Raw genomic sequence first — 55,655 nt, 5'->3', positions numbered from 1 at the left:
TTCGCGGATCAGGATGCCGCCGTGGAATACGGCACGTCCGCGGCCCGCGCCCAGGCCGCGCCACGTTAGCTCGCAGGCGGTGTCGCGACCGATGTGGTCGATGCCGAGTCGCGTGTCGACATGGCGACGGCCGTGGGCGAGCAGTACGCCATTGGCCACGAGCCGTGCGGCGTCGCCTTCCAATCGGACGTTCAGTTCGTGCCGCGACAGCGCGCCGCCGAGTTCCAGGTCCACGCGACGGTACTCGCTGTCGCGCGCCAGCACCGCATCGGTGCGCAGCAGCGTGGTCGCGCGCTCGCTGTCGGACTCGATGCGGGCGTGCGTCAGGCGTGCATCCTTGGCCAGGTGCACGTGGCTCAGCGCATTGATGAAATGGGCGTGGCTGTCGATGGCCAGGTGGTGCTCGACCACCGTCAATGCCGCACCGGCACGCAGTTCGATCAGGTTGCGCAGGTGCCAGGCGCGGTCCGTGCCATCGCCGGCCCCGATGAAGACCAGGTGCAACGGCTGGTCGCTGCGTACGCCCGGCTCGGCGCGCAGCAGCACGCCTTCGGTCGCAAGCGCCGCATTGAGGCGCGCGAACACTTCGTCCGTACGCTCGAAGCGGCGCTGCAGGAAGCGTGCCGCATCGCCGCCCTCAGCCAAGGCCTCGGACAGCAGTTGCAGGCTGACGCCGTCCGGCAGGTCGGTCGTCAGCGACAGCGCGACCGAGTAGAGGCCGTTGACGAACACCGCGCGCGGCGCAGGGATATCGGCCAGCAGCATCGGGTCCAGCGACGGCAACGCGTCGACGGCGGCGAAGCTGCGACGCTCCAGCTGCCGCAGCGAGGTGTACTTCCAGGCCTCGGTGCGCGGGCCTGGCAGGCCGTCGCGCAGTGCCTCGTCCAGCACCGCGCGGCGGGCGGCATCGCCGGTGAAGCCGGCCGACAGGGAATCCAGCAGCGCACTCATCAGGCGGCCTGCTCCGGCGTCACGCGGTCCTTGATCCACGCGTAGCCGTGCTGTTCCAGTTCCAGCGCCAGTTCCGGGCCGCCGCTCTCGACGATGCGGCCGCCGGCCAGCACGTGCACCACGTCGGGCTTGATGTAGTCGAGCAGCCGCTGGTAGTGCGTGATGACCAGGAAGGCGCGGTCGGGCGAACGCAGCGCGTTGACGCCATCGGCGACGTTCTTCAATGCGTCGATGTCCAGGCCGCTGTCGGTCTCGTCGAGGATGGCCAGCTTCGGCTCCAGCACGGCCAGCTGGAAGATCTCGTTGCGCTTCTTCTCGCCGCCGCTGAAACCTTCGTTGACGCCGCGGTGGAGCAGTTCGTCCTTCAGGTGCAGCACGGCCAGCTTCTCGCGCACCAGCTTGAGGAACTGCATCGAATCCAGTTCGGTCTCGCCGCGCGCCTTGCGCTGCGCATTGAGCGCGGCACGCAGGAAGTAGGTGTTGTTGACGCCGGGGATCTCGACCGGATACTGGAACGCGAGGAACACGCCGGCGGCGGCACGTTCTTCCGGGTCCAGGTCCAGCAGCGGCTTGCCGTCGAATTCGACGCTGCCGGCGGTGACCTCATAGCCTTCGCGGCCGGCCAGGATGTTGCCCAGCGTGGACTTGCCGGCGCCGTTGGGCCCCATGATGGCGTGCACTTCGCCGGGCCTCACTTCCAGCGAGAGGCCCTTGAGGATGTCCTTGCCGGCGACGCTGGCGTGGAGGTTGTCGATCTTGAGCATGTTCGTTTCCGATTCGTTGATCTGCTCCCTCCTCCGCTTGCGGGGGAGGGCTGGGGTGGGGGCATCGCGGTACGTCCGCCCCCATCCGCCCTTCGGGCACCTTCCCCCGCAGGCGGAGGAAGGGTTTGGTTTCGTCACCCGACGCTGCCTTCCAGCGACACTTCCAGCAGCTTCTTCGCTTCCACCGCGAACTCCATCGGCAGCTCGCGGAACACCTGCTTGCAGAAGCCGTCGACGATCATGCTGACGGCATCTTCCTGGCCGATGCCGCGCGCGCGGCAATAGAACATCTGGTCGTCGCTGATCTTCGACGTGGTGGCCTCGTGCTCCAACGTCGCCGTCGGGTTCTTCACCTCGATGTAGGGGAAGGTGTGGGCGCCGCACTTCTTGCCGATCAGCAGGCTGTCGCACTGGGTGTGGTTGCGTGCGCCATCGGCGTTGCGGTCCACCTTCACCAGGCCGCGATAGGTGTTCTGGCCACGGCCGGCGCTGATGCCTTTGCTGACGATCTTCGACTTGGTGCGCTTGCCGATGTGGATCATCTTGGTGCCGGTATCGGCCTGCTGGCGGTGGTGGGTCAGCGCGACCGAGTGGAACTCGCCCACCGAGTCGTCGCCGAGCAGCACGCAGGACGGATACTTCCAGGTGATCGCCGAGCCGGTTTCCACCTGGGTCCATACCACCTTGCTGCGGGCGCCACGGCATTCGGCACGCTTGGTGACGAAGTTGTAGATGCCGCCACGGCCTTCCTCGTCGCCGGGATACCAGTTCTGCACCGTGCTGTACTTGATGTCGGCATCTTCCAGCGCCACCAGTTCGACCACGGCGGCATGCAGCTGGTTCTCGTCGCGCATCGGCGCGGTGCAGCCTTCCAGGTAGGACACCGACGCCTTGTCCTCGCAGATGATCAAGGTGCGCTCGAACTGGCCGGTGTGGCCGGCGTTGATACGGAAGTAGGTGCTCAGTTCCATCGGGCAGCGCACGCCCTTGGGGATGAACACGAAACTGCCGTCGGAGAACACTGCCGAATTCAGCGCCGCGAAATAGTTGTCGCCGACCGGCACCACGCTGCCCAGATACTGCTTGACCAGTTCCGGATGTTCCTTGATGGCCTCGCTCATCGAGCAGAACACGATGCCCTTCTCGGCCAGTTCATTGCGGAAGGTGGTACCCACCGACACGGAGTCGAACACCGCATCCACCGCCACGCCGGCCAGCTTGGCGCGCTCGTGCAGCGGCACGCCCAGCTTGTCGTAGGTGTCCAGCAGTTCCTGCGGCACCTCGTCCAGCGAGGCGTACTTGGCCTTCGGCGCGGAGTAGTAGCTGATGGCCTGGAAGTCGATCGGTGCGATCTTCAGCTTGGCCCAGTGCGGCACCGGCATGGTCAGCCAGTGGCGGTAGGCCGCCAGGCGCCATTCGGTCATCCATTCGGGCTCGTCCTTCTTGGCGGACAGGGCGCGCACCACGTCCTCGTCGAGGCCGGGCGGCAGCGAGTCGGATTCGATGTCGGTGATGAAGCCGGCGTCGTAGCGACGTCCCAGCTGTTCCAGGATTTCAGCGTTCTCGGTGGCCATCGGGCTGCCTACGGTTCAGCGGGTGGCGACCTGCACGGCGATGGGTCGCCTGCGCACGTCGTCGGAAGAGGAGGGGGGAGGAGCGATCATCTGGGCGAGGGTGAAACCGCGCAGCGCGTCGGCCACCACGTCGTTGATCAGCCGCCAGTTGGCGCGTGCGCCGCATTTCTGCGCGATGCCGCACTGGCTTTCGCTCTGGCTGCACTCGGTCATCGCCAGTGGACCTTCCATGGCCTCGACGATCTCCACCAGGCTGATCGCGGCGGCGTCGCGGCTCAGGCGGTAACCGCCGTGCACGCCACGCAGGCCTTCCACCAGCCCGGCCTGGGCCAGCGGCTTGAGCACCTTGCTGACGGTGGGCGTCTCCAGGCCGGAATGCTCGGCCAGGTCGGACGCACTGAGCACCTCGCCCGGACGGGCGGCGAGCACGGTCAGGACCACGGTGGCGTAGTCGGTGAGCTTGGTGACACGGAGCATCGGGGAGGGTGATCCAGAAAACGTACCGAAATTGTACGCTTTCGTGCCGCCAGGCTCAAATCCGGGGATTTCCCCGTTCAGGCGCATGGGTGCGGTTGACGATTGTCACCCGCGATGGCTGACGGCTGCGACTGATGTCGGGCGAACGCGATCCGGAAGATGGGTCACGTCCACTCCCGGACGGTCAGCGACCCGAGGCAACCGCCATGAACACGTCCCATGCCCACACCGCATCCGCTTCCCCGGGCCATGGCCTGGACCATCGTTTCCTGTGGCGCGCCCTGCTGGTTGCGGGCGGCATCTACCTCGCGGTCAAGCTGTTCCGCGGCGTTGGCGCACTGTTCTGGACCGTGTTCGGCCTGGCATTCGGCCTGGCCTGGATCTTCAACGGCCGCGGTTTTCCGTGGTGAGCCGCGCCCGGCCGCTCATTTCGCGGCCGGTGCCTCCGCGGCGGCCGGCAACACCATGCCCAGGTACGGTGCTGGCGGCGTCTTCCCAGGCGGCAGTGCCTCGGGGGCCGGCTGGCCTGCCGCGCCCAGCGCGTGGACGAAGCGGTAGATCGCGCGGCGATCGTCTTCGCTCATCGCGCGCACGGCGAAGTCCGGCATCATCGGACGCGTGCGCAGGGTGGCGCTGTATTCCATCCATTGCGCTTCGGTCAGCTGCTGCATCCGCAGGCGCAGATTGCTTGGGTAAGTGGTGCCCCACGGCCCGTTGAAGCCCATCGGCGAACCGACCAGCCAGGTGTCCTTGGCCACCGTCCCGCCGGACTCCGCATAGCCCGGCGTATGGCAGTCGTTGCAGCCCGTGATGCGGACCAGGTATTCCCCGCGTGCCAGCAGGTCGGCGTCAGACGGCGTTGCCGCGGGTTGCGCTGCCTGCGTGTGCGGGGACGGGGCATGGCAGGCGGCCAGCGACAGCGCCAGCGCGGGAACGAGCAGGGAACGGATAGGAGGCATGGCGAGGGCTCTGCGACGGGAATCAGCCATCGAACGCGCCGTCCCACGTGGACCGGCCATGTCGGGACCGCCCGCGATTCAGGTCGCCGATTTGGGAATCCCGCGGGCATGGGCGAGAATCCCGCCTTCACCTCCCCTCTGGACGCCGCATGCCCCGCAAGATCGAAGCCCGCCAATCCGACATCCACGGCAACGGCGTGTTCGCCATCGCCCCGATCGAGAAGGGCGAGCGCGTGGTGGAGTACAAGGGCAAGCGTCGCACCCACGACGAAGTGGACGCCGACGACACCGGCGACGCCGATTCCGGTCACACCTTCCTGTTCACGCTCAACGACGACTACGTCATCGACGCGAACCACAAGGGCAACAAGGCGCGCTGGATCAACCACAGCTGCGATCCGAACTGCGAAGCCGTCATCGAAGAGCACGACGGCAAGAACCGCAAGAAGGACAAGGTGTTCATCGAGGCGATCCGTGCGATCAAGCCGGGCGAGGAACTGACGTACAACTACGGCATCGTGCTGGCCGAGCCGCACACTGCCAGGCTGAAGAAGATCTGGGCCTGCCGCTGCGGCAGCAAGAAGTGCACGGGCACGATGCTGCAACCGAAGAAGGGCCGCTGATCCCGGCGAGTCCCCTTCGCAGGCACGGATGCCGCCGCAAGCCAGAAGGTTGAAATGACCGAAGGCAGGTGTGGTCCGTCCCGCACGTCGCTACCTTGCGCGCACCGGACCACCACCCGCCTGCCATGACCCTCTTCCGTTTCGCCTGTGCGCTCGCCCTGGCCGCCCCCTGCGGTCTCGTCCACGCCGTCGAGATCGACGGTCGCATCGATCCCGCCGAATGGCAGGACGCGCGCCACGTCACCGACTTCCGCAAGACCCAGCCCCTGACCGGCGAGCCCGGCTCGCTGCCGACCGAAGCCTGGATCCTCGCCACGCCGGACGGGCTGGCGATCGCCTTCCGCGCCACGCACCCGGCCAGCGTGCCGCGCACCCGGCAGAAGGTGCAGCGCGACTTCGATGCGCAGGTCGACCGCGTCAATGCGTTCATCGACTTCGATGGCGATGGCCGCACCGGCTATGCCTTCACCGTCAGTTCGACGGGTGGCATCGCCGACGAGATCATCACCAACGAGAACCAGTTCAGCAACGACTGGGACGGCCAGTGGCGCCATGCCGTCAGCGAGGACGAACAGGGCTGGTCGGTCGAACTGCTGATCCCGTGGCACACCGCGCCGATGCGCGATGGCACCGACGGGCAGCGCACGCTTAAGGTGTTCCTGGCGCGCGTCATCGGGTCCACCGGCGAGCGCATGGCGTGGCCGCAGGCCAGTTTCGAGCGCCCCCGCTTCCTGTCGGACTTCGCTCCGGTCACGGTTCCGCGGTACGACCAGTCGCTGCTTGCGATCACGCCCTACGTATCGGGCTTGTACGACAACGTCGGCGGACGCAGTGATTTCAACGCCGGCGGCGATCTGTTCTGGAAGCCGAACGGCCGCTTCCAGCTGACCGCGACACTGAAGCCGGATTTCGGCCAGGTGGAAGCCGACGACCTGGTCGTGAACTTCAGCGCCACCGAGACCTTCATCAGCGACAAGCGCCCGTTCTTCACCGAGAACCAGGGCATCTTCGAACTGACCACGCCGTCCGACGACAGCCAGCAGCTGTACACGCGCCGCGTCGGCAGCACCGGCGACATCACCGCGGCGGTGAAGTTGAACGGCAGCCTGGGCAAGGTGAACTACGGCCTGTTTTCCGCCGACGAGGATGGCGCCACCGGGCGCAGCTACCACGCACTGCGCGTGGTGCGCGACTTCGAAACGCAGAACGTCGGTGCGATGCTCACCCGCGTGGACGACCCCTGGCGCGACCGCGACGCCACCGTGCTGGGCGTGGACCACAACTGGCGGCCGACCGCGCGCTGGAACGTACGCACGCGGCTGCTGGGCAGTCGCATCGAACAGGCCGGCAACGAGGTCGACGACGTCGGCGCGACCGTGTGGGCCGACTACGAGATGGACCACGGCTGGCGCCAGCAGTGGATCGCCATGCACTTCGGCAACGACCTGCAGCTCAACGATTTCGGCTATCTGTCGCGCAACAGCACCAACTACCTGCACTGGGAAATACGCAAGCGCTTCACCGACCTGCCGGAAGACTCGCGGTATTCCTCCAAGGACTGGCGCTGGCGTGTCAGCAGCAGCCACAACAACCACGGCGACAAGCTCAACGACCAGTTCCGCGTCAGCCGGCAGGGCCAGTTGCGCAACGGCAGCTACGAGTACGGCCAGATCAACGTCAACAGCGCCGGCCTGAGCGACATGCTGCTGCGCGGCAACGGCGTGGTGCGGATGCCGGCCAACTTCAACACGTATTTCGAGTACGAGCGACCGCGCAAGGGCGACTGGGCGCATGAGACGGAAATGGAGGTCGTCAGCGGCGGCCTGGCGGGCAACCGCAAGCTGGGCGGCGGCGTGGGCTACACCGGCACCTACTTCATCAACGACGCCTTCAGCCTCTACGGCGGCTTCTATGCGCTCTACACGCCCGACTGGCTGGTCTGGCAGCGCGAGGACCTGGTAGGCGGTTTCAAGCGTCGCCAGATGAGCCTGGATGCCGGCGTGGACTGGGTGATGTCGGACCGCCACGAACTGCGGGTGAAGATGCAGGCGATCGCACTGGATGCGCGCGTGCAGGATGCATGGCGCTTCGATCCGGCGGGCCATGCGTTGGCTGCGTCCGATACGGTGGAGGACTTCAGCGTGCGCAACCTGGGTTTCCAGGTGCGCTACCGCTACGAGCTCGCGCCGTTGTCCTACCTGTACGTGGTGTATGCCCGTGGCGGCTACGAGCAGCGCACCGGCACCGACGGCGTGGACAACCTGCTGCAGGACAGCTTTCGCCTGCGCGACGACGAACAGCTGGTCGTCAAGCTGAGTTACCGCTTCGAGATCTGATGCCCCGCTGTCAGCGCGCGGAGGCGGGCGGCAGGGTGATGATCACCTCGCCATCCGCGATGCTGACGGCATCGGTGCCCAGCGTGCCTGGTACCTGCGCCAGGTCGTCGTCGCTCAGCCGGTACAGCGGACGCGTGTTGGCGTATTCACGGATCAGGTTCTGCAAGGCCTCGCGCGAACCACCCGGCAGGCCGCGGCCCGCGGCGCCGGTGCCCACGTGTTCCAGCACCGGGTCCACCAGGTGCAGGCCGCGCGTGCCGGGGTCGTAGCGCAGGCCGCTGCTGACGACCACGTTGCCGTTCTCCAGGCGGTCGCCGCCGGCCAGTGCGATGTCGTAGTTCATCTGCAGGTTCAGCCGTTCGCCCGGTTTCGGGATGCGCACCTGCGGGTCGCTCAGCGTGAGCGAGGCGAAGCCTTCCAGCAGGGCGTGTTCCATCGGGAAGCCGCTGCGCGCTGCGGACTGCAACTGGTCGGCGTTGAAGCGGAGCACGTTGCCGCCGGTATCAGCAGCCGACGCCAGCGCCGGCAGCGAGAACAGGGTAAGCAGCGTGAGTCGGGAGAGCAGGGATTTCATCGGATTACCTCATTGCAGGTGGATGACCACGCGGCCGTCCTCGATCTGGGTGCCGGCGATGCGCTTGCTGGCCGGCAGGCGCTGCAGGATGTCGCTGTCGATGCGGTAGACCGGCTCGCTGCCGGCGTACTCGGCCAGCACGGTGTTGACCAGCTGGCGCGTGCCGCCCGACATCAGCGAGCCGCTGCCCGGCACGTCGACCGACAGGATTTCCGGATTGTCCAAGTGCAGGCCACGCGTGGCGGGGTCGTAGCGCAGGCGGCTGGCGAGCGCGAAATGACCGCGACTCACGTCGCGCGCACCCAGCGCGCTGACGCCGATGTCGAAATCCAGGCGCAGGCGGTCGTCGTTCGACGGCATGCTCAGGCGTGGATTGGTCAGCGTGGCCGACACCAGGCCGCCGAGCTTGTCGAACTCGCGCGGGAAACTCTGGTTGAGATAGCGCTGCAGCTGCGGCTGGGTGAAGTTGATCTGGTTGCCGAACAGGCCGGTGACCGTATTGAGCGTTTCGCAGCCGGCGAGGGCGAGCGTGGCGGTGCCGGCGAGGGCGGCGACCAGGAAGCGGCGGCGGGTGCGCATGGAGGGCTCCGTGACGGGTCGCCGCACCTTAGCCGGCCGCGCCTGTCCGAAGCCTAACCGGCGGGGTGTCGCAGGAAATGCAGCTTCCGCTCGGGCGTGTAGTGCCACCAGGGCACCGGACCGCTGCCTTCCATGAAACGCACGGCGGCGATGAAACAGTCGCAGAGGCAGGGGTCGTGTCGCTGGCCGGTGCTGTCGTTGACGCGGCGGTAGAGCGCGTAGGGATCCTGGCCGACCAGATCGCGCGGTCGCACGATGCCGATCCCGCGCAGGTCGCCCGCGATCGACGGCCCGATGTTGGGGATCTGTTCCAGCGAGTGCGCGTCGGTGGCATGCCGGGCCTTCATGCGGTCAGGCTACGCGGACGCGTGCCGGATGTCAGCCGGCGTCGCGGGCGCGGTCCTTCAGCGCCGCGATGAAGGTGCCCATGTGCGGGCGCAACGGCGCGAACAGGTCGTCGGTGTCCTTGCGGTGGTCCACCATCAGGCCGCTGAGCAGCTTGGTGCCGACCACCAGCGCGGCGCGCTCGTCGCCGCTGAGGCCACGCTGGCGCTGGATGTTCTCGAGGATGCGCATCCAGTCGTCGTGGCAGGTGTGTTCGAACTCGATGGTGCAGCGGCCGTTGCACTGCAGGCCGTCGTCCTCGATCGGGGTGACGGTGATGCGGTAGCGGTGCGTGTCGTTGGGCATGGCGATGGGGCAGGCGAGGTGGGGACAGGGCCAAGATAGGCCCGTGCGCCCGGGGGAACGAGCGCCTTCGCCGCGATGGACTGTTCCGTCGGGCGCCGCCGCGGTTCAGTCGGCGGTCGTGGCCGCCTTGCCGGCGTGGAACAGCGGCAGTGGGTCGTAGGCGCCATCCGCGCCATAGATGCCGTAATGCAGGTGTGGCGGCGTGCCCTGCGCGTTGCCGGTGGTACCGACGAAGCCCAGCACGTCACCGGCATGCACGATCTGTCCACTGGACAGTTCCGCCGCCCAGTCGTCCAGGTGCGCGTAGTAGTGGCGCTCACGGCCGGGCCCGATCACCCAGACCTGCTTGCCGCCAAGCCCCCCGTCGCGTACGGAGGCCACCACGCCTCGCGTCGCACTCAGCACCGGCGTTCCGCGTTTGGCGAAGATGTCCACGCCCTGGTGCGTGCGGTCGCTGCCGCGCGGCGCACCGAACGTGTCCGCGATCTGCCGCACACGCACGCCCTGCACGGGCACTGGCAATTCCTGCGGCGGCGGTGCGCGCGAGATGTCCCACAGCATGCGGGCGGATGCCATGAAGGGCTGTCCCCATGCCCAAGCGAGCAGCCCGGCGAAGACCGCCAGCCACAGCAGCGACCACGCGAGTCGTCGCAGGCGGCGGGCGGCCGGTCGCATCAGGAGATCAGTCCTGCGGCTGCGCGAGCTGGCGTTCCAGCTGGGCCTTCAGCGCGGGGTCGAGCTTCAGTTGCTTGGCCAGTTCGTCCAGGTAGGCGCGTTCCATGAAGTTCTGCTCGTCGGCCACCAGCAGGCTGGCCAGGTACATCTCGGAGGCGATTTCCGGCGTGCTGCCGGCGCGCGCGACTTCGGCCGGATCCAGCGGCTTCTCCAGTTCGGCATGCATCCACTGCTGCAGGTCGGCATCGGTGCCGACGCGGGAAAATTCGCCTTCGATCACCTCACGCTCGCGCGCGTCGATATGGCCGTCGGCCTTCGCTGCGGCGACCAGCGCCTTGAGGATGGCCTGGCTGTGCAGCTCCACCTGCGGCGGCGGCAGGCGGTCGACCGTCTGCGGCGCAGCGCCGGCGGCGAATCCGCCCTGCTGTTGCTTGTACTCGCCGTAGGCGCGGTAGGCCATCACGCCGATCGCGGCCAGGCCGCCGTAGGTGGCCAGCTTGCGCGTGGTCTTGTTCTTGCCCAGCAGCAGGCCGAGTGCGCCGCCGGAAATCGCACCCTTGCCGAAGTCGGCGTTGAGCACGCTGCCGCTGCCGCTGGAGGATTTCAGCAGATGGTCGAGGAAGCCCTGGATCTTCATGCGGTCGATGCCTTGCGTGGAGGGATGTCCTGACGATCTTAGGGCGTGGAGGCGTCAGGACAAGGGTGACGGACGGCAGGGGCGGCAGCGCAGCGTCGAGCTTGCTGGACTGTTCTGCTCTTTCGGCATGCTTCCGCGAACGGGGCCGGAAAGCAGCGGAGCAAGCTCCGCTCTACAAGGACAGGCAACGGCCATGGTCCGCACGACACGCGCAAAAAAGAAGGGACGGCCAGGCCGTCCCTTCTTGCAACCGCGAGGTGCGCAGCGATCAGGCTGCGGCGTCCTTCAGCTTCTTCAGCGGACGGACCTTGACCTTCACCGTGGCGGGCTTGGCGGCGAACCACTGCTCTTCCTTGGTGAACGGGTTGATGCCCTTGCGCTTCGGCTTGGCCGGCACGTTGACGGCCGTGATCTTCAGCAGGCCCGGCAGCGTGAAGGCGCCAGCGCCCTTCTTGTTGACGGAGGCGTGCACGGCGCTTTCCAGCGAAGCCAGCACGGCGCGGACGTCCTTGGCGGCAACGGCGGTGGCTTCGGCGATGTGGGCGACGAGGCCCGACTTGCTCAGCGCTTCCTTGATCGGCTTCGGCGCGGCCGGCTTGGCGGCGGCCTTCGGTGCAGCTTTCTTGGCGGCCTTCTTCGGCGCGGCCTTCTTGGTGCTCTTTGCCATGTGTCCTGTCTCTACTGTCGAGTGGTTGGGTAATCGGGCCGATCGCATCGGCAAGCGAAATGTAGGGCAAAGAACTGGCGGCGCCAAGGGCAGATCGACCCTGAAACGCCTTTTTTTTCGCTTTTTTTCCGTTTTTCCATCGCCGCGCGTCGGAAATCGCCGGTCGGCATGACGAAATCACCTCACTCACATGCACCGCAAGCGGCATCCGTCGCATGCCGCCGCGACCGGATGCCGCACCCCTGCGACGCTCAATCGTCGTCGTGCCGCGGCTTGTAGGCGTCCACCAGCTTCTGCTGGACGCCAGGCGGCACCGGCTCGTAGTGGCTGAAATCCAGGCGGTAGCGTCCCTGGCCGGCGGTCATCGCTTTCAGTTCCGCAGCGTAGCCCTCCAGTTCCGCCAACGGTACCTGAGCCCTTACCACGATCTCGCCGCGCGTCGCGTCGGTGCCGTTGATGCGGGCGCGCTTGCCGGCCAGGCTGCCGGTGATATCGCCGACCTGCGCTTCGGGCACGGCGACTTCCAGGTCGACCACCGGCTCCAGTACCTGCGGCCGCGCCTTGGCGATGGCGTCGAGGAAGGCCTTCTTGCCGGCGGCGACGAACGCGACCTCCTTGCTGTCCACCGCGTGGTGCTTGCCGTCATGGACGACCACGCGGATGTCCTGCAGCGGATAACCCGCCACCGCGCCACTGCCCAGCACCTGGCGCACGCCTTTTTCCACGGCCGGCAGGAACTGCCCGGGGATGGTGCCGCCTTTCACTTCGTCGACGAACTCGAAACCGGCGCCACGCGGCAGCGGCTCGATGCGCAGGGCGACCTCGCCGAACTGCCCGGCGCCGCCGGTCTGCTTCTTGTGGCGATGGTGGCCTTCGGCCTTGGCGCCGATGGTCTCGCGGTAGGCGATGCGCGGCGGCCGCGTCTTCACTTCCACGCCGTGCCGTTCCTTCAACCGCTCCAGCATCACGCGCAGGTGCAGGTCGGACAGGCCGTGGATGACGGTCTCGTTCAACTCGGGCTGGTGCTCGACGACGAAGGCGGGATCCTCTTCGGCCAGTTTCTGCAGGGCGATGGACAGTTTCTGTTCCTGGCCCTTGCTGGCCGCCTCGATCGCCAGGCCGAACATCGGCTTCGGAAACGCCACTGGCGCCAGGTGGATGTGATCCTCGTCGTGGCTGTCGTGCAGCACCGCATCGAAGTGCAGGTCGTCGACCTTGGCCACGGCGGCGATGTCGCCGGGAATGGCCTGCTCGACTTCCACGTGGTCCTTGCCCTTGAGCTTGAACAGGTGGCCGACCTTGAACGGCTTCTTGCCGTCATCGACGAACAGCTGCGTGTCCTTCTTCAGCGTGCCCTGGTACACGCGGAAGATGCCCAGCTTGCCGACGAAGGGATCGTTGACGATCTTGAAGACGTCGGCGATGACGTGCGCACGCGGGTCGGGAACCGCTTCGATCCGTTGCTGGCCGCTGCCGTTGGACTTCACGAACGGTGGCGGGTTGGCTTCTGCCGGATTCGGAAACAGCCGTTCGGCCACGTCCAGCAGTTCCTTCACGCCGACGCCGGTACGCGCGGACGCGAAACACACCGGCACCAGATGTCCTTCGCGCAGGCACTGCTCGAAGGCGTCGTGCAGTTCCTCGCCGGACAGGCCGCCTTCGCCCAGGTCCAGGTAGTGCTCCATCACCGTCTCGTTGATCTCGACGACCTGGTCGATGATCTTCTGGTGCCAGTCGGCGACCGCGCCGAGGTCGGAATCGCCGGCCGATTGCCAGAAGCAGTCGATCACGGCCTTGCCATCCTGCGCGGGGAGATTGAGCGGCAGCACTTCCGGCCCGAACTCCTCGCGCAGCGCGGCCAGCACGCCGGCCGCGTCGGCGCCTTCGTGGTCGATCTTGTTGATGACGATGGCGCGGCACAGGTTGCGCTCGCGGGCGCGTTCCATCAGGCGGCGGGTGCCGTGGGCGACGCCGCTGTCGGCATCGACCACGATCAGTGCGGTATCCACCGCGGAGAACGCCGACAGCGTGGGGCCGCGGAATTCCGGATAGCCGGGCGTGTCGATCAGGTTGACGTGCATGCCGCCGTGGTCGGTGCTGGCGATGGCGGTGTCGATGGAATGGCCGCGGGCCTTCTCGATTGGATCGTGGTCCGAGACCGTGGTACCGCGCTCGATGGTGCCTGCCACCTGGAGGGCGCCGCCGGCATGCAGCAGGGCTTCGAACAAGGTTGTTTTGCCGGCGCCGGGGTGGCCCGCCAGGGCCACGTTGCGGATCTGTTGCGTGCTGTACGACATGAGGCCGTTCCTCCCGAAGGTTGGGGTCGAAGGGCCGTCATGGCTGTCCGGGCTGAGCGCATCCCGTGAGCGTGGCGCTCGGCGGGCGGTCATGGCGGACGGCCAGCATCGGCACGTGGGTGGGCGGGGTCAAGCCGCACTGCGGTACATGCCGTGAACATCCGCGGGTGTACCCTGCGCTCCCCTGACCCTGATGGAGCACGACCATGGCTTTGAAGCGTTATGCGGATGCGGTGTGGAGCGGCGACCTGCAGTCCGGCAAGGGCACGTTGAGCACGCCGCAGAGCGGCCTGTTCGAAGGCCAGAACTATTCCTTCAAGACGCGCTTCGGCGACGAGAAGGGCACCAATCCGGAGGAACTGCTGGCGGCGGCGCATGCCGGTTGCTTCACCATGGCGCTGTCGGCGGTGCTGGGCAAGGCCGGCTTCACGCCGGACAAGCTGCAGACGCGCGCCGAGGCGACGATGGAGCCGGGCATGGATCCGGGCCCGACCGTCACCGCGATCAAGCTGACTGTGTCGGCCAGCGTGCCGGACATCAGCGCCGCGCAGTTCGAGGAGATCGCCCAGCAGGCGAAGGCCGGCTGCGTGATCTCGCGCGCCCTGTCGGTGCCGGTGTCACTGGAGGCGACGCTGCTTTGACCGCCATCCGGGCCGCGCTGCTGGTGCATGGCGCCGGCGGTGGCGGCTGGGAATGGAACGTGTGGCGCGGCGTGTTCGAGGCGAAGGGCATCGCCGTCGCCGCGCCGGATCTGCAGCCGGTGGCCGCGGGACTCGCGGCCACCGGCTTCGACGATTACCTGCAGCAGGTGCGCGACGCGTTGTCGGTAATGCCGCGGCCACGCGTCGTGGTCGGCGCCAGCCTGGGTGGTCTGCTGGCGCTCCACGTGGCTGAGGCCGCGGATGCGGTCGTACTCGTGAATCCGCTGCCGCCGGCGCCGTGGCATTCGGACCTGATCGTGCGCACCTGGCCGGACATCGTCCCGTGGCATCGCCAAGCGCGCCTCGACGGTACACGGCGTGCGTTGCCGGATGCCGACGAGGCGACGGCGCTGTTCGCCTTCCGCCACTGGCGCGATGAGTCCGGTGCGGTGCTGCGTCATGCGTATGCGGGCGACGAGATCGCGCGGCCCGCGTGTCCGGTGCTGCTCGTGCTGTCGCAGGTCGATGACGACGTCCCGCCATCGATCCCATCGGCGATGGCGGCCGCATGGTCGTCCGATGTGCTGCAAACGGTGTCTCCCTCCCATGTCGGGCCACTGCTGGACCGGCACGCGACCGGCATCGCCGCGCAAGCTGTCGAATGGCTAAACCACGCGGTTCAGGTCGGTTGAGTTCAGCCCGATTTCACCCGGGCGGGCCGAGCATGCGTCCACGCCAATCCGGCGTGGGGGAGTACCCGACATGAAGCGTCTTTCCGCCGCCGTGATGGCCGTGGGCCTGTTGGCCGCCGGCGTGGCATCCGCGCAGACCTCACGGCAGTACGGTACGTCCGACCGCTACGGCGACGAACCCTATTACGACTACGCACGCGTTGTCCGCGTCGATCCCGTCATCGAAGGCGGTTACCGCGATGCGCGAAGCACGACGTCGCAACGGTGCTACTACCGCGATGCCGATGATGTCTATGCGCGCGACGGGTATCGCGACGATGGGTATTCGAATCGCGGCTACGGCGATGTCTACGACAATGGCGACTACCGCGATGTCTACGGGCAGAACGGATATGGCGACCGGCGCACGACCTCCGGCGGAACCGAGGCCGGTCGCACGGTGGCTACGGTGATCGGCGGCATCGCCGGTGCGGTGCTGGGCAGCAAGGTCGGCGACGGCAGCGGTCGCTACGTCGGCACGGCGGTCGGTTCGATGGTCGGCGGCATGGCGGGCCGTTCCATCTACCACAACAACCAGCGCAACCGCCAGGTGCAGCGCGGCCAGGTGCGAGTCTGTGATCCCGTGCCGGTGAGCGACGGCCGCTATGGCGATGACTACTACGGCGACGGACGCGTATCCGGTTACGACGTCACCTATGAATACGGCGGCCGCACCTACCACACCCGCACCGGTTACCACCCCGGCGAGCGGATGCGCGTGCGCGTGGACGTGCGCCCCGAATGACCGTCGCGTTGCGCGGAAACCCGGGGCGGTAAGCAGGGGAATGCCGCGAAAGGGGCCGCAAGGCCCCTTTTTTGCTGCCGTTGCCGTCGTGCGCCGCACCGCGCATAGTCCACCGCTGGATCAGCGTGGGAGCGAGGCATGCGGCATCTGGCATGGGGAATGGGCGGGCTGTTGATGTGCGCGGGTGCCGTGCAGGCACAGGTGCAGGTGGTGACGGCGGCGCGTGTGCACACGTCCGATGCCTCACGGCCCGTCGCGGAAGCGATGGCATGGGATGCCGACGGGCGCATCCTGGCCGTTGGCGGCGCGCGCGAACTGCTTGCGCGCTATCCGGATGCGACACGCATCGACGCCGCCGGCAAGACGGTGATCCCCGGCCTGATCGATGCGCATGGCCATGTCATGGGGCTGGGATACGCCTTGATGCGCGCCGACCTGGTGGATGCCGAGGACAAGGCGGAAGTGATCGCGCGCCTGCGCGCGTTCGAAAAGCAACTGCCGCCGAATGCCTGGCTGCTGGGTGGCGGCTGGGACCAGAACGACTGGCCGGAGAGGACGTTCCCGACCGCGGCGGATCTCGATGCCGCATTCCCCGATCGCTCGGTCTGGCTCGAGCGCGTGGATGGCCATGCCGGCTGGGCGAACAGTGCGGCCCTGCGTGCGGTGGCCGCGAAGGCGCCGCGTCCGCTGGGCGGCGACTGGCAACCGGACGGCGGGCGCATCGAGCGCATTGATGGCAAGCCGAGCGGTGTGTTCGTCGATGCCGCGATGGTGCTGGTCAATGCCGTGGTGCCGGCGCCCGATGCGGCCTACCGTCGGCAGGCACTGGAGAAGGCCACGCAGGCGGCGGTGCAAAATGGCCTGACCGGCGTGCACGACATGGGCGTGTCGCGCGAGGATCTGGCACTGATGAAGCAGTTCGCCGACGAAGGTCGCCTGCCACTGCGCATCGATGCCTATGCGGACGGCGATGGCGCCGCACTGGCCGACCTGTGCGCGCAGGGCCCATATCGCCATGCCGGCGGTCGCCTGCAGATGACCGGCGTGAAGCTGTATGCCGATGGCGCGTTGGGCAGTCGCGGTGCCGCGCTGCTGGAGGACTACAGCGACGATCCCGGCAATCGCGGCCTGCTGGTGACCGAGCCGGCGGCGCTGGAGGTCGCCATGCGCAAGGCACGAGACTGCAAGGTGCAGGTGGCGACGCATGCGATCGGCGACCGCGGCAATCGACTGGTGCTGGATGCCTACCAGCGCGTGCTGGGCGATGCCGCCAAGACCGACCATCGCTGGCGCATCGAGCATGCGCAGGTGGTGGCGCCGGAAGAATTCCCGCGCTTCGCCGCCCTCGGCGTGATCGCCTCGATGCAGCCGACGCATGCCACGTCCGACATGCCATGGGCGCAGGATCGTCTGGGGCCGGTGCGCATCACCGTCGCCTATGCGTGGCAGCGGTTGCAGGGGAGTGGTGTGAAGCTGGCGCTGGGCTCGGATTTCCCGGTGGAGTCGGTGGACCCGCGGCGCGGCCTGCATGCAGCGGTGACAAGGCAGGACGGCAAGGATCACCCCGACGGCGGGTGGATGCCGGACCAACGTTTGAGCGCTGCTGAGGCATTGCGCGGATTCACCGCGGATGCCGCATGGGCAGGGCACGACGAGAAAGCGGTGGGCCGGCTCGCGCCGGGTCTGCACGCCGATTTCGTCATCCTGGACGAGGATCCGCTGGCGATTCCGGGCGAGCAACTCGACGACCTGCATGTCCGTTCGACCTGGGTCGACGGCAAGCCTGTCTACGAGGCGAAGTAGATCTCAGGCTTCTGTAGGAGCGACGTGAGTCGCGACCGTGCAGTCGAACGCATCCGGGACAGGGCTGACCTGCATGCGCTTGTCCCATGCATCTGCAGCAGAGAGGGTCCGCGGTCGCGACTTACGTCGCTCCTACAAAAAACCGGATGCCACTACCAGTCGATCTCACCGGTCACGATGGTACGCACATGGCCGCCGGACCACACGTCGCCCGCGTCGTCCACGCGCAGTTGAAGGCGCGCGTCGTAGCCGACTTCGCGGCCCTGGCTGACGATGTAGCGGCCGTCGCGGCCGGGCAGCGCATCGCGCGCCGCCAGCCAGGCCGCCAGCGTCGCGTTGGCGGCACCGGAGGCGGCATCCTCGAATGCGGCAGGCGCGCCGACGAAGGCACGTACGGCCAGGTCATACGGCTGCCCAGGCGTGCGTGCGTACGCACAGACACCCATGCTTTCGCTGGCACGGGCGAGCGCGCCAATGGCTTCCCAGTCCGGTATCGCTCCACGCAGTGCGGCCTCGTCGCGCACCTCCGCCAGCCACCAGCGGCGACCACCGTCGACCAGGGCGGGCGGCAGGTCGCCGGCAGGTAAAGTTGCGAGGGTTGCACGCAGCACATCATCGGAAGCCGGCTCACCGATCTTCACGACGTGTGCCCGCGGCGTGCGAACGGCGATCGTGCGCGAGGCGCCTTCGCCATCCACGCACAGCGGCAGCACGCCGGCTGCGCCTTCCTGCATCAGCAGGCCGTCGACGGGCGAGGCGAGGCCGGCATCGAGCACGACATGGGCGGTGCCGACGCTGGGGTGGCCCGCGAACGGTACTTCGCGGCGCGGGCTGAACATGCGCACGGCATAGCTCGCGCCCGGCTGAGTGGGGGCGAACACGAACGTGGTTTCCGGCAGGCGCGTCCAGCGGGCGATGGCCTGCATGGCGGCGTCGTCGAGGCCGGCGGCGTCGAGGACGACGGCCAGCGGGTTGCCGGCGCCGGGGCGGTCGGCGAATACGTCCAGCTGGACGTAGCGGCGGAGGGTCATGGGGGACGTGGTCGCGTGGGGGCCGCGCAGCTTACCAAGTCACCCGGCCGTCGATGACCAACTGCACCTGACCGCCGATCCAGACTTCGCCCTCGTCATCGACCTGCAAGGCGACGCGACCGTCGCGGCCGAGTTCGCGCCCCTGGCTGGCGGTATAGCACCGGTCGTTGCCGGGCAGCGCGTCGGCGGCGTGGAGTGCGGCAGCAATGCACGCGTTGACGCTGCCGGTGACCGGATCTTCCGGGATGTTGTCGGCCGGGCAGAAGGCACGCACGGCGAGGTCAGGGTCGGTGCCCGCCGGCGTGCGGCCGAAGACCGCCAGGCCGACGGCCGCGGTCGCCTGCGTCAGCGCGGCGATGGCAGGCAGGTCGGGCGCCAGGCGCCGGACGGCATCGGCGTCCTCCGTTTCAACGAGCCACCACGAAGGTCCGTTGTTCCAGAGGGCGGGGGCCAGGCCCGCGATGGGAAGGTGCGCGACCACGGCGTCCAAGAGGGCAGGCGATGCTGTTGCATCGACGCGACGTGCGCGCGGTGCCCGCAACCGGATCGCCCGCTGGCGTCCGCTGCCGTCGATACGGATCGGCAGCAGGCCGGCCGCGCATTCCTGCACCAGCCTGTCCGCGTCATCGGTCAGGCCGGCCTCCAGCGCCACCCAGGCGGCGCCGACGCTCGGATGCCCCGCGAACGGCAGCTCCTGCCGCGGGGTGAAGATGCGGATGCGGTAGCTGGCGTGCGGGGTGGTCGGCGTCAGGAAGAAGATGGTTTCGGACAGGTTGGTCCAAGCCGCGAACGCCTGCATGCGGTCGGTATCCCAGCCATCGGCATCCATGACCACCCCCAGTGGGTTGCCCGCGCCGGGACGATCGGCGAATACGTCGACCTGCAGATAGCGGTGGGAGGTTCGTTGCATGCGGTACGGTCCGGTCGGGCCCGGGAGCTTGGGCTAGAATCGACGGTTCACGCCCGAAGGGTTCGGGCATCCCACCCCCATTCTATCCATGCCCTCTGCCACCCCCGCGTCTGATCGTTGGATCGTCCTCAAGTTCGGCGGCACCTCGGTGTCGCGTCGCCACCGCTGGAACACGATCGGTACGCTGGCGAAAAAACGGGCGGACGAGAACGAGGCCCGGATCCTCGTGGTGGTATCGGCGCTGTCCGGCGTGACCAACGAACTGACCGCGATCGCCGACGGCGCCGCGGACAGCGCCGAGCGCGTGGCGACGCTAGAGCAGCGCCACCGTGAGTTCCTCGCGGAACTGGAGCTCGACGCCGATGCCGTGCTGGGCGATCGCCTGGCCGCGTTGCGCAACCTGCTCACGGATCCGCGTGCCGCGAGTCGCACCTTGGACTGGCAGGCCGAGGTGCTGGGGCAGGGCGAACTGCTTTCCTCGACGATCGGCGTCGCCTACCTGCGCGCGCAGGGCCTAGATTTCGGCTGGGTCGACGCGCGGCACTGGCTGCAGGCGAACTTCCTGCCCAACCAGAGCCCGTGGGCGCAGCGGCTGTCGGTGTCGTGCAATACCGCGCCCGACCAGGACTGGCGCCGTGCGTTCGCCGGCCAGGCGAACCGGATGCTGCTGACCCAGGGTTTCATCTCGCGGCACGCCGACGGCGGTACCGCCATCCTCGGCCGCGGCGGCTCGGATACGTCGGCGGCATACTTCGGCGCCCTGCTCGGTGCGCAGCGCGTGGAAATCTGGACCGACGTGCCCGGCATGTTCAGCGCCAACCCACGCGAAGTGCCCGACGCACGCCTGCTGACACGACTGGACTATTACGAGGCGCAGGAAATCGCGACGACCGGCGCCAAGGTCCTGCACCCGCGCTCGATCAAGCCCTGCCGCGATGCCGGCGTGGCGATGGCGATCCTCGACACCGAGCGTCCCGAACTGCCCGGCACCACCATCGACGGCACGGCATTGACCGTGCCCGGCGTGAAAGCGGTCAGTCGCCGCAACGGCATCGTGCTGGTGTCGATGGAAGGCATCGGCATGTGGCAGCAGGTCGGCTTCCTGGCGGACGTGTTCGCGCGCTTCAAGAAGCATGGCCTGTCGGTGGACCTGATCGGCTCCTCGGAGACCAACGTCACCGTGTCGCTGGATCCCAGCGAAAACCTGGTCAACACCGACGTGCTGGCCGCGCTGTCTGCCGACTTGGCCGAGATTTGCCGGGTCAAGGTGATCGCGCCGTGCACGGCGATTACCCTGGTCGGGCGCGGCATGCGTTCGCTGCTGCACAAGCTGTCGGACGTGTGGGCGATGTTCGGCCGCGAGCGGGTGCACCTGATCTCGCAGTCGTCGAACGATCTCAACCTGACCTTCGTCATCGACGAAGCCGACGCCGACGGCATGCTTCCGCTGCTGCACGAGGCGCTGATCGAAAGCGGCGCGATGCCGGCCGACGAGGCCAGCGTGTTCGGGCCCAGTTGGCGCGAGATCAACGGCGCCGTGCGCCACCGCGGCGTGCGCTGGTGGAGCGCGCCGTCCGCGCGCGATCGGCTGCTGTCCCTGGCACAGGGCGAAACGCCGCGTTACGTCTACGACCTGGACGTCGTGCGTGCGCGGGCCCGCGCGTTGGCCGCGATCACCGCGGTGGATCGGCGCTTCTTCGCCATCAAGGCCAACTCGCATCCGACTATCCTGCGGGCGCTGGTGGAAGAAGGCTTTGGTCTGGAATGCGTCTCGCGGGGCGAACTGGAGCGCGTGTTCGAGATTGCGCCGTCGCTGCCGATGGAGCGCGTGCTGTTCACACCGAGTTTCGCGCCGCGCGCCGAGTACGCGTTCGCGCTTGAGCGCGGCATCAACGTCACCCTCGACAATGTCGAGGCGCTGCAGCAATGGCCTGAGGTGTTCCGCGGACGCCGGCTGTGGCTGCGCGTGGACCTGGGTCGCGGCGACGGCCACCACGACAAGGTCAAGACGGGCGGCAAGAGCTCGAAGTTCGGCCTGCCGTTGGCCAAGCTGGACGAATTCCTCGCCGCGGCGCGTGCGATCGACGTGCGCATCACCGGCCTCCACGCGCACCTCGGCAGTGGCGTGGAAAGCGCGCAGCACTGGAACCAGATCGCCGATGAGCTGGGTGGACTGGCCGACCAGATCGGCACCATCGAGACGATCGACATCGGCGGCGGCCTGCCGATTCCGTATGCCGAAGGGGACGAGCCGTTCGACCTGGCGGCGTGGGGCGAAGGCCTGGCCGCGATCAAGGCCGCTTATCCGGCCTACCAGCTTGTCATCGAGCCGGGTCGCTACCTGGTCGCCGAATCGGGCGTCCTGCTGGCGCACGTCACCCAGGTCGTCGAGAAGCTCGGCATCCGTCGTGTCGGCAGCGATGCCGGCATGCACACGCTGATCCGCCCGGCGCTGTACGACGCCTGGCACGACGTGGCCAACCTGTCGCGCCTGGACGACACCGAACAGGAACCGTTCGACGTGGTCGGTCCGATCTGCGAGTCGAGCGACATCTTCGGCAAGCGCCGCAAGCTGGCCTCGGCGACGGCCGAAGGCGATGTGCTGCTGTTCTCCGATGCAGGTGCCTACGGATTCGTGATGGCCAGCCATTACAACCTGCGTGGTCTGCCGGCAGAGGACGTCATCGAAGGAGTGTCCGGCGATGTCGCCGCGGGCTGAGTTCATCGGAGCCAGCCTGCTGGTTGCCGCGGTGCTGACGGTCGGCATCGCGTGGCTGGTGGGGGTGGAGCGTCATGCCGGCATGCGGGACGTCGCCTCCGCGCTGCGCATCGCGCCTGCCGTACTGCTGGCAGCGGGTGTAGGGGCCTGGTTTTCCACCCGCTGGCATGGGCGCGTCGTGGCGATGGGCCGCCACTGGAAGCCGGGAGGCATGACGCTGCGTACCTTGCTGGTGGTGTTCCTGCTGTTCCCGCTGGCGCTCGCCGCCTGGGCGGCGGTCACGCTGGCGATCGACCAGATGGCCGCCGCGAGTCCGGGCAACCTGCGGGAATCCCTGGCCTGGTTGCCGATCATCGTCTTTTATGGCTCGCTGGCGGCGATCGTGTTCGGCGCCGCACCCGCGTTCCTCCTTGAATACTTCGCCTGCCGTCGCTACCTGCGACGGCAGGCCGTTCCTTGTACGGACCCCGCATGACGAACTTCGACAAATCCGCCATCCGCGCCTTCCGCTTCGTCCGCTGTTCCTTCGAGACGGAAACCGGCGTCGCGCGGCTGGTGTACGCCTTCGACGACGGCCCGGAGCTGACGGAAACCGTCACGATTCCCGGCGCGCCGTTCACGCTGGATGCCACGCGCACGCAGGCGGTCGAGCAGGCAGTGCGCCTGCTGCACCTCATCACTGGCGTCAGCTATTACAAGGCGGCGGTGCCCAGCGAGATCCGCATCGACGGCTATGCCATCGACGCAGCGACCGCCGTGCTGATGGAGCAGGTCTACGTGCACGGGCTGGGCGAGTTCGCCTACCGCAACGGCCTGAGCCTGCATGGCCGTGTGCGTTTCCCGGTCGGCGCTCAGGCGCAGTCCCGCGCGCCCGCCGCTGGCCTACATGAGCATGCGCTGGTCGCCATCGGCGGCGGCAAGGATTCGCTGGTCAGCATCGAGGCGCTGCGGGGTGCCGGCGTCGACCAGACGGTGACGTGGATCGGCGGTTCGCAGCTGATCGCGGCCTGCGCAGCGCGTACGGGCCTGCCCACGCTCAACATCGGCCGTGCGCTGGCGCCGGAGCTGTTCGAGTACAACCGCCAGGGTGCGTGGAACGGGCATATCCCGGTCACCGCGATCAACTCGGCGATCATGGTGCTGGCCGCGCTGCTGCACGGCGTGGACCAGGTGGTGTTCTCCAACGAGCGCTCGGCCAGCTACGGCAGCATGATTCCCGGCACCGGCGAAGTGAACCACCAGTGGTCGAAGGGTTGGGCCTTCGAGCAGGCGTTCGGCGACTATGTCCAGTCGCATGTCGCCGCGGATCTGCATTACTACTCGTTGCTGCGCCCGCTCTCGGAGCTGGCGGTGGCGCGGCAGTTCGCGCGCACCGACCACTACGACGCGCATTTCTCCAGTTGCAACCGCAATTTCCACCTGCTCGGCGAGCGCCCGACCAACCGCTGGTGCGGCGTGTGCCCGAAGTGCCACTTCGTGTTCCTGGCGCTGGCGCCGTTCATGCCCAAGCCGCGCCTGGTCGGCATCTTCGGCCGCAACCTGCTGGATGACGTGAACCAGACGGGTGGGTTCGATGCGTTGCTGGAGTACCAGGACCACAAGCCGTTCGAATGCGTTGGCGAGGGCCAGGAGTCGCGTGCGGCGATGGCGACGCTCGGCGACCGGCCGGAATGGCGCGAGGACGCGATCGTTGCGCGCTTCAACCACGAGATCCGCCCGCAGCTCGATGCCGCGGAACTGGCGGTGGCGCCGTTGCTGGAAATCGGCGGCGAACACCGCATTCCCGCCGCGCTGTGGGAGCGCCTGCGTGCGAATTTCGCAGCTTGAGGGCAAGCGTGTCGCCCTCTGGGGCTGGGGTCGCGAAGGCCGTGCCGCCTATCTCGCGGTACGTTCGCGCCTGCTTTCGATGCCGCTGACGCTGTTCTGCAGCGAGGCGGAAGCCGTCGAGGCCGCCGCGCTGGACGACAAACTGCTCTCTGTCGAGACACAGGCGACGGCAGAGCGGCTGTCGGCGTTCGATGTTGTCATCAAGTCGCCTGGCATCAGTCCCAATGGACCGGCAGCGGTGGCGGCCACGGCGTCGGGCACGCGCTTCATCGGTGGCACCAGCCTGTGGTTCGCCGAGCATGCGGGCGACAACGGTGTGGTCTCGAACACCTTCTGCGTCACCGGCACCAAGGGCAAGAGCACCACGACCTCGCTGCTGGCGCATCTGTTGCGCGCCTCCGGGCGCCGCACCGCACTGGTCGGCAATATCGGCGTGCCGATGCTGGAAGTGCTGGATCCGCAGCCAGCGCCGGAGGCGTGGGCCATCGAGCTGTCGAGCTACCAGACCGGCGATGTCGCGGTGAGCGGTGCGCATCCCGATGTCGCCGTCGTGCTGAACCTGTTCCCGGAACACCTGGACTGGCACGGCAGTGAAGCGCGCTACATCGAGGACAAGCTGAAGCTCGTCACCGACGCGCACCCGCGCATTGCCGTGCTCAATGCGGCCGACCCGCGGCTGGCCGCACTCCGGTTGCCGAACAGCGAGATCCGCTGGTTCAACCGCGCGGACGGTTGGCATCTTCGCGAGGATGACCTGTACCGCGGCGATGTGTTCGTCATGGACACGCGTCCGTTGCCGCTGCCCGGTCGCCACAACCGCAGTAATCTCTGTGCGGTGCTGACCGCGCTGGAAGCGACGGGCATCGAAGCACGACCGCTGGCGGCGCACGCGCAGTCGTTCCGTCCGCTGCCGAACCGCCTGCAAGTGATGGGCACGCGCGACGGGATCACCTGGGTCAACGACTCGATCAGCACCACGCCACACGCCACGCTGGCCGCACTGGACTGTTTCGCCGGCCGGCGTATCGCGCTGCTGGTTGGCGGGCACGACCGCGGCGTGGACTGGTCCGAGTTTGCCGAGCACATGCGCGACGGTGCGCCCGCAACCATCGTCACGATGGGGGCCAACGGCCCGCGCATCCATGCCCTGCTTGCGCCGGTGGCGCAGGAGGCCGGCTTCACGCTGATGGCCGCCGGGACGTTGCCGGAGGCGGTCGCTGCCGCACGGGCGGCCCTGGGCGAAGGCGGCGTCGTGCTGCTGTCGCCTGGCGCGCCGAGCTTCGGCCAGTACAAGGACTACGTCGCGCGTGGCCGTCATTTTGCCGAACTGGCGGGCTTCGACCCGGACGCCATCACGGCGATTCCCGGTCTCGGGATCGCCTGACGTCACCTGCTGTCGACGCCGCCGCAAGCATGCGGTCTTACACTCGGCAGGTCCCCCACGAGGAGCCTGCCATGCGCCGCCTGTTACTGCCCTGCCTGCTGTCCCTGCTGTGGTCGCCCGCGCTGCTGGCGGCGCCGGTCGCCAAGCCCGTTGAATGGAAGATCGGTAGCGATACGTTCTCCGGCTACCTCGTCTACGACGACAGCGTGAAGATCCCGCGCCCGGGCCTGGTGATGGTGCCGAACTGGAAGGGCGTCAACGAGTCCGCAATCGAGAAGGCGCATCTCGTCGCCGGCAACGACTACGTGGTGCTGGTCGCCGACGTCTACGGCAAGGGCATCCGACCGAAGACCGATGCCGAGGCCGGTCCGGTCGCCACCGCGATGCGCGCCGACCGTCCGAAGCTGCGGGCCCGGGTCCAGAAGGCCGTCGAGGTATTGAAGCAGCAGCCCGCCACGCTGGTGGACCACGCACGCATCGGTGCGTTTGGCTATTGCTTCGGCGGCAGCACGGTACTGGAACTGGTGCGTGCCGGTGACGCACTCGCCGGCGTGGTCAGCCTGCACGGCGGATTGGCGACCGATCTTCCTGCGGCGGGGCCCGTGAAGACGCCGGTGATGGTGCTCAACGGCGGCGACGATACCTATGTCTCGGCTGCGGAGATCACGGCGTTCCAGGACGAAATGCGCAAGGCCGGCGCCGACTGGCAGTTCGTCAACTTCAGCGGCGCCGTGCATTGCTTCGCCGAGTCCGACGCGCAGAACCCGCCCGGCTGCGTCTACCACGAGCGCTCGGCAAAGCGTGCCTACCGGATGATGGCGGACTTCTTCGCCGAGGTGTTCGCGAAGTGATGCGGTGCGCGGGTCAGTGCCCGCGCTCCACCGCGTAGCGCGCCAGGCCGCGCAGGGCGGCCAGGGCATCGGACTCGGGCAGGCCATCGAGCGCCTGCTCGGCCAGCGTGGCGTAGTGATGCGCGCGCTCGCGGCTGTAGTCCAGGCCGCCGGTCGCGCGGATGGCGGCCAGCACTTCGGGCATGGCACCCGCGTCGCCTTCCTGCACGATGGTGCGCAGGCGATCGGCGGTGGCGGCGTCGGAGTGGCGGATCGCATGGATCAGGGGCAGCGTCGCCTTGCCTTCGGCCAGGTCGTCACCGAGGTTCTTGCCCAGTGCTTCGGCGTCGGCCGTGTAGTCGAGCACGTCGTCGGCGATCTGGAAGGCATAGCCCAGCGCCATGCCGTAGTCGTAGAGCTTCTGCGGGACGTTGCCTGCCGCGCCCGATGCCATCGCGCCCAGCTGCGTGCCGGCGGCGAACAGGACGGCCGTCTTGCGCTCGATCACGCGCAGGTAGGCGGCCTCGTCGGTATCGGGGTTGTGGACGTGCAGCAGCTGCAGCACTTCGCCTTCGGCGATGCGGTTGGTGGTATCGGCCAGCAGGCGCATCACGTCCATGCGGTCCAGTTCCACCATCAGCTGGAAACTGCGCGAATACAGGAAGTCGCCGACCAGCACGCTGGGCGCATTTCCCCACAGCGCATTGGCCGTGCTGCGGCCGCGGCGCAGGTCGGACTCGTCCACGACGTCGTCGTGCAGCAGGGTGGAGGTGTGGATGAACTCGATGATGGCCGCCAGCTGGTGGTGGTCCGCTGTGGTCGGCCCGCAGGCCTGGCCGGCCAGCACCACCAGCATCGGCCGCAGGCGCTTGCCGCCCGCCGAGATGATGTGGTCGGCGATCTGGTTGATCAGCACCACGTCCGACGCCAGCCGCGCCCGGATCAGGGCATCGACGGCGGCCATGTCGGCCTGGGCGAGCGATTGGATGCCGGACAGGGCGAGGGCGGGGCGGGGCGATTCGACGACGGACATAGGACGATGGGCCGGGAAGTCGCGGAATTATAGGCGTCCGCGTGCGGTAATGCCCTATATGAGAGTCGGCGAAAGGCCGATGGCAGGTGCCCGGCAGGTATACTCCACTGGTCTTTGCCCGCGCTCGGCGGGCATCCCTGAACGGATATCGATATGGCCCGCGGCATCAACAAAGTCATCCTGGTCGGCAACCTCGGCAACGACCCCGAAACCCGCTACACGCAGGGCGGCATGGCGATCACGCGGATCAGCCTGGCCACCACCAGCGTGCGCAAGGACAAGGACGGCAACCAGCAGGAACGCACCGAATGGCACCGCGTGGTGTTCTTCGGCAAGCTCGGCGAGATCGCCGGCGAATACCTGCGCAAGGGCAGTTCGGTGTACGTCGAGGGCTCGATCCGCTACGACAAGTACACCGGCCAGGACGGTCAGGAGAAGTACTCCACCGACATCATCGCCGACGAGATGCAGATGCTCGGCGGCCGCGAAGGCGGCGGTGGTGGTGGCATGGGTGGCGGCGACCGTCCGGCGCGTACGCCGCGCCAGGAGTACGGCAACCAGGGCGGTGGTGGCGGCCAGCGTCGCCAGGCGCCTGCGCCTGCTTCCCAGCCGGCGCCGATGGACGACTTCGCGGATGACGACATTCCGTTCTGACGAGCTCGCGTGTCAGCAACACACTGCCGGCATCATGGTGAGGAGTACTGACGGTGTCGACATGGCTGGTGACCGGCGGCGCCGGTTTCATTGGTGGGAACTTCGTCCTGCGCGCCATCGCGCAGGGCGTGAAAGTCGTCAACCTGGACGCCCTGACCTATGCGGGCAATCTGGATACGCTGGCGTCGGTTCTGGACGATCCCCTGCACGTGTTCGTGCAAGGCGACATCGGTGACCGCGAACAGGTGTTTCGACTGCTGCTGGAACACCAACCCGAAGCCGTGATCAATTTCGCGGCGGAGAGCCACGTCGACCGGTCCATCGATGGGCCTGCCGCTTTCGTCCGGACCAATGTAGTAGGCACACTCGGCCTGCTAGAAGCGACGCGCGATTACTGGAAGGCGTTGGAAGGCGAGCGCAGCGAGCGGTTCCGCTTTCTGCACGTGTCCACCGACGAGGTATACGGCTCCCTCGGAGACACCGGCACGTTTACCGAAACGACGCCGTATGCGCCCAATTCCCCGTATTCCGCATCCAAGGCCGCGTCCGATCATCTGGTGCGTGCGTTCCACCATACGTACGGGTTGCCAGTCCTGACGACCAATTGTTCCAACAACTACGGTCCCTACCATTTCCCCGAGAAGCTGATCCCGCTGATCATCGCCCGGGCCCTCGCCGGCGAACCGCTACCGGTGTACGGCGACGGAAAGCACGTGCGCGACTGGCTTTTCGTCGGCGATCACTGCAGTGCGATCCACAGCGTGCTGGAAAAGGGGAGGGTAGGCGAGACCTACAACGTCGGTGGCAACGCCGAGAAGCAGAACATCGAGGTCGTCCATACGATCTGCGAGTTGCTCGATGCCCGCATGCCGCGCGGGGACGGTAAGCCACGCAGCAGCCAGATCGCCTTCGTCGCCGACCGGCCGGGGCATGATCGCCGCTACGCGATCGACGCGTCGAAGCTGCGGGACGAACTCGGCTGGGAGCCGGCATACACCTTCGAGCAGGGCATCGCGGAGACCGTCGACTGGTACCTGGCCAACCAGTCCTGGGTGGAGCGCGTCCTTGACGGCAGCTACAGGCTGGAACGCATCGGCACGGCTGCGCAAGGAGACGGGAATACATGACCACGCGAAAAGGCATCATCCTCGCCGGCGGGTCCGGTACGCGCCTGTACCCGTTGACCCATGCGGTCAGCAAGCAACTGCTGCCGGTATACGACAAGCCGATGATCTACTATCCGCTGAGCGTCCTGATGCTGGCGGGCATCCGCGACGTGCTGATCATCAACACGCCGCACGAACAGCCGCTGTTCCGGACATTGCTCGGCGATGGCACGCAATGGGGCATGAATTTCACCTATGCGATGCAGGAACGTCCCGATGGCCTGGCGCAGGCCTACCTGATCGGTCGTGACTTCGTGGCGGACGGCCCCAGTTGCCTGGTCCTGGGCGACAACATCTTCCATGGCCACGGCCTGACCGAGATGCTGAAGCGCGCCGACGCTAGACCCTCGGGCGCCACCGTGTTTGGTTATTGGGTAAACGATCCGCAGCGGTATGGCGTCGCTGAATTCGATGCCGTCGGCAGGGTGGTGGGGATCGAGGAGAAGCCGGCCACGCCACGATCCAATTATGCGATCACGGGACTTTACTTCTACGACGGTCGCGCCAGCGACTACGCGGCCTCGTTGAAACCGTCCGCGCGTGGCGAATTCGAGATCACCGATCTCAATCGCTGCTACCTCGATGCCGGCGATCTCCACCTGGAGACGCTGGGACGCGGCCATGCATGGCTCGATACGGGTACCCCACAGTCCCTCCTCGAGGCTTCGAACTTCATCGGCACCATCGAGGCGCGGCAGGGCCTTCGCGTCTGCTGTCCCGAGGAGATCGCATTCGGGAACGGCTGGATCGATGCCGCGCAGTTGGAGAGGCTCGCGGCCCACCACGGCAAGAGCGGCTACGGGGACTACCTCTTGTCCCTCTTGAAGCGTGGTGCAGCCTGATGCGAATTGTGGAGACGTCCCTGCCGGGGTGCCTTGTGATCGAGCCCGCCGTGTTCGAAGACGAGCGCGGTGCTTTCTTCGAGGCATGGAATGCAAGGAAGTTCGCGCAGCATGGCCTGCCAACGTCGTTCGTCCAAAGCAACGTCGCTTCTTCGTCTCGCGGCGTCCTGCGCGGACTGCACTACCAGTGGCCGAACCCTCAAGGAAAACTGGTCGGCGTGCTGGAAGGCGAAGTGTATGACGTGGCGGTCGACGTCCGTCCGGGATCGCCGCGGTTCGGTCATTGGACGGCCGTCGTCCTGAGCGCGATGAACCGCCGCCAGATGTGGATCCCCGAAGGCTTTGCGCACGGGTATCTGGTGCTGTCTGAACGCGCGGTCTTCAGCTATCTCTGCACTGCGCCGTACGACAGCACGGCGGACGCTGCCGTCCGCTGGGATGATCCAGCTCTCGCCATCGATTGGCCCGCGGCTGAGCCGGTGCTGTCGCCGAAGGACCGGAATGCGCCCTTGCTGGCAAACATCGCGCCGGAGCGTTTGCCGGACTGCAAACCATGAAAATCCTCCTGCTTGGCGCGAATGGCCAAGTCGGGCATGAGCTGCGACGCAGTCTGGCGGCTTTGGGAAATATCGTGGCGACAACACGGTCCGGTGAACTGCCGGATGGCGGGCGTTGCGAGATCGCCGACTTCGACCGTCCGGACACGCTCGCCGAGCTTGTGCAGCGCATTGCGCCCGTCGCCGTCGTCAATGCGGCTGCGTACACGGCGGTGGACAAGGCCGAAGACGAAGAAGCTGCTGCATTCCGTGCCAATGCGGAGGCACCGGGCATCCTGGCGCAGGCCTGTGCTGAGCGCGGTATCCCGTTCGTCCATTACTCGACCGACTACGTGTTCGACGGGCAAGGCACCCATCCTTACCGCGAAGACCAGGCGACGAGGCCGCTGGGTGTCTATGGCGCCAGCAAGCTTGCCGGTGAAGAGGCGGTCCGTCAGGCGGGCGACGGGCACCTGATCCTGCGCACAGCGTGGGTCTATGGCGGACGCGGCCACAACTTCCTGCGGACGATGTTGCGGCTCGGTGCCGAACGGGATGAGCTGCGTGTCGTGGCGGACCAGCGTGGGACGCCGACGCCGGCCTACCTGATCGCTGATGTCACCGCGGCGCTGCTGAAGGATGGCACCGCACCGCGAGGTACCTATCACCTGACGGCGGGCGGCGAGACCAGCTGGCACGGCTTCGCGACGGCCATCCTGGACGGGGCGGCCGAGCGGGGGCTGGTTTCGCGGGCGCCGCATGTCGTGCCCATCACGACGGCCGATTTCCCGACGCGTGCGAGGAGGCCGGCGTATTCGCGTCTGGACGTTGCAAAGCTGGAGGGCGCGCTGGGCTTCTCGATGCCCGACTGGCGGGAAAGCCTGTCCACGGTGCTCGATGGACTTGCCGGGAGTCGGGCCTCGTAGACCTCACCGCTTCCTGGTTCGATCGCGGGTTCGCCGCGTCAGGGCTATCGTCCGCGCCTCGAGGGACGCCATCGATGGGCATTGCCGAAGAGCCTCGCTTTACACGTATTCCGCCGGCTGGGTGGGCCTCCACGACCTGCCCACGGCGTTCCAGCGCGGCGATCTCCAGGAGACCATGTCCGGGAAGACGTTCCTGCGCGACTGGTACGGCGACAAGGCGAAACTTGGGGTGGTGTCGCCGATGAACCTCGTGAGCCAGATCAAGGCTCCGGTGTTCCTGGCGGCAGGCGGCGAAGACAAACGCACGCCGATCCAGCACACCGAACTGATGGAACGCCGTCTCAAGGCCGCCGGCGTCCCGGTCGAAATGCTGGAGTACAAGACCGAAGGTCACGGCTTCTACAAGCCGGAGCATCGGAAAGAGTACTACACGCGACTGCTCGCCTTCTTCAATCGGCATCTCGGCGGCGCGACGGCGAAGTAGTCCAGCCACCCGTGTCCTGCCAACCAACGGCGCCCTCGGGCGCCGTTGGTTTTCACGCGCTGCGCATCATCCGCTTCAACACCGGCGACACGATCAGCGCGACCGCGCCGCAGCCAAGGCCGATCCACATCATCAGCCAGAACAGATCGGCATAGCCGGTCGCCGCCTGGGCGAGATCCCAGGTCTCGCCCTCGGGAACGTCGAGCGCAGCGAGCTTGCCGAACTGCGCGGCCAGCGTTTCGGAAAACGCAGTGGCGAGCAGCCACATGCCCATCATCAGGCCGACCACGCGCGGCACCGACAGCTCGGTGACCGCGGCCAGGCTGACCGGCGCGAGGCACATCTCGCCGATCTCCAGCAGCAGGTAGGCCAGCACCAGCCACCATACGCTGGCCATCACGCCGGTCCCGCCGACCTGCTGCGCAGCGAGGGCGAGCGGCACGAACGACAGGCCACCGAACACCAGGCCCAGTGCGCCCTTGAACGGCTTGGAAGGATCGCACCCGCGCCGTCCCAGCGCCGCCCACAGCCACGCGAATACCGGCGCGAGCACCACGAGGAACAGTGCGCCAAGATAGGTCAGCGAACCCGCCGTCTGCGGCAGCACGATCGAATCGCGCAGCACCAGCGCGACCATCACGCCGGCCACGCCGAGGAAGATCGTGCGGGCGGCCGATGTGGCGCCACGTTCCGATGCGCGCACGGCCATCACGAACGCGACCGGCATGGCCAGCAGTCCCCAGGTCGACCACGGTGCCGTGCCGATGAACAGTCCGAGGTTCGCCGCCAGGCTGTCCGACCACACCAGCGCGCCCGGCGCATGCACCAGCGACGGGAACAGGTCCTTGGTCAGCAGGCGATCGGTGAACATCACCCACGAGCCATAGGTCTGCTCGTACAAGGTGAAGAACACCAGGCACATGAAGATCATCGCCATCAGCGCGAGCATCTGCCGCCGCTGGGTCGCGGTGCATTGTGTGGTAATGAGCCAGCCGAACCAGCCGAGCACCACCAGCAGCACGACCAGCATCAGCACCAGGGCGAGCGACAGTTCGCCACCCAGCGCGAACGCGCCGTTCGCCGCGGCCCACATCAACCATGCCAAGGGCAGTACGCCAAGCGCCGCGCCGAGGTAAATCGTCCATTCGCGCCTCACGCCCAGCACGGACGCACGAAGTGCTGAAGGCGAGGGTGGTTCCGCATGCCCTTGCAGATAGCGCTGGCCCCACAGGAACATCGCCAGCCCCAGCAGCATGCCGATGCCCGCAGCACCGAAGCCGTATCGCCAGCCCAGCGTTTCGCCGAGGTAGCCGCACACCAGCGACGCCAGCAGCGCGCCGAGGTTGATGCCGGCGTAGAACAGGCTGAAGCCACCATCGCGACGCGGATCGCCAAGCGGATACAGGCGGCCGACGATGCCGGTGATGTTCGGCTTCAGGAAGCCCACGCCCATGACGATCAGCGCCAGCGACAGGTACATCGTGCGTAGCGCGCCTTCGTCGCGCGTCACCACGCCGCCGTCGGACACGGCCGCCACGCCCTCCAGCGCCATGCCGGCATGGCCCGCGACCAGCAACAGGCCGCCGAACACCACGGCCTTGCGCATGCCCAGCCAGCGGTCCGCCAGCAGGCCGCCGATCACGGGAATGCAGTAGACCAGGCCACCGTAGGCACCTATCAGGTCGTAACCGGCGCCGTCGGCGAACAGGTGGTACTTGGTCAGGTAGAGCAGCAGCAGCGCCTTCATCCCGTAGAAGGAGAAGCGCTCCCACATCTCGGTGAAGAAGCAGACGTAGACGCCCTTGGGATGGCCGAGAAAGTCGTCGCGGCCGGGAACGGCGGGGGAAAGAACGCTCAAGCACCGCTCCGGGCAAGGAAAATCCGTGGCGAGTATAGCGGCCGGTCCGGAAGGCCCCGCGGCAGCTGGACTTGCCGGGCGGTGAACGCTAGCGTGTCCGCCTTCTGCCATTCGGGAACGCGCCATGAGCTCGCCGGGGACCCCGCAACTTACCTTCCGCGCCGTCGTGCTGGCCATCGTGCTGGCCGTGGTGCTGTCGGCCGCCAACGCCTACCTGGGCCTGTTCGCCGGCCTGACCGTGGCCACCGCCATCCCGGCGGCCGTCGTATCGATGGGCGTGCTGCGCCTGCTCGGCGGCGGCACCATCCTGGAGAACAACATCGTGCAGACCGGCGCCTCCGCCGGTTCGTCGATCGCGGCGGGCGTGATCTTCACGATTCCCGCGCTGATCATCCTGGGCTACTGGCAGGACTTCCAGTACTCGTGGGTGCTGGCCATCGCCGGCCTGGGCGGCCTGCTGGGCGTGCTGTTCTCCGTGCCGCTGCGCCGCTCGATGATCGTGGAAGAGCCGCTGCCGTTCCCCGAAGGCAAGGCCGCAGCCGAAGTGCTCAAGGCCGGTGAGAATCCTGGCCCGGGCCTGAAGATCCTGGCGTTCTCCGCCGCCATCGGCGCGGTGCTGAAGGTCGCCGCCTACAGCGGCATGCGCCTGATTCCCGACACCGCCGCCGGTGCCGGCTTCTTCGGCAAATACCTCGGTTACCTGGGCACCAACCTGTCGCCGGCGCTGCTGGGCGTGGGCTACATCGTCGGCCTGAACATCGGCATCGTGGTGCTGTCGGGCAGCATCCTGTCCTGGCATATCGCCATTCCGCTGTACCACATGTTCTTCATGGGAACGGATCCGGCCTTGGCGCAGAGCATTGCCGGTGCGGGTGCGGAGGACATCGCCGGCGCCATCTGGTCGGCCAAGATCCGTTACCTCGGCGTGGGCGCCATGCTGATCGGTGGCGTGTGGACCCTGTTCTCGCTGCGCAAGTCGCTGCTGTCGGGCGTGAAGAGCGGCATCGCCGCCGCGCGTGCGGGCTCGGGCGGCGCCGATGTCGCCGAGACCGACCGCGACCTGCCGATGAAGTGGATGCTGGTGGCGCTGGTGATTTTCGTGCTGCCGCTGCTGCTGCTGTATCAGGCCATCGTCGGCATGTGGCACGTCAGCATCCCGATGGCGATCATCATGATCGTCGCTGGCTTCCTGTTCGTGTCGGTGTCCGCGTATCTCGCGGGCCTGGTCGGTTCATCGAACAATCCGGTGTCGGGCATCACCATCGCGACCATCCTGTTCGCGTCCGTGGTGCTGTTGCTGCTGCTGGGCGAGAGCGGACGCATGGCGGTCGGAGCCGGCGGCGCGCCGCTCGGTGCGGTCGCCGCCATCATGATCGGCGCGGTGGTGTGCTGCGCCGCAGCGGTCGGCGGCGACAACCTGCAGGACCTCAAGGCGGGCAACATCGTCGGCGCCACGCCGTGGAAGCAGCAGCTGATGCTCGGCATCGGCGCGTTCTCCTGCGCGCTGATCATGGCGCCGGTGCTGAACATCCTGTCGGAGGCCTACGGCATCGGGGCACCGACGGCCGAACATCCGAATCCGCTCTCCGCGCCGCAGGCCACGCTGATGGCCTCGGTCGCCAAGGGCCTGTTCGGCGGCGAGCTGCCGTGGGGCATCATCGGCATCGGTGCGGTGATCGGCGCGGTCATCATCGCCATCGACGAGGCATTGAAAGCCAAGGGCAGCAGCTTCCGCGTGCCGGTGCTCGCCGCCGCCATCGGCATCTACCTGCCGCTGGAACTGATGGTGCCGATCTTCCTGGGCGGCCTGCTGGCCTACCTGGTCGAGAAGCGGCACGGCATGGTCGGTACCAAGGACGAGGAGGCGCGGGATCGCATCCATCGTCCCGGCACCCTGTTCGCTGCCGGCCTGATCACCGGCGAGGCGCTGATGGGCATCGCCGTGGGCGTCGCCATCTACGCCACCAAGGACCGCGACGTGCTGGTGCTGCCGGAGGCGTTCCAGCAGGGCGAGATCGTTGGCCTGGTGGTGCTGGCGATCGTCGGCTGGCTGCTCTACCGCACGGGCGCCAAGTCGAAGGCGCTGGGCGACGTCGAACCCGGCCCCAAGTGAGATGACACACGGCGCAAAGGCGTGACCTGACGCCTTTGCGCCGCGGCGCGCTTAGCGCCTACCATCGGGGTTTCCCTGTTGCCGGAGCCCCGGATGAAGCTGAAATCCGCCCTGTTGCCCCTCTGCCTGCTGGCCGCACTGCCGTCGCTGGCCGCCGCCCGCGGCCTGGACGTGCGCGACCTGCAGAAACTGGACCGCGTCTCATCGCCCACGCTGTCGCCGGATGGCAGCACTGTCGTGTTCGCCAAGCGCGTCGTCGATGCCGACGTGGTGAAGGCCAGCAGCAGCCTGTGGATCCGGAACCTGCTGACCCGCGACCTGGCGCCGCCGAAGCGGCTGACCCCGGAAGGCTGGAGCGTCAATTCGCCCTCGTTCTCGCCGGACGGCAAGACCGTCTACTTCCTCAGCGCCAAGTCCGGCACGCAGCAGCTGTACGCGCTGCCCCTCACTGGCGGCACGCCGCGCCAGCTGACCGACTTCGCCTTGGACGTCGCCAGCTACAAGCTCTCGCCGGACGGCACGCGCGTGCTGTTCAGTACCGACACCTTCGCCGACTGCAAGGCCGACTTCGCCTGCACGAAGAAGAAGCTGGACGACACCGCGGCGAAGAAGAGCACCGGCGTGGTCTACGATGGCCTGTTCGTGCGTCATTGGGATACTTGGGCCGATGGCCGGCGCAGCCGTCTGTTCGTCGCAGCGCTCCCGCAAGGCAAGACCAAGCCGGTTGCCAGCGCCACCTCGCTGACGGACACCCTGGATGGCGACGCACCGTCCAAGCCGTTCGGTGGTGCGGACGAGTACACCTGGTCGCCGGATGGCGCGTCGGTCGTCGCTGCGATCCGCGTGGCCGGCAAGGGCGAGGCATGGTCGACCAACTTCGACCTGTACAGGCTCGCCGCCGATGGCAGCAGCGCACCGGTCAACCTGACGGCGTCGAATCCTGCGTGGGACACCGGCCCGGTGTTCAGCGCCGACGGCAAGACGCTGTACTACCGCGCGATGAAGCGCCCGGGTTTCGAAGCCGATCGCTTCGGTCTGATGGCGATGGACCTGGACAACGGAAAAGTCCGCGAGATCGCACCGGACTGGGATCGCAGTGCCGACAGCATCGTGCTTTCGGAGGATGGCGAACGGATCTACACCACTGCGCAGGACGTCGGTGAGCACCCGCTGTTCTCGGTCGACATCCAGAGCGGCGAGACGCGCAAGATCGTTGGCGACGGTAGCGTCTCGGCGTTCGACATGGCTGGTAAGACGCTGGTGTTGTCGCGCAACACGTTGCAGTCCGGCGATGTCATCTACGCCACCAGCGACGACGTCGGTGCCACCCTGCGCGCCATCACCCCAAGCGCCGGTGAGGTGCTGAAGGACGTGTCGTTCGGCGATTTCGAACAGTTCGACTTCAAGGGCTGGAACAACGAGACCGTGCACGGTTACGTGGTCAAGCCGCACGACTACGTGGAAGGACAGAAGTACCCGGTGGCGTTCCTGATCCACGGTGGTCCGCAGGGCAGCTTCGGCAACGGCTGGAGCTACCGCTGGAATCCGCAGACCTACGCGGGCCAGGGCTACGCGGTGGTGATGATCGACTTCCACGGCTCCACCGGCTACGGCCAGGCCTTCACCGACGCGATCAGCCAGCACTGGGGCGACCGTCCGCTGGAAGACCTGCAGAAGGGCTGGGCGGCGGCGCAGCAGAAGTACGCCTTCCTCGACGGCAAGAATGCCTGCGCGCTGGGCGCCAGCTACGGCGGCTACATGATCAACTGGATCGCGGGCAACTGGAACGAGCCGTGGAAGTGCCTGGTCAACCACGACGGCGTGTTCGACATCCGTTCGATGGCCTACGTGACCGAAGAACTGTGGTTCACCGAGTGGGAAAACGGCGGTACCCCGTACGACGTGCCGAAGAACATCGAGAAGTTCAACCCGGTCAACCATATCGCCAAGTGGCGCGTGCCGATGCTGGTGGTACAGGGCGAGAAGGACTACCGCGTGCCGGTGGACCAGGGCCTGTCCACGTTCACCGCGCTGCAGCGCAAGGGCATCGAGTCCAAGCTGCTGTACTTCCCCGACGAGAACCACTGGGTGCTGAAGCCGCAGAACAGCATCCTGTGGCACGACACCGTCAACGCCTGGCTGAAGCAGCACATCGGCCGTTGAGCGTCGTCCGATGGCCGGCCGTGCGCCGGCCATCGTCGTTTCCGAAGTCCGCAGGGAGTCCCGACCGATGGCGATCGAAGCCACCGCACCATCCACCGCACTGATCCAGAACGACGCCGCCGTGATGGGCCTGCTCGCGGCCACGCTGGCGTTCGTGTTCTGGGGCGCCTCGCGCCCGGCCGGCGCCTGGAAGAAGTTCTATGCCGTCGTGCCGGCACTGCTGATGTGCTACCTGCTTCCGGCGATCTACAACAGCGTCGGACTGATCGACGGCAATGCGTCCGGCCTGTACGCGATGGCGCGCGACTACATGCTGCCCAGCTCGCTGGCGCTGTTCTGCATCGCCATCGACCTGGTCGCCATCCTGCGGCTGGGGCCGAAGGCGATCATCATGTTCCTGACCGGTACGGCAGGCGTGATGCTGGGCGCCCTCGTGTCGTTCGTCGCGCTGGGCATCATCCATCCGGAGACCGTGGCCGGCGATACCTGGAGCGGCATGGCCACGCTCGCGGGCAGCTGGATCGGCGGTGGCGCCAACCAGGCCGCGATGAAGGAAGTCTTCGCCGTCGATTCCACGCTGTTCGGGCAGTTCGTCGCGGTGGACATCCTGGTCGCCAACGTCTGGATGGCGTTCCTGCTGTTCCTGATTCCGCGCGCGGCGAAGATCGACCGCTGGATGGGTGCCGATACCCGGGTCATCGACGACCTGCGCCAGCGCATGGAGAACTACCACGCGCAGCACGCACGCAATCCCACGCTGACCGACCTGATGATCATCCTGGGCATCGGCCTGGGCACCACGGGCCTGGCGCACTTCCTCGCCACGCCGCTGGTCGAGTGGATCAGGACGTTGCCGGCGGAATGGAAGCTGGAAGAGTTCAGCCTGACCTCCACGTTCTTCTGGATGGTGGTGATCGCCACCACGGTCGGCCTGCTGCTCAGCTTCACCCGCGCGCGGCAGATGGAGGGAGCCGGGGCCTCGAAGGTCGGTACCGCGATGCTGTACGTGCTGATCGCCACCATCGGCATGCACATGGACTTGAAGGCACTGGTCGACAAGCCCTGGCTGTTCCTGCTGGGCGCGATCTGGATCGTGACGCATGGGCTGCTGCTCTTCATCGTGGCCAAGCTGATCAAGGCGCCGTTGTTCTTCGCTGCGGTGGGATCGCAGGCGAATATCGGCGCGGCGGCATCGGCACCGGTGGTCGCCAGCGCATTCCATCCGTCGCTGGCGCCGGTCGCGGTGCTGCTTGCGGTGTTCGGCTATGCGCTGGGCACGTATGCCGCGTACATCACCGGCATCCTGCTGCGCGGCATGGCGGGGTAGGGCGGACGGACACACTGTAGGAGCGACGTGAGTCGCGACCTTAAATATCAACGTCGCGACTTACGTCGCTCCTACATCGGTCCCAATAGAAAGGGCGAAGCCGACGGCTTCGCCCTTTTCTCTGCTGCATGGGCTATTCGCTCAACAGCAGCGGAACCCACTCCTGCCGCCGAACCGCGCTTCCTGCCGCTCCCGAAAGAAGGTCTTGTAGTCCATCGGCTCGCGGTCGGGATGCTTCTCGAGGATGTGCCGGACATAGTTGTCGTAGTCCGGCACGCCGCAGCACAGCCGCGCCGTCTGCACCAGTCTTCGCCACACACGCTTGTGCGTGGCGAAGTGCGAGAGCGGGACGAGGTCGGTGCCCATGGCTTACAGCCACACCTTCTGCTGTTCTTCCGTCAGCGCGACATACGGCGATTCCCGATCCGTACGCACGCTGCTGGCACGGGCTTTCAGGATCGCCTTGACCGCGTAGAACAGCACGCTGAACACCACGAACAGGAACAGCACGGTCAGGCCGGTGTTGACGTAGCTGTTGATCACCACCTGGTGCATCTGGCTCATGCTCTTGGCGGCGCCGAGCAGCTGGCCGTCGGCAATGGAGGCCTGGTACTTCTTCGCCTGGGCGACGAAGCCGACCGCCGGGTTGCTGTCGAAGATCTTGATCAGGCCCGCGTAGGTCGTGCAGATCAGCAGCCAGATCGCCGGCACGATGGTGACCCAGGCGTAGCGGTCGCGCTTCATCTTGAACAGCACCACCGTGCACAGCATCAGCGCGATGCCGGCGAGCATCTGGTTGGCGATGCCGAACAGCGGCCACAGGGTGTTGATGCCACCCAGCGGATCCACGACGCCCTGGTACAGGAAGTACCCCCACAGCGCGACGCAGCCGGCGGTGCCGATGACATTCGCGCCCCAGGAGTCGGTCTTGCGCAGCGGCGGGATGAAGTTGCCCAGCAGGTCCTGCAGCATGAAGCGGCCGGCACGCGTACCCGCATCCACCGCGGTCAGGATGAACAGCGCTTCGAACAGGATGGCGAAGTGGTACCAGAACGCCATCATCGCGTCGCCGCCGGGCAGGGCATCGTGCAGGATCACCGCGATGCCGACGGCAAGCGTGGGCGCGCCACCGGCGCGCGAGATGATGGTGTGCTCGCCGATGTTGTGCGCCGTCTGTTCCAGCATTTCCGGCGTCACCACGAAGCCCCAGCTGCTGACCTTGGCGGCCACGTCGACCGCGGTGGTGCCGATCGCGGCGGCAGGGCTGTTCATGGCGAAGTACACGCCCGGCTCGATGATCGAGGCCGCGACCAGCGCCATGATGGCGACGAACGATTCCATCAGCATGCCGCCGTAGCCGATGTAGCGGGTGTGGGTCTCGTTGGCCAGCAGCTTCGGCGAGGTGCCCGAGCTGATCAGCGCGTGGAAGCCGGACACCGCGCCGCAGGCGATGGTAATGAACAGGAACGGGAACAGGCCTCCCTTCCAGACCGGGCCGTCGCCGGTGCTGGCGAACTGCGTCAGCGCCGGCATCTTCAGCGAGGTCACTTCCGGGCTGGCGATGACGATGCCGATGGCCAGTGCCACGATCACGCCGATCTTGAGGAAGGTCGACAGGTAGTCGCGCGGCGCCAGCAGCAGCCACACGGGCAGCACGGCGGCGACGAAACCGTAGCCGATCAGCATCCAGGTGATCTGGGTGCCGGTGAAGGTGAAGGCGGGGCCCCAGGTGGGATGCGCGCCGACCTTGCCGCCGAACCAGATGGCGAGCAGCAGCAGGACGATGCCGACCACCGAGATCTCGCCGATCCTGCCCGGGCGGATGTAGCGCATGTAGATGCCCATGAAGATCGCGATGGGCATCGTCGCGATCACCGTGAACATGCCCCACGGGCTTTCGGCCAAGGCCTTCACCACGATCATCGCCAGCACCGCCAGGATGATGATCATGATCAGGAAGGCGCCGAACAGCGCGATGGTGCCGGCCACCTGGCCCATTTCCTCGCGGACCAGGTCACCGAGCGAGCGACCGTTGCGGCGGCTGGAGATGAACAGGACCATGAAGTCCTGCACCGCACCCGCCAGCACCACGCCGGCGATCAGCCACAGCATGCCGGGCAGGTAGCCCATCTGTGCGGCCAGCACGGGGCCGACCAGTGGACCGGCACCGGCGATGGCGGCGAAGTGGTGGCCGAACAGCACGTGCTTGTTGGTGGGCACGTAGTCCAGGCCATCGTTGTTGATGTGCGCCGGCGTGGCCCGGGTCGGGTCCAGCCCCATCACGTTCTTCGCGATGTACAGGCTGTAGTAGCGGTAGGCGACCAGGTAGATGGACACCGCCGCGACGACGATCCACAACGCACTGATCTGTTCGCCCTGGCGCAGCGCCACCACGCCCAGGCACACCGCACCGAGCAGCGCGAGCGCCGCCCAGCCGATCTTGGAAAAGCCATTCATACGGGAACCCTCCGACAAGTCGGCACAAGGGTCACCCCATGCGGGAAACCGGTCAATCCGTAATGTCGGATTCAGCCTTCGACTTTGGTCGCAGTCCGGCGGCGTAGGGGCGTCAGAGCCAGCGCGAGCGTTTGAACAGCCGGTACAGGCCGTAGCAGGCCAGCGCCACGCCACCGATCAGCAGCGGGTAAGCGAAGCGGCCCTCCAGTTCCGGCATGTGCTTGAAGTTCATGCCGTACCAGCTGGTGATCAGCGTCGGCGCCGCCAGCAGGGCGGCCCAGGCGCCCAGGCGCTTGACGATCTCGCCCTGGGCCAGCGTCACCAGCGACAGGTTGACGCTCAGCGCGGTGGTCAGCATCTCGCGCAGCGTGTCGGTGTACTCGTTGACGCGCAGCACGTGGTCCTGTACGTCGCGGAAGTACAGGCGCACTTCCTCCGGGATCAGCGCGCTCTGCGAGCGCGTCAGCTGCGCCAGCACGTCCTGCAGTGGCGCCACCGCGAGCCGCATCTGGGTCAGTTCGCGCTTCAGCTCGTACAGCTTCACCACCGTCACCCGCCGGTAGGTGTCGGCGAAGATGTCCTTCTCCAGCGTGTCCAGCGTCCGCTTGAACTGATCGATGATGGGCCGGTAGTTGTCGACGATGTAGTCCAGCACCGCATAAAGCCCGTACGACGGCCCGAGTGCCAGCAGGTCCGGCTCGCGCTGGACGCGTTCGCGCACGGGCGCGTACGACAGCGAGGCGCCGTGGCGCACCGTCACCAGGTAGCGCGGACCCAGGAAGGCGTGGGTCTCGCCGAACTTGATGCGGTCGTCGACGACCTGCGCGGTGTGCACGGCGACGAACAGCGAGTTGCCGTAGGCCTCCAGTTTGGGGCGCTGGTGTGCGTTCTGCGCGTCCTCGACGGCCAGGTCGTGCAGGCAGAACTCCTCCTGCAGCTTCTCGAGGATCGTATCGGCGGGCTCGTACAGCCCCACCCAGATGAAGCTGCCGTCGTCGACGGCCAGCACGTCGCTGATCTCGTCCAGTCCTATGTCGCGCCGCTTGCCGCCCTTGTCGTAGAGCACGCAGTTGATCACGCACTGCGGAAGGACGGGCTTGGTATCGACGGCGGCAAGGTCATTCATGGCGGGAATCGTGCGCCATGCACGTGGCTGCGGCAAGTCGGGCTCCTTGTAGAACATCCCTGTAGGAGCGCCCCATGGGCGCGATGCTTCTAGGTCACGCAAAAGCATCGCGGGCATGGCCCGCTCCTACAGAGGCATGCAGTCACTGCGCCACGAAGCGGATCGCCTGGCCGCCACCCGGCGCCAGCTTCAGCGTCAGCGTATCGCCACGCGTGACGCTGCGTTCCTCGATCACGATGTCCTGCGGCGCGGTCTTCCAGTTGGCCTTGTCGCCATCGCGGTAGATCTGTGCGGTATAGCGGCGGCCTTCGTCGAGGAACGACAGCGGCACGCTCAGCGTGCGGCCGTCCTCGTCGGTCAGCGAGCCGAGGTACCAGTTGTCGCCGCCGCGCTCCTTGCGCGCGATGGTGACGTAGTCGCCGACTTCGCCGTTCAGCACGCGTGTGTCGTCCCAGTCGACCGGCACGTCCTTGATGAACTGGAACGGCGCCGGGTTCTTCTCGTAGTTCTCCAGCAGGTCGGCCGCCATCTGCAGCGGGCTGTAGATCACCACGTACAGCGACAGCTGCTTGGCCCAGGTGGTCGCGATGCCGTCGGTGGAGCGCGTCTTCATGCCGAAGATGCCGGGGGTGTAATCCATCGGACCGGCCAGCAGGCGGGTGAACACCAGGTTGGCCTCGTGCTCGGGCGGATTGCCGGGCTGGCCCCAGGCGCTGAACTCCATGCCGCGCGCGCCTTCACGGGTGATCCAGTTCGGATACGTGCGGCGCAGGCCGCTGTCCTTGATCGGTTCGTGCGGATTGACCGAGATGTGGCGCTTGGCCGCTTCCGTGACCACCTTCAGGTGGTGGCGCGCCATGTCCTGGCCTTCATGCCATGCATAGTGCCGCTTACCATCCGTGCCGGTAACTTTGGCCTGGCTGGCGTCGGCGACATAGCCCGTCTTCACCGCGGGCACGCCGACGCGCTGGTACAGGTCGAAGGCATCGCCGAGTTGCACTTCGTAGTGCGCGGCGTTGCCGGAGGTCTCGTGATGGCCGATCAGTACCACGCCCTTCGATTTCGCATAGGCGGCCAGCGCGGGCAGATCGAAATCGGGATACGAGCGGGTGAAGCTGAAATCCTCGCCGTTGCCGAACCAGTCGCCGTCCCAGCCCACGTTCCAGCCTTCGACCAGCACGCCGCCGAAGCCGTGCTTCGCGGCGAAGTCGATGTGCTTGCGCACGTTCTCGTTGGTGGCGCCGTGCTTGGGACCGGACGCCCAGCTCTTCAGGTCCAAGTGCATCTCCCACCACACGCCGACGTACTTCATCGGCTTGACCCACGACACGTCGCCGAGCGCGTTGGGCTCGTTGAGGTTGAGCGTCAGGCTGGACATCGCCAGGCCCGCCGCGTCGTCGCTCAGCAGCAGCGTGCGCCAAGGCGTGTCGAACGGCGCCGCGCGCACCACCTTGCCCTCGCCGATGCCCGGCGTCAGGTCGGCTTTCAGGCGGCGGTCCTCGACGCGGGTCAGGTTCATGCCGCTGTAGTCGACCAGCGCGGCCTCATGGATCGACAGGTGGCTGCCGTCGTCGAACTTGAAGGTGATCGGCGTCTGCGCGTCGCCGACCTGCTGCACCGGCGTGCGGTGGTACAGGTATTCCTCGCGGTTCCACTCGCCGGCCGGAATCCACCACGCCGTCGCATCACGGGCCAGCGAGAACTCGGTCAGCTCCTCGCCGATCTTCACCTGTTCCAGGCCTGCCTGCTTCGGGAAGCGGTAGCGGAAGCCCACGCCGTCGTCGAACACACGGAACACCACGTCGAAGCTGCGGAACGGCTTGGCCTTTTCCTTTAGCGTGACGGTCAGTTCGTTGTAGTGGTTGCGGATGAAGCGACGCTCGCCCCAGGGCTGTTCCCAGGTCTCGTCGACGCTGCGCGTGCGCGGCTGCACGATCTCGATGTTGCGCTCGAACTTCGGCGCGTCCAGCAGCAGGAAGCCCAGCCGCGATGGCGTGATGACCGCTTGGCCCTTGCGCGAGAGCGCGTAGGCGGGGCGACCGTCGTTGTCGGTGGACAAGTCCACGACGATGGTGCCGTCGGGCGAGGCGACGCGTGGGCCGGGTCCGGCATGTGCCGATGCGGCGACGGCGAACACAACAAGCGTGGAGAGGAAACGGAGCATGCGACCCTCGCGATAGGCAGAGGGCCGCATCGTGCGTGGCGTGGCTCAGCGCGACAAGCGGCGTGGCATGAATACGTATGCAAGCGCCAGATGGATCGGCAGCAGCAGGGCGATCCAGGTCTGGTTGTACTGCAGCCGCAACGGCAGCCAGTGCAGGAACCACGCGGCCAATGCGCCCGCCGCGATGGTCACCAGCAGCCACGAGAACCACGCTGCCGGTGTGCGGCGGCGCAGCACGGCAATTGCGCCGGGAATCAGCAGTACGCACAGCGGATTGAGCAGCAGCAGGTTGCGGTTCGCCCACGCGGCCCAATGGTCGGTGAAGCCCCACAGGTAGACCAGCAATGCGCCACCGATGAAGCAGACCAGCCAGAACGGCAGCGCCACGGCGACGAGCGCACGGGGCCAGCGTCGACCAGCCAGCGCGATGGCAATCGCGATCAGCACGCCCGCACCCAGCCATGGCAACCAGCGTCGTGGGGTCTCGGCGGGTTCGGCGGCGATGCGGTGCGGCAGCAGTTGCATCTCCGACTGCACCAGCGGACGGCCCGCGGCGTTCTTCGCTTCGCGCAGGCTGTCGGCCAGGCGCATCGGCACGTAGGCCTCCTCCCAGCGCGCCATCGGCTTGTCGGCATTCGGACCGAGGCCGAGGTCGAAGCCCAACCACATCCACGTCGCCGGCGAAGCGAGCCGGACGGCTTCGCTGCGGAACGTGTTGCCGCGCGAACGCCCGGCCAGCTGCGACTTCAGCCTGCCGCCGAGGGCGGCGTCCAGCGCGTCGCGCACCTGGGTCGAGCAGTTGGAAGTGAAGTAGTCGTAGCGGTAGCGCGCGTTCTCGGGCCTGGCGCGTTCGGCCAGGGCGTCCGCCAGCGCGTGGGCCTGCGCAGGCTCCATGTCCAGCCACTGCAGCGACACGCCACGCCCGCTCTCGCGGTACTGCATCAGGTCCTGCTCGAACGGCAGTGCGACCAGGTAATACATCATGTGGCCGCGGGCGAAGTTGCCGACGAAGTCCGCTTCACCCGGATCGAAGAAGCCGAAGTTGTACGAGATCGCATCGCCGCTGGCGGGGTCGACCACGACGATGGCGTTGTGGCCAAAGCGCTCGAAGAACACCTCGCCCGGCGCCATCGTGGCCACGCCGATCCGCGGCGCCGCCCAGGCGGCCGACGCCAGCAGCCACAACACGCCCAGCAACGCCAGGCGCGCGGCGGCACTACGCATCCGCGAGCACTCCGACGTGGAAGGCATGCACGCGGCGCGCATCGGCACGGGCGACGCGGAACGTGAAGCGTCCCAGCGTCAGCTCCTCGCCGGTCTCCGGCAGGTGGCCGATGGCGGCGGTGATCAGGCCGCCGACGGTGTCGTACTCGTCGTCGAGGAAATCGGCGCCGAAGCGCTCGTTGAAATCGGCGATAGGCGTCAGTGCGTCCACCACGAACTGGCCGTCGGCCTGCGCCGCGATCAGCGCCGCACCGTCCTCGGCTTCGTCGTGCTCGTCGTCGATCTCGCCGACGATCTGTTCCAGCACGTCCTCGATGGTGACCAGACCGGCCACGCCGCCGTACTCGTCCACGACGATCGCCATGTGGTTGCGCGACAGCCGGAATTCCTTCAGCAGCAGGTTGAGCTTCTTCGATTCGGGAATCAGCACCGCCGGCCGCAGCAGTTCGCGCACGCTGCCCGGCCCGTTGTCGGCGACGACGCCGCGCAGCAGGTCCTTGGCCAGCAGGATGCCGAGGATCTCGTCCTTGTTCTCGCCGTGCACCGGGAAGCGGGAGTGGCCGGATTCCACCACGTCCTTCATCAGGTCGAGGAAGCGTGCCTCCACCGGCAGCGAGACCATCTGCGCGCGCGGCACCATGACGTCGCCCACGGTCAGGTCGGCGACCGCAATGGCGCCTTCCATCATCTTGAGGGTGTCGCCGCCGATCAGGCCGTCGGACTGCGCGTCGCGCAGGATGGCCACCAGGTCGTCGCGTGTGCTGGGTTCGCCGGAGAACGCCGAACTGAGGCGGTCCAGCCAGGTGCGCCGTTTCTCCGACGGTTTGTCGGAGCCTTCCGGCGCGAGGGTACTGTCGTCTTCTGACATCTCTCGGGAGCGGTCGCCCCGCTGGGGCGTGGCGTTCAGTCTAACCCGGTTGGGCGGCCGGCGCAGGCGGTGCCGCCTCGTCCCCACCGTCCTCGTCGGCCTCGTCCCCCGGCAGGTCCAGGCTGTAGCTGCAGCCCGCCAGCGTCTTGCCGGGGTGCGAGGACACGTTGCTGACGTTGAGCACGGCCGAGTCGATCAGCACCTTGCCCGTGGCCGGGTCGCTGACCTCCTCGCTGCGCACTTCCTTGCCGAACATGGCCTTGGCCGGCGTGTCGACGGCGGTCTCCAGCTGGAGCTGCTTCGCCAGCGGACGCGGATCGGGCAGATCGAGCACGGCGACGACGCCGCCGCCGGAGAAGGCGATGTGGTCCGTGTCGTGCCCGAACACCCGCACCGGGGCGAGCAGGCGGTACTCGCTCATGAACATGTTCGCCTGCGGTAGCGGTTGCCAGCCCAGCGCGACCGCTTTCAGCGGATCTTCCAGCAGCGGCGCGATCGCCGCGAGCTGGCCCAGGTCGCCCCGGCATTCGATCAGCGCCGCGAGATCGGGGCGCGCATCCTGTGCGGCGGCGGACAGCGGGAGGCACAGCGCCAGCAGAGGCGCGAAACAGACGGCACGCAGCATGGGATCAGTCTTCCGCGTAGGGGTCGGCGATGCCGAGTTCGGACAGGATCTCGCGCTCCAGCTGTTCCATGCACTCGGCCTCCTTGTCGTCTTCGTGGTCCCAGCCGAGCAGGTGCAGCGTGCCGTGCACGGTCATGTGCGCGTAGTGCGCGGCCAGGGGCTTCTTCTGTTCCTTGGCCTCGCGCGCGACGACCGGCGCGCAGATCACCAGGTCGCCGAGCAGCGGCATCTTCACGCCCTTCGGCAGCTTGACGCCTTCGGCCATCTCGGCCGGGAAGCTGAGCACGTTGGTCGCGTAGTCGCGACCGCGGTAGTGCCGGTTGAGCGCGCGGCCCTCCTTGCTGTCGACGATGCGGATGGCCAGGTCGGCTTCGCGAATGCGGCCCTTCAGCGCGGCGGCCACCCATTTGCGGAAACTCACCGCGGACGGAATGCCGGCACGCGGCAGCGCATAGTTGACCGCGACTTCGAGACGGACGGGGCCTTGGGTCATGGGGTTTGCCTCGGTAGAGTCGAGCTTGCTCGACTGCGCATGGCGTCATCATCCCGCGAAGCAAAGCAGTCGAGCAAGCTCGACTCTACGGCCATCACGGGGCCGGCTCGACGTCGGGATCCTTGCCGTCGCGTGCATCGTAAGCCCGCACGATCTTCGCCACCAGCGGATGACGCACCACATCGCGGCTGGTGAAGAAGTTGAACGAGATGCCGTCGACGCCGCGCAGCACCTCCAGCGCGTCCTTCAGGCCGGACTTCTGGTGCTTGGGCAGGTCGATCTGGGTCAGGTCGCCGGTGACGACGGCCGTGCTGCCGTAGCCGATACGCGTCAGGAACATCTTCATCTGTTCGATGGTGGTGTTCTGCGCCTCGTCGAGGATGACGAACGCATCGTTGAGCGTGCGGCCGCGCATGTAGGCCAGTGGCGCGATCTCGATGACGTTCTTCTCCAGCAGCTTGACCACCTTCTCCACGCCCAGCATTTCGTACAGCGCGTCGTACAGCGGGCGCAGGTAGGGATCGACCTTCTGGCTCAGGTCGCCCGGCAGGAAACCGAGCTTCTCGCCGGCCTCCACCGCCGGACGCACCAGGATCAACCGCTGCACGCGCGACTCGTTCAGCGCCTCGACCGCGCTGGCCACCGCCAGGAAGGTCTTGCCGGTGCCGGCCGGGCCGATGCCGAAGTTGATGTCGTGCGTCGCGATGGCATGCAGGTACTTCGCCTGGTTGGCGCCGCGGCCGCGCACCGTGCCGCGCTTGACCTTGATGGCCACGTCCTGCGGCTGGTAGTCCTCGTCGGCGATGCGGTCGACGTTGGCCGCATTCAGGCGCAGGTGGATCGCCTCGCTGTCGAAGGTCTCGCTGGCGGTCTCGTCGTACAGCGCATGCAGCAGCTTCTCGGCGGCGGCGGCGGACTTCTCCGGCCCGGTGACGCGGAAGATGGCGCCGCGGTTGGCGATCTCCACGCCCAGGCGCAGTTCGATCTGGCGCAGGTGCGCGTCGAACGGCCCGGCCAGGTTGGCGAGTCGCTCGACGTTCTCGGGCTGCAGCGTGAATTCGTGGTGGCTGGGGGCAGTCATGGGGCGGGCAGGGGTCTCATGGTGTCGAATCAGTGCCGGGTCTGGTCGTCCGCGTCGTCGACCGGCCACTGGTGGAAAACGTATACCTCGTCGTCGACGAGGGCCTGGTCGAAGTGTTCGGCCTCGGGCGCGTCATGACGCTCGATCTGCAGCGGCTCGTCCTCCACCGCGATCACTTCCCACTTCTGCTCACGGACGAATTCGACCGCGCGGCGCATGGGGTCCGCGGCGAAGCCGGGCCGCAGGTAGCAGGTGATGAAGGCGCCACCGGCCTCGGCGAAATCGGGGCTGTCGTGCAGCGGACGGGCTTCCAGGGTGAACACCCACAGGCGCGGGCTGTCGGAGGAAATGGCGGCGATTCCTGGCGATTGCAAGACGGGCCAGCAGGGTAACCCGCTGCCCGGGAAAGCCGCATCAATGCCGTCCGTCGGACAGGGGTTGAGATTTAATTAAATAGAAAATTAAATGCCGCCATGAAGAAGTCAACGCCCCCCGCATCCCCGGCCGTAACACGCCCCGATCCCGCTCCCCGCAAGCGCGCCCGTGGACGCCGGCCCACGGCCGAGTCGGCCGACCTGCGCGCGACGCTGCTCGACGCCGCGCTGGCCTGCTTCGTCCGCAAGGGCATCGCCGCCAGTTCGCTGCGCGACATCGCCAGCGAGGCCCACGTCACGCCCGCGCTGGTTCACTACTACTTCGGCGACAAGGCGCAGCTGCAGCAGGCGGTGGTGGCCGAACGGCTGCTGCCGGTGGTGGCGCAGATGCGCGCACCGGTGATACAGGCCGGCGATGGCGATGTGGCCGCGCTGGTCGCGGGCTTCGTGCACGGTATCGGCGGCGTGGTCGCGCAGCATCCGTGGCTGCCGACGCTGTGGGTGCGCGAGATCCTCTGCGAAGGCGGCGCGCTGCGCGACATGATGATCAGCCAGGTCGGCCCGATGCTTCCGAAGATGATGGCGGGCCGCTTCGCCGCCGCGCAGCAGGCGGGGCAGCTCAATCCCGACCTCGATCCGCGCCTGCTGATGGTGTCGCTGATCGGGCTGACCATGTTCCCGATGGCGAGCGCGCCGATCTGGCGCCAGCTGTTCGGCGCCGACGACATCGACTTCGACGACCTGCGCCGGCACACGCTGGTGCTGCTGGACCGTGGACTGGAGCTGGACCATGCGAAATGAACTGACCTGTTTGGCCTTCGCCTCCGCACTGCTCCTGCTGGCTGGCTGCAAGGCCGACGCACCACAGGCCATGGGCACGCTGGAATGGGACCGGGTGACGCTGCCGTCGCCGGTGGCCGAGAAGATCGTGCGCATCGACGTGCGCGAAGGCCAGCAGGTCGCCGCCGGCGCACCGCTGTTGCAACTCGAGCTGACGCGCACGCAGTCGCAGCTGGCGGCGGCGCAGGCGCAGGCCACGCAGAGCCGCGAAGCACTGGCGGAGCTGCGCGCCGGTCCACGCCGCGAGGACATCGCGCAGGCGCGCGCCAGCCTGGCCGCCGCACAGGCGCAGGCCCGCGATGCCGATGCCTACTACGCACGCCTGCAACCGCTCGGGCGCCAGCAACTGGTCGCCGCCTCCGAGGTGGACCGCGCACGCGCCGCGTCGCAGAGCGCGCAGGCACAGGTGCAGCTGGCGCAGGCCGCACTGTTGGAACTGGAGCGCGGCACGCGCAGCGAGCAGGTCGCGCAGGGCGTGGCCGCCGTCGCCTCCGCTGACGCGCAGGCGAGCGTACAGGCGGTGACGCTGGACAAGCTCAGCGTGGTCGCGCCGCGCGCCGGCCGTATCGACAGCCTGCCGTACAAGCTCGGCGACCAGGCGCCGGTCGGTGCGCCGCTGGCAGTGCTGCTGGTCGGCGAAGCGCCTTATGCGCGCGTCTACCTGCCACAGGCGCTGCGCAACCGGCTCAAGGTCGGCGACACGGTACAGGTGCGTCTGGATGGTCAGCAGAAGACCTATGCCGGTCGCGTGCGGATGATCCGCAGCGAACCCAGCTTCACCCCGTACTTCGCACTCACCGGCCAGGACGCGGCACGGCTCAGCTATCTGGCAGAGATCAGCCTGGGCAAGGAGGCGTCCGACCTGCCGGTCGGTGCGCCGCTGCAGGTGGTGTCCGATGGCGACGAGTGACGGCGATCCCGCGATCCGCGTCCGCGGCCTGACCAAGCGCTTCGGCGCGCTGGTCGCCGTCAACGACGTCGACCTCGACGTGCCGAAGCGCAACGTCTACGGCTTCCTCGGCCCGAACGGTTCCGGCAAGTCCACCACCATCCGCATGCTCTGCGGCCTGCTGACGCCCAGCGCCGGCGAGATCGACGTGCTCGGCCTGCGCATCCCGGAGCAGGCGGAACAGCTGCGCACGCGCATCGGTTACATGACCCAGAAGTTCTCGCTGTTCGAAGACCTGACGGTGCGCGAGAACCTGGAATTCCTCGCCGCGGTGCAGGACATCCCGCACGCGCAGGCGAAGCGCCGCATCGACGAGCTGGTCGAGCACTACCACTTCCAGGATCGACAGAAGCAGTTGGCCGGCACAATGAGCGGCGGCCAGAAGCAGCGGCTCGCCCTGGCCGGTGCCGTCATCCATTCGCCGGAACTGCTGTTCCTCGACGAACCGACCAGCGCGGTCGATCCGGAGTCGCGTCGTGACTTCTGGGAGAAGCTGTTCGAGCTGGCCGATGCCGGCACCACGCTGCTGGTGTCGACTCACTACATGGACGAGGCGGAGCGCTGCCACCGCATCGCCATCCTCGACCGCGGCGTGCTGGTCGCGGACGGCACGCCGGATGCGCTGACCGGCGAGCTCGCCGGACGCACGCTGGTCGTCGACGCCGCACAGCCGCGGCAGGCGCAGAAGGTGCTGATGGGCCTGCACGGTGTGATCAGCGTGGCGCAGATCGGCAACGCGCTGCGCGTGCTGCTGGCCGAGAACGGCGATGCTTCCGCGCGCATCTCGCAGGGCCTGCGCAGCGCCGGCATTGAAGCGGGCGTGTCCGCCTCGCAGGCCAACCTCGAGGACGTCTTCGTGTCGGCCACGCGCGGCCAGCCGGCGCGCGAGGAGGCCGCATGAACCTGCGACGCCTGATGGCCGTGATGGTCAAGGAGCTGCGGCAGATGCGCCGCGACCGCATTACCCTGGCGATGATCGTCGGCATCCCGGTGATGCAGCTGCTGCTGTTCGGCTATGCGATCAACACCAACCTGCGCGACCTGTCCGCCGGCATCGCCGACCAGGCGCGCACCGCCGCCTCGCGTGCGCTGGTGATGGACATCGTCGCCACCGGCGTGGTCACGCCTGCGCAGGAAGCCGCCACGCCGCAGGAACTGGTGCAGGCGATGCGGCGCGGCGAGATCAGCATCGGCATCGTCATCCCGCCGGACTACGCGCGCCGTCGGGCAGAAGGCCGCGAGGCGGTGCAGATTTTCGTGGACGGCAGCGACAACGCCGTGCAGAGCGCCGCCGCGCAGCTGGCGCAGATGCCGCTGGACGGCAGCAGCAGTCCGCTGGCCACGCGGACCATCAGCGTGGTCGGTTTCTACAACCCGCAACGGCGCTCGGCGGTGAACATCGTGCCGGGGCTGATCGGGGTGATCCTGACGATGACCATGGTGCTGTTCACCGGCGTGGCCATCGTGCGCGAGCGCGAACGCGGCAACATGGAACTGCTGATCGCCACGCCGGTCAGCAGCGCCGAGCTGATGATCGGCAAGGTGCTGCCGTACGTTGCCATCGGCCTGGTGCAGACGACGGTGGTGCTGGCGCTGGGCATGTGGCTGTTCCAGGTGCCGCTGGGCGGCAGCCTGCTGCATGTCTACATCGCCGCCTGCCTGCTGATCGTCGCCAACCTTACGCTGGGCCTGCTGATCTCCACGCGCGCGCAATCGCAGTTCCAGGCCATGCAGATGACGTTCTTCATCTTCCTGCCGTCGATCCTGCTGTCCGGTTTCATGTTCCCGTTCGCCGGGATGCCCAGGATCGTGCAGTGGATCGCCGAGGTGCTGCCGCTGACGCATTTCCTGCGCCTGATCCGCGGCATCATGCTGCGCGGCGCCAGCCTGTGGGAACTGTGGGCCGACGTGCTGGCGCTGCTGGCCTTCACCGCGGTGATGATGTCGGCGGCGATCCTGCGCTTCCGCAAGCGGCTGGACTGATAGGCTGACGCATCAGCCCGGAGCTGGAGATGGAGTAATGGACGAAGCGGCGATAGGCAAGGCGGTGGACGCCATGTACGCGATGATTTCCGGGCCGGCTGGTCCCCGTGACTGGTCGACGCAGGAGGCGGTCTTCCATCCGGACTGCCGGCAGATCCGTACCGGCGTCGATGCGGGCGGCAAACCGTGGCGCCTGTCGTTCACGCTGGCGGAGTACCGCGCGAATGCGGACGCACTGCTGGTGGAGATGGATTTCTTCGAGGTCGAGACCGGGCGCGAGGTGCGCGTGTTTGGCAACATCGCGCATGTCTGGAGCGCGTACGAAGCGCGTACGGCGCCCGGCGATGCCGTGCCGGAGCGGCGCGGCATCAACAGCATCCAGCTCTACAAGGGCGAGGACGGCTGGAAGATCATCCACATGATCTGGGACAACGAACGCGACGGCGTGCCGCTGCCCGCTGTCGGCTGATCCATCGGCTCAGTCGGTGCCGGCGATGCGGCCGCGCAACGAGTTGGACAGCGCCTCGGTGATCACCACGTCGACGAACTGGCCGACCAGCCGCGGATGGCCGGGGAAGTTCACCGAGCGCATGTTCTCGGTCTTGCCGGTCAGCTCGTTCGGGTTCTTCTTCGACGGGCCTTCCACCAGCACCGACTGCACCGTGCCGACCATGCGCTGCGAGATGCCGGCGGCGTAGGCGTTGATGTGCTGCTGCAGCCGGTCCAGGCGCCCATGCTTCACCGCATCGGTCGTGTCGTCTTCCAGATCCGCGGCCGGCGTACCGGGGCGGCGCGAGTAGATGAAGCTGAAGCTCTGGTCGAAGCCGACGTCCTCGATCAGCTTCATCGTCTTCTCGAAATCGGCATCGGTTTCGCCGGGGAAGCCGACGATGAAGTCCGAGCTGATCGAGATGTCCTGCCGCACCGCGCGCAGCTTGCGGATCTTCTGCTTGAACTCCAGCGCCGTGTAGCCGCGCTTCATCGCCGACAGCACGCGGTCGCTCCCGGCCTGCACGGGCAGGTGCAGGAAGTTCGCCAGTTGCGGCACGTCGCGGTAGGCGTCCACCAGCGAGTCGCTGAACTCAAGCGGGTGCGAGGTGGTGAAGCGGATGCGGCCGACGCCGTCGATCTCGGCGATGGTGCGGATCAGCAGGCCGAGGTCTGCCACCTCGCCATCGCCGTAAGGACCACGGTAGGCGTTGACGTTCTGGCCGAGCAGGTTGATCTCGCGCACGCCCTGGGCGGCGAGTTGCGCCACTTCCACCAGCACGTCCTCGAACGGCCGGCTGACTTCGGTGCCGCGGGTGTAGGGGACCACGCAGAACGAGCAGTACTTCGAGCAGCCTTCCATGATCGATACGAATGCCGACGGACCTTCGGCACGCGGCTCGGGCAGGCGGTCGAACTTCTCGATCTCGGGGAAGCTGATGTCGACCTGCGGCCTGTTCTGCTCGCGGCGGGCGCGGATCAGCTCCGGCAGGCGGTGCAAGGTCTGGGGACCGAACACCAGGTCCACGTACGGTGCGCGCTTGACGATGGCCTCGCCTTCCTGCGACGCCACGCAGCCGCCGACGCCGATGATGACGTCGCGGCCACCGGCCTTCAGCGCCTTCCAGCGGCCGAGCTGGCTGAACACCTTCTCCTGCGCCTTCTCGCGGATGGAGCAGGTGTTGACCAGCACCACGTCGGCTTCTTCGGGGTTGTCGGTCAGCTCCAGGCCGTCGGAGGCGGCGAGCACGTCGGCCATCTTGGCCGAGTCGTACTCGTTCATCTGGCACCCGTGGGTCTTGATGTACAGCTTGCCCCGCACCTGGTCCGGCACGCGGGGGCGGCCGATGGGCAGCGGAACGAGGGCGGGGTCGGTCACGGCGGGGCCGGCCGCGGTCGGCAGTTCGGGGGCTTGCGTCCCGGTCATGGCGCTTAATCCAGTCGGGTGGGCGGGCAG

General features: G+C 67.3%; 54 protein-coding genes (1 of these 54 running past the window's edge). 26 read left to right on the top strand and 28 right to left on the bottom strand.

The window, feature by feature from the left end; genetic code table 11:
* From sufD to CSC78_RS13540, 4 genes are all read right to left on the bottom strand, one after another.
* Window positions 1-951: the 5' portion of a Fe-S cluster assembly protein SufD gene (gene sufD, locus CSC78_RS13555; RefSeq protein ID WP_162338394.1), read on the bottom strand. The gene continues 312 nt to the left of window position 1, outside the view; the window shows 951 of its 1,263 coding nt (coding positions 1-951); its start codon is at window positions 949-951; its stop codon lies beyond the left edge, outside the window.
* Complete coding sequence (gene sufC, locus CSC78_RS13550) at window positions 951-1,715, bottom strand: Fe-S cluster assembly ATPase SufC (protein ID WP_162338393.1); 765 nt, start codon at window positions 1,713-1,715, stop codon at window positions 951-953. The genes sufD and sufC overlap by 1 nt, the downstream gene beginning before the upstream one ends.
* Before the next feature lie 134 nt (window positions 1,716-1,849).
* Window positions 1,850-3,289: a Fe-S cluster assembly protein SufB gene (sufB, locus tag CSC78_RS13545; RefSeq protein WP_162338392.1), complete on the bottom strand. Its 1,440-nt coding sequence runs from the start codon at window positions 3,287-3,289 to the stop codon at window positions 1,850-1,852.
* A gap of 15 nt (window positions 3,290-3,304) precedes the next feature.
* Window positions 3,305-3,766 carry an SUF system Fe-S cluster assembly regulator gene (locus CSC78_RS13540; RefSeq protein WP_162338391.1) on the bottom strand — a complete coding sequence of 154 codons (462 nt, stop codon included), beginning with the start codon at window positions 3,764-3,766 and terminating at the stop codon, window positions 3,305-3,307.
* Window positions 3,767-3,972: 206 nt separating this feature from the next.
* Between CSC78_RS13540 and CSC78_RS13535 the strand changes: the two genes are divergently transcribed.
* The gene (locus CSC78_RS13535; protein ID WP_162338390.1) at window positions 3,973-4,176 is read left to right on the top strand and encodes a DUF4175 domain-containing protein; all 204 of its coding nucleotides are present in this window, start codon (window positions 3,973-3,975) and stop codon (window positions 4,174-4,176) included.
* 15 nt (window positions 4,177-4,191) lie between these two features.
* On the opposite strand, the gene CSC78_RS13530 is transcribed toward CSC78_RS13535, so the two are convergent.
* The gene (locus tag CSC78_RS13530; protein WP_238391281.1) at window positions 4,192-4,755 is read right to left on the bottom strand and encodes a cytochrome C; all 564 of its coding nucleotides are present in this window, start codon (window positions 4,753-4,755) and stop codon (window positions 4,192-4,194) included.
* A gap of 119 nt (window positions 4,756-4,874) precedes the next feature.
* Between CSC78_RS13530 and CSC78_RS13525 the strand changes: the two genes are divergently transcribed.
* Together CSC78_RS13525 and CSC78_RS13520 are read left to right on the top strand one after the other, a co-directional pair.
* Window positions 4,875-5,348: an SET domain-containing protein gene (locus CSC78_RS13525; protein ID WP_162338388.1), complete on the top strand. Its 474-nt coding sequence runs from the start codon at window positions 4,875-4,877 to the stop codon at window positions 5,346-5,348.
* A 125-nt stretch (window positions 5,349-5,473) separates the two neighbouring features.
* The gene (locus CSC78_RS13520; protein ID WP_162338387.1) at window positions 5,474-7,684 is read left to right on the top strand and encodes a DUF5916 domain-containing protein; all 2,211 of its coding nucleotides are present in this window, start codon (window positions 5,474-5,476) and stop codon (window positions 7,682-7,684) included.
* 10 nt (window positions 7,685-7,694) lie between these two features.
* On the opposite strand, the gene CSC78_RS13515 is transcribed toward CSC78_RS13520, so the two are convergent.
* From CSC78_RS13515 to fusA, 8 genes are all read right to left on the bottom strand, one after another.
* Window positions 7,695-8,258, bottom strand: coding sequence for a DUF1439 domain-containing protein (locus CSC78_RS13515; RefSeq protein WP_162338386.1), 564 nt, complete (start codon window positions 8,256-8,258; stop codon window positions 7,695-7,697).
* A 9-nt stretch (window positions 8,259-8,267) separates the two neighbouring features.
* Window positions 8,268-8,837, bottom strand: a complete 570-nt coding sequence (locus CSC78_RS13510; RefSeq protein ID WP_162338385.1) for a DUF1439 domain-containing protein — start codon at window positions 8,835-8,837, stop codon at window positions 8,268-8,270.
* 53 nt (window positions 8,838-8,890) lie between these two features.
* A complete protein-coding gene (locus CSC78_RS13505; protein WP_162338384.1) occupies window positions 8,891-9,184 on the bottom strand; it encodes a helix-hairpin-helix domain-containing protein in 294 nt (97 codons plus the stop codon).
* 31 nt (window positions 9,185-9,215) lie between these two features.
* Window positions 9,216-9,527 carry a DUF3861 domain-containing protein gene (locus tag CSC78_RS13500; RefSeq protein WP_162338383.1) on the bottom strand — a complete coding sequence of 104 codons (312 nt, stop codon included), beginning with the start codon at window positions 9,525-9,527 and terminating at the stop codon, window positions 9,216-9,218.
* Between the two features lie 105 nt (window positions 9,528-9,632).
* Window positions 9,633-10,202, bottom strand: coding sequence for a M23 family metallopeptidase (locus tag CSC78_RS13495; protein ID WP_162338382.1), 570 nt, complete (start codon window positions 10,200-10,202; stop codon window positions 9,633-9,635).
* Window positions 10,203-10,209: 7 nt separating this feature from the next.
* A complete protein-coding gene (locus CSC78_RS13490) occupies window positions 10,210-10,839 on the bottom strand; it encodes a tellurite resistance TerB family protein (RefSeq protein ID WP_162338381.1) in 630 nt (209 codons plus the stop codon).
* A 268-nt stretch (window positions 10,840-11,107) separates the two neighbouring features.
* Window positions 11,108-11,506: an HU family DNA-binding protein gene (locus CSC78_RS13485; RefSeq protein WP_062351169.1), complete on the bottom strand. Its 399-nt coding sequence runs from the start codon at window positions 11,504-11,506 to the stop codon at window positions 11,108-11,110.
* Between the two features lie 251 nt (window positions 11,507-11,757).
* Window positions 11,758-13,803: an elongation factor G gene (gene fusA / locus CSC78_RS13480; protein ID WP_162338380.1), complete on the bottom strand. Its 2,046-nt coding sequence runs from the start codon at window positions 13,801-13,803 to the stop codon at window positions 11,758-11,760.
* A 206-nt stretch (window positions 13,804-14,009) separates the two neighbouring features.
* On the opposite strand from fusA, the gene CSC78_RS13475 reads away from it, so the two are divergent.
* From CSC78_RS13475 to CSC78_RS13460, 4 genes are all read left to right on the top strand, one after another.
* The gene (locus CSC78_RS13475; RefSeq protein WP_162338379.1) at window positions 14,010-14,444 is read left to right on the top strand and encodes an OsmC family protein; all 435 of its coding nucleotides are present in this window, start codon (window positions 14,010-14,012) and stop codon (window positions 14,442-14,444) included.
* Complete coding sequence (locus CSC78_RS13470; protein WP_162338378.1) at window positions 14,441-15,136, top strand: alpha/beta hydrolase; 696 nt, start codon at window positions 14,441-14,443, stop codon at window positions 15,134-15,136. Before CSC78_RS13475 ends, CSC78_RS13470 begins: the two co-directional genes overlap by 4 nt.
* Before the next feature lie 70 nt (window positions 15,137-15,206).
* Entirely contained in the window at window positions 15,207-15,920 is a 714-nt protein-coding gene (locus CSC78_RS13465; protein WP_162338377.1) for a glycine zipper 2TM domain-containing protein, read from the top strand.
* Between the two features lie 138 nt (window positions 15,921-16,058).
* Window positions 16,059-17,723, top strand: a complete 1,665-nt coding sequence (locus CSC78_RS13460; protein WP_162338376.1) for an amidohydrolase — start codon at window positions 16,059-16,061, stop codon at window positions 17,721-17,723.
* 152 nt (window positions 17,724-17,875) lie between these two features.
* Here CSC78_RS13460 and CSC78_RS13455 read toward each other — a convergent pair whose 3' ends face one another.
* Together CSC78_RS13455 and CSC78_RS13450 are read right to left on the bottom strand one after the other, a co-directional pair.
* Window positions 17,876-18,754 carry a PhzF family phenazine biosynthesis protein gene (locus CSC78_RS13455; RefSeq protein WP_162338375.1) on the bottom strand — a complete coding sequence of 293 codons (879 nt, stop codon included), beginning with the start codon at window positions 18,752-18,754 and terminating at the stop codon, window positions 17,876-17,878.
* Between the two features lie 31 nt (window positions 18,755-18,785).
* Window positions 18,786-19,664 carry a PhzF family phenazine biosynthesis protein gene (locus CSC78_RS13450; protein WP_162338374.1) on the bottom strand — a complete coding sequence of 293 codons (879 nt, stop codon included), beginning with the start codon at window positions 19,662-19,664 and terminating at the stop codon, window positions 18,786-18,788.
* Window positions 19,665-19,752: 88 nt separating this feature from the next.
* Between CSC78_RS13450 and CSC78_RS13445 the strand changes: the two genes are divergently transcribed.
* The 5 genes from CSC78_RS13445 (at window position 19,753) to CSC78_RS13425 (ending at window position 26,445) form a co-directional block, all read left to right on the top strand.
* Window positions 19,753-22,383: a bifunctional aspartate kinase/diaminopimelate decarboxylase gene (locus tag CSC78_RS13445; protein ID WP_162338373.1), complete on the top strand. Its 2,631-nt coding sequence runs from the start codon at window positions 19,753-19,755 to the stop codon at window positions 22,381-22,383.
* A complete protein-coding gene (locus CSC78_RS13440) occupies window positions 22,367-22,858 on the top strand; it encodes a hypothetical protein (protein WP_162338372.1) in 492 nt (163 codons plus the stop codon). The genes CSC78_RS13445 and CSC78_RS13440 overlap by 17 nt, the downstream gene beginning before the upstream one ends.
* The gene (gene murL / locus CSC78_RS13435; RefSeq protein WP_162338371.1) at window positions 22,855-24,210 is read left to right on the top strand and encodes a UDP-N-acetyl-alpha-D-muramoyl-L-alanyl-L-glutamate epimerase; all 1,356 of its coding nucleotides are present in this window, start codon (window positions 22,855-22,857) and stop codon (window positions 24,208-24,210) included. Before CSC78_RS13440 ends, murL begins: the two co-directional genes overlap by 4 nt.
* On the top strand, window positions 24,191-25,594 hold the full coding sequence (murD, locus tag CSC78_RS13430) for a UDP-N-acetylmuramoyl-L-alanine--D-glutamate ligase (protein WP_162338370.1): 1,404 nt from the start codon (window positions 24,191-24,193) through the stop codon (window positions 25,592-25,594). The genes murL and murD overlap by 20 nt, the downstream gene beginning before the upstream one ends.
* Before the next feature lie 71 nt (window positions 25,595-25,665).
* Window positions 25,666-26,445, top strand: coding sequence for a dienelactone hydrolase family protein (locus CSC78_RS13425; protein ID WP_162338369.1), 780 nt, complete (start codon window positions 25,666-25,668; stop codon window positions 26,443-26,445).
* A gap of 13 nt (window positions 26,446-26,458) precedes the next feature.
* Here the strand turns inward: CSC78_RS13425 and CSC78_RS13420 are convergent, their stop codons facing one another.
* Window positions 26,459-27,457: a polyprenyl synthetase family protein gene (locus CSC78_RS13420; RefSeq protein WP_162338368.1), complete on the bottom strand. Its 999-nt coding sequence runs from the start codon at window positions 27,455-27,457 to the stop codon at window positions 26,459-26,461.
* A gap of 153 nt (window positions 27,458-27,610) precedes the next feature.
* Here CSC78_RS13420 and ssb point away from each other — a divergent pair, with 153 nt between their 5' ends.
* From ssb to CSC78_RS13390, 6 genes are all read left to right on the top strand, one after another.
* On the top strand, window positions 27,611-28,111 hold the full coding sequence (gene ssb, locus CSC78_RS13415) for a single-stranded DNA-binding protein (RefSeq protein WP_162338367.1): 501 nt from the start codon (window positions 27,611-27,613) through the stop codon (window positions 28,109-28,111).
* 53 nt (window positions 28,112-28,164) lie between these two features.
* On the top strand, window positions 28,165-29,238 hold the full coding sequence (gene rfbB, locus CSC78_RS13410; RefSeq protein ID WP_162338366.1) for a dTDP-glucose 4,6-dehydratase: 1,074 nt from the start codon (window positions 28,165-28,167) through the stop codon (window positions 29,236-29,238).
* The gene (gene rfbA / locus CSC78_RS13405; protein ID WP_162338365.1) at window positions 29,235-30,119 is read left to right on the top strand and encodes a glucose-1-phosphate thymidylyltransferase RfbA; all 885 of its coding nucleotides are present in this window, start codon (window positions 29,235-29,237) and stop codon (window positions 30,117-30,119) included. Before rfbB ends, rfbA begins: the two co-directional genes overlap by 4 nt.
* Window positions 30,119-30,676, top strand: coding sequence for a dTDP-4-dehydrorhamnose 3,5-epimerase (gene rfbC, locus CSC78_RS13400; RefSeq protein ID WP_162338364.1), 558 nt, complete (start codon window positions 30,119-30,121; stop codon window positions 30,674-30,676). Before rfbA ends, rfbC begins: the two co-directional genes overlap by 1 nt.
* Window positions 30,673-31,581, top strand: a complete 909-nt coding sequence (rfbD, locus tag CSC78_RS13395) for a dTDP-4-dehydrorhamnose reductase (protein WP_162338363.1) — start codon at window positions 30,673-30,675, stop codon at window positions 31,579-31,581. Before rfbC ends, rfbD begins: the two co-directional genes overlap by 4 nt.
* A 175-nt stretch (window positions 31,582-31,756) precedes the next feature.
* Window positions 31,757-32,065, top strand: a complete 309-nt coding sequence (locus CSC78_RS13390; RefSeq protein ID WP_379609424.1) for an alpha/beta hydrolase family protein — start codon at window positions 31,757-31,759, stop codon at window positions 32,063-32,065.
* Window positions 32,066-32,117: 52 nt separating this feature from the next.
* Here the strand turns inward: CSC78_RS13390 and CSC78_RS13385 are convergent, their stop codons facing one another.
* The gene (locus CSC78_RS13385) at window positions 32,118-33,923 is read right to left on the bottom strand and encodes a peptide MFS transporter (protein ID WP_238391280.1); all 1,806 of its coding nucleotides are present in this window, start codon (window positions 33,921-33,923) and stop codon (window positions 32,118-32,120) included.
* A 124-nt stretch (window positions 33,924-34,047) separates the two neighbouring features.
* Between CSC78_RS13385 and CSC78_RS13380 the strand changes: the two genes are divergently transcribed.
* From CSC78_RS13380 to CSC78_RS13370, 3 genes are all read left to right on the top strand, one after another.
* On the top strand, window positions 34,048-36,036 hold the full coding sequence (locus CSC78_RS13380) for an OPT family oligopeptide transporter (protein ID WP_162338362.1): 1,989 nt from the start codon (window positions 34,048-34,050) through the stop codon (window positions 36,034-36,036).
* Window positions 36,037-36,129: 93 nt separating this feature from the next.
* Window positions 36,130-38,199, top strand: coding sequence for an alpha/beta hydrolase family protein (locus tag CSC78_RS13375; RefSeq protein ID WP_162338361.1), 2,070 nt, complete (start codon window positions 36,130-36,132; stop codon window positions 38,197-38,199).
* A 67-nt stretch (window positions 38,200-38,266) separates the two neighbouring features.
* The gene (locus tag CSC78_RS13370) at window positions 38,267-39,526 is read left to right on the top strand and encodes a DUF819 family protein (protein WP_162338360.1); all 1,260 of its coding nucleotides are present in this window, start codon (window positions 38,267-38,269) and stop codon (window positions 39,524-39,526) included.
* 141 nt (window positions 39,527-39,667) lie between these two features.
* Here CSC78_RS13370 and CSC78_RS13365 read toward each other — a convergent pair whose 3' ends face one another.
* The 10 genes from CSC78_RS13365 to CSC78_RS13320 form a co-directional block, all read right to left on the bottom strand.
* On the bottom strand, window positions 39,668-39,892 hold the full coding sequence (locus CSC78_RS13365) for a YbdD/YjiX family protein (protein ID WP_162338359.1): 225 nt from the start codon (window positions 39,890-39,892) through the stop codon (window positions 39,668-39,670).
* Between the two features lie 3 nt (window positions 39,893-39,895).
* On the bottom strand, window positions 39,896-41,983 hold the full coding sequence (locus CSC78_RS13360) for a carbon starvation CstA family protein (protein WP_162338358.1): 2,088 nt from the start codon (window positions 41,981-41,983) through the stop codon (window positions 39,896-39,898).
* 112 nt (window positions 41,984-42,095) lie between these two features.
* Entirely contained in the window at window positions 42,096-43,109 is a 1,014-nt protein-coding gene (gene corA / locus CSC78_RS13355) for a magnesium/cobalt transporter CorA (RefSeq protein ID WP_162338357.1), read from the bottom strand.
* Window positions 43,110-43,251: 142 nt separating this feature from the next.
* Window positions 43,252-45,273, bottom strand: coding sequence for a glycoside hydrolase family 97 protein (locus tag CSC78_RS13350; protein ID WP_162338356.1), 2,022 nt, complete (start codon window positions 45,271-45,273; stop codon window positions 43,252-43,254).
* Window positions 45,274-45,318: 45 nt separating this feature from the next.
* Window positions 45,319-46,497, bottom strand: a complete 1,179-nt coding sequence (locus tag CSC78_RS13345) for a lipoprotein N-acyltransferase Lnb domain-containing protein (RefSeq protein ID WP_162338355.1) — start codon at window positions 46,495-46,497, stop codon at window positions 45,319-45,321.
* Complete coding sequence (locus tag CSC78_RS13340) at window positions 46,490-47,365, bottom strand: HlyC/CorC family transporter (protein ID WP_162338354.1); 876 nt, start codon at window positions 47,363-47,365, stop codon at window positions 46,490-46,492. The genes CSC78_RS13345 and CSC78_RS13340 overlap by 8 nt, the downstream gene beginning before the upstream one ends.
* 40 nt (window positions 47,366-47,405) lie before the next feature.
* Window positions 47,406-47,990: a hypothetical protein gene (locus tag CSC78_RS13335; RefSeq protein WP_162338353.1), complete on the bottom strand. Its 585-nt coding sequence runs from the start codon at window positions 47,988-47,990 to the stop codon at window positions 47,406-47,408.
* A gap of 4 nt (window positions 47,991-47,994) precedes the next feature.
* Complete coding sequence (gene ybeY, locus CSC78_RS13330; RefSeq protein ID WP_162338352.1) at window positions 47,995-48,483, bottom strand: rRNA maturation RNase YbeY; 489 nt, start codon at window positions 48,481-48,483, stop codon at window positions 47,995-47,997.
* A 94-nt stretch (window positions 48,484-48,577) separates the two neighbouring features.
* Window positions 48,578-49,564 carry a PhoH family protein gene (locus tag CSC78_RS13325; RefSeq protein WP_162338351.1) on the bottom strand — a complete coding sequence of 329 codons (987 nt, stop codon included), beginning with the start codon at window positions 49,562-49,564 and terminating at the stop codon, window positions 48,578-48,580.
* A gap of 29 nt (window positions 49,565-49,593) precedes the next feature.
* Complete coding sequence (locus CSC78_RS13320; protein ID WP_162338350.1) at window positions 49,594-49,938, bottom strand: hypothetical protein; 345 nt, start codon at window positions 49,936-49,938, stop codon at window positions 49,594-49,596.
* A 99-nt stretch (window positions 49,939-50,037) separates the two neighbouring features.
* Here CSC78_RS13320 and CSC78_RS13315 point away from each other — a divergent pair, with 99 nt between their 5' ends.
* From CSC78_RS13315 to CSC78_RS13295, 5 genes are read left to right on the top strand one after another with little or no spacing between them, the layout of a single operon-like run.
* A complete protein-coding gene (locus CSC78_RS13315; RefSeq protein WP_162338349.1) occupies window positions 50,038-50,739 on the top strand; it encodes a TetR/AcrR family transcriptional regulator in 702 nt (233 codons plus the stop codon).
* Complete coding sequence (locus tag CSC78_RS13310) at window positions 50,729-51,688, top strand: HlyD family secretion protein (protein WP_162338348.1); 960 nt, start codon at window positions 50,729-50,731, stop codon at window positions 51,686-51,688. Before CSC78_RS13315 ends, CSC78_RS13310 begins: the two co-directional genes overlap by 11 nt.
* Before the next feature lie 13 nt (window positions 51,689-51,701).
* Window positions 51,702-52,628 (top strand): ABC transporter ATP-binding protein, encoded by a 927-nt coding sequence (locus CSC78_RS13305; RefSeq protein ID WP_162338426.1) that lies wholly within the window; start codon window positions 51,702-51,704, stop codon window positions 52,626-52,628.
* Window positions 52,625-53,710 carry an ABC transporter permease gene (locus CSC78_RS13300; protein WP_162338347.1) on the top strand — a complete coding sequence of 362 codons (1,086 nt, stop codon included), beginning with the start codon at window positions 52,625-52,627 and terminating at the stop codon, window positions 53,708-53,710. The genes CSC78_RS13305 and CSC78_RS13300 overlap by 4 nt, the downstream gene beginning before the upstream one ends.
* A 37-nt stretch (window positions 53,711-53,747) precedes the next feature.
* On the top strand, window positions 53,748-54,179 hold the full coding sequence (locus CSC78_RS13295; protein ID WP_162338346.1) for a hypothetical protein: 432 nt from the start codon (window positions 53,748-53,750) through the stop codon (window positions 54,177-54,179).
* Between the two features lie 9 nt (window positions 54,180-54,188).
* Here the strand turns inward: CSC78_RS13295 and miaB are convergent, their stop codons facing one another.
* Complete coding sequence (gene miaB, locus CSC78_RS13290; RefSeq protein WP_162338345.1) at window positions 54,189-55,625, bottom strand: tRNA (N6-isopentenyl adenosine(37)-C2)-methylthiotransferase MiaB; 1,437 nt, start codon at window positions 55,623-55,625, stop codon at window positions 54,189-54,191.
* Between the last annotated feature and the right edge of the window lie 30 nt (window positions 55,626-55,655).

The organism is Pseudoxanthomonas japonensis (assembly GCF_010093445.1).
Lineage (GTDB): Bacteria > Pseudomonadota > Gammaproteobacteria > Xanthomonadales > Xanthomonadaceae > Pseudoxanthomonas_A > Pseudoxanthomonas_A japonensis.
The sequence above is the reverse complement of the archived record's forward strand: the minus strand, read 5'-3'. Positions and strand labels throughout refer to the sequence as shown.

What these genes read in the sequence shown, in the direction of transcription:
- sufC (WP_162338393.1), bottom strand. Translation starts at nt 1,715, where the DNA reads ATGCTCAAGATCGACAACCTCCACGCCAGCGTCGCCGGCAAGGACATC.
- sufB (WP_162338392.1), bottom strand. Translation starts at nt 3,289, where the DNA reads ATGGCCACCGAGAACGCTGAAATCCTGGAACAGCTGGGACGTCGCTAC.
- CSC78_RS13540 (WP_162338391.1), bottom strand. Translation starts at nt 3,766, where the DNA reads ATGCTCCGTGTCACCAAGCTCACCGACTACGCCACCGTGGTCCTGACC.
- CSC78_RS13535 (WP_162338390.1), top strand. Translation starts at nt 3,973, where the DNA reads ATGAACACGTCCCATGCCCACACCGCATCCGCTTCCCCGGGCCATGGC.
- CSC78_RS13530 (WP_238391281.1), bottom strand. Translation starts at nt 4,755, where the DNA reads ATGGCTGATTCCCGTCGCAGAGCCCTCGCCATGCCTCCTATCCGTTCC.
- CSC78_RS13525 (WP_162338388.1), top strand. Translation starts at nt 4,875, where the DNA reads ATGCCCCGCAAGATCGAAGCCCGCCAATCCGACATCCACGGCAACGGC.
- CSC78_RS13520 (WP_162338387.1), top strand. Translation starts at nt 5,474, where the DNA reads ATGACCCTCTTCCGTTTCGCCTGTGCGCTCGCCCTGGCCGCCCCCTGC.
- CSC78_RS13515 (WP_162338386.1), bottom strand. Translation starts at nt 8,258, where the DNA reads ATGAAATCCCTGCTCTCCCGACTCACGCTGCTTACCCTGTTCTCGCTG.
- CSC78_RS13510 (WP_162338385.1), bottom strand. Translation starts at nt 8,837, where the DNA reads ATGCGCACCCGCCGCCGCTTCCTGGTCGCCGCCCTCGCCGGCACCGCC.
- CSC78_RS13505 (WP_162338384.1), bottom strand. Translation starts at nt 9,184, where the DNA reads ATGAAGGCCCGGCATGCCACCGACGCGCACTCGCTGGAACAGATCCCC.
- CSC78_RS13500 (WP_162338383.1), bottom strand. Translation starts at nt 9,527, where the DNA reads ATGCCCAACGACACGCACCGCTACCGCATCACCGTCACCCCGATCGAG.
- CSC78_RS13495 (WP_162338382.1), bottom strand. Translation starts at nt 10,202, where the DNA reads ATGCGACCGGCCGCCCGCCGCCTGCGACGACTCGCGTGGTCGCTGCTG.
- CSC78_RS13490 (WP_162338381.1), bottom strand. Translation starts at nt 10,839, where the DNA reads ATGAAGATCCAGGGCTTCCTCGACCATCTGCTGAAATCCTCCAGCGGC.
- CSC78_RS13485 (WP_062351169.1), bottom strand. Translation starts at nt 11,506, where the DNA reads ATGGCAAAGAGCACCAAGAAGGCCGCGCCGAAGAAGGCCGCCAAGAAA.
- fusA (WP_162338380.1), bottom strand. Translation starts at nt 13,803, where the DNA reads ATGTCGTACAGCACGCAACAGATCCGCAACGTGGCCCTGGCGGGCCAC.
- CSC78_RS13475 (WP_162338379.1), top strand. Translation starts at nt 14,010, where the DNA reads ATGGCTTTGAAGCGTTATGCGGATGCGGTGTGGAGCGGCGACCTGCAG.
- CSC78_RS13465 (WP_162338377.1), top strand. Translation starts at nt 15,207, where the DNA reads ATGAAGCGTCTTTCCGCCGCCGTGATGGCCGTGGGCCTGTTGGCCGCC.
- CSC78_RS13460 (WP_162338376.1), top strand. Translation starts at nt 16,059, where the DNA reads ATGCGGCATCTGGCATGGGGAATGGGCGGGCTGTTGATGTGCGCGGGT.
- CSC78_RS13455 (WP_162338375.1), bottom strand. Translation starts at nt 18,754, where the DNA reads ATGACCCTCCGCCGCTACGTCCAGCTGGACGTATTCGCCGACCGCCCC.
- CSC78_RS13450 (WP_162338374.1), bottom strand. Translation starts at nt 19,664, where the DNA reads ATGCAACGAACCTCCCACCGCTATCTGCAGGTCGACGTATTCGCCGAT.
- CSC78_RS13445 (WP_162338373.1), top strand. Translation starts at nt 19,753, where the DNA reads ATGCCCTCTGCCACCCCCGCGTCTGATCGTTGGATCGTCCTCAAGTTC.
- CSC78_RS13440 (WP_162338372.1), top strand. Translation starts at nt 22,367, where the DNA reads ATGTCGCCGCGGGCTGAGTTCATCGGAGCCAGCCTGCTGGTTGCCGCG.
- murL (WP_162338371.1), top strand. Translation starts at nt 22,855, where the DNA reads ATGACGAACTTCGACAAATCCGCCATCCGCGCCTTCCGCTTCGTCCGC.
- CSC78_RS13425 (WP_162338369.1), top strand. Translation starts at nt 25,666, where the DNA reads ATGCGCCGCCTGTTACTGCCCTGCCTGCTGTCCCTGCTGTGGTCGCCC.
- CSC78_RS13420 (WP_162338368.1), bottom strand. Translation starts at nt 27,457, where the DNA reads ATGTCCGTCGTCGAATCGCCCCGCCCCGCCCTCGCCCTGTCCGGCATC.
- ssb (WP_162338367.1), top strand. Translation starts at nt 27,611, where the DNA reads ATGGCCCGCGGCATCAACAAAGTCATCCTGGTCGGCAACCTCGGCAAC.
- rfbA (WP_162338365.1), top strand. Translation starts at nt 29,235, where the DNA reads ATGACCACGCGAAAAGGCATCATCCTCGCCGGCGGGTCCGGTACGCGC.
- rfbC (WP_162338364.1), top strand. Translation starts at nt 30,119, where the DNA reads ATGCGAATTGTGGAGACGTCCCTGCCGGGGTGCCTTGTGATCGAGCCC.
- rfbD (WP_162338363.1), top strand. Translation starts at nt 30,673, where the DNA reads ATGAAAATCCTCCTGCTTGGCGCGAATGGCCAAGTCGGGCATGAGCTG.
- CSC78_RS13390 (WP_379609424.1), top strand. Translation starts at nt 31,757, where the DNA reads ATGTCCGGGAAGACGTTCCTGCGCGACTGGTACGGCGACAAGGCGAAA.
- CSC78_RS13380 (WP_162338362.1), top strand. Translation starts at nt 34,048, where the DNA reads ATGAGCTCGCCGGGGACCCCGCAACTTACCTTCCGCGCCGTCGTGCTG.
- CSC78_RS13375 (WP_162338361.1), top strand. Translation starts at nt 36,130, where the DNA reads ATGAAGCTGAAATCCGCCCTGTTGCCCCTCTGCCTGCTGGCCGCACTG.
- CSC78_RS13370 (WP_162338360.1), top strand. Translation starts at nt 38,267, where the DNA reads ATGGCGATCGAAGCCACCGCACCATCCACCGCACTGATCCAGAACGAC.
- CSC78_RS13365 (WP_162338359.1), bottom strand. Translation starts at nt 39,892, where the DNA reads ATGGGCACCGACCTCGTCCCGCTCTCGCACTTCGCCACGCACAAGCGT.
- CSC78_RS13360 (WP_162338358.1), bottom strand. Translation starts at nt 41,983, where the DNA reads ATGAATGGCTTTTCCAAGATCGGCTGGGCGGCGCTCGCGCTGCTCGGT.
- corA (WP_162338357.1), bottom strand. Translation starts at nt 43,109, where the DNA reads ATGAATGACCTTGCCGCCGTCGATACCAAGCCCGTCCTTCCGCAGTGC.
- CSC78_RS13350 (WP_162338356.1), bottom strand. Translation starts at nt 45,273, where the DNA reads ATGCTCCGTTTCCTCTCCACGCTTGTTGTGTTCGCCGTCGCCGCATCG.
- CSC78_RS13345 (WP_162338355.1), bottom strand. Translation starts at nt 46,497, where the DNA reads ATGCGTAGTGCCGCCGCGCGCCTGGCGTTGCTGGGCGTGTTGTGGCTG.
- CSC78_RS13340 (WP_162338354.1), bottom strand. Translation starts at nt 47,365, where the DNA reads ATGTCAGAAGACGACAGTACCCTCGCGCCGGAAGGCTCCGACAAACCG.
- CSC78_RS13335 (WP_162338353.1), bottom strand. Translation starts at nt 47,990, where the DNA reads ATGCTGCGTGCCGTCTGTTTCGCGCCTCTGCTGGCGCTGTGCCTCCCG.
- ybeY (WP_162338352.1), bottom strand. Translation starts at nt 48,483, where the DNA reads ATGACCCAAGGCCCCGTCCGTCTCGAAGTCGCGGTCAACTATGCGCTG.
- CSC78_RS13325 (WP_162338351.1), bottom strand. Translation starts at nt 49,564, where the DNA reads ATGACTGCCCCCAGCCACCACGAATTCACGCTGCAGCCCGAGAACGTC.
- CSC78_RS13315 (WP_162338349.1), top strand. Translation starts at nt 50,038, where the DNA reads ATGAAGAAGTCAACGCCCCCCGCATCCCCGGCCGTAACACGCCCCGAT.
- CSC78_RS13310 (WP_162338348.1), top strand. Translation starts at nt 50,729, where the DNA reads ATGCGAAATGAACTGACCTGTTTGGCCTTCGCCTCCGCACTGCTCCTG.
- CSC78_RS13300 (WP_162338347.1), top strand. Translation starts at nt 52,625, where the DNA reads ATGAACCTGCGACGCCTGATGGCCGTGATGGTCAAGGAGCTGCGGCAG.
- CSC78_RS13295 (WP_162338346.1), top strand. Translation starts at nt 53,748, where the DNA reads ATGGACGAAGCGGCGATAGGCAAGGCGGTGGACGCCATGTACGCGATG.
- miaB (WP_162338345.1), bottom strand. Translation starts at nt 55,625, where the DNA reads ATGACCGGGACGCAAGCCCCCGAACTGCCGACCGCGGCCGGCCCCGCC.